This window comes from Salmonella sp. SAL-020, from assembly GCF_017372215.1.
Classification (GTDB): Bacteria; Pseudomonadota; Gammaproteobacteria; order Enterobacterales; family Enterobacteriaceae; genus Salmonella; species Salmonella enterica.
In genome coordinates this window covers 2,356,948-2,414,331 of record NZ_CP071690.1, presented here as the reverse complement: position 1 = coordinate 2,414,331, position 57,384 = coordinate 2,356,948, and the positions used below count along the sequence as shown (strand labels likewise).

54 protein-coding genes (1 of these 54 only partly in view) are annotated in these 57,384 nt (G+C 50.9%); 27 read left to right on the top strand and 27 right to left on the bottom strand.

Features of this window, described 5'->3' with window-relative positions; genetic code table 11:
* The first annotated feature begins 606 nt into the window (after positions 1 to 606).
* On the top strand, positions 607 to 951 hold the full coding sequence (locus J1G48_RS11655; protein ID WP_000281185.1) for a DUF1294 domain-containing protein: 345 nt from the start codon (positions 607 to 609) through the stop codon (positions 949 to 951).
* A 120-nt stretch (positions 952 to 1,071) separates the two neighbouring features.
* Here J1G48_RS11655 and sseJ read toward each other — a convergent pair whose 3' ends face one another.
* Positions 1,072 to 2,298 (bottom strand): SPI-2 type III secretion system effector SseJ, encoded by a 1,227-nt coding sequence (gene sseJ, locus J1G48_RS11650; RefSeq protein ID WP_001131425.1) that lies wholly within the window; start codon positions 2,296 to 2,298, stop codon positions 1,072 to 1,074.
* A 425-nt stretch (positions 2,299 to 2,723) separates the two neighbouring features.
* Between sseJ and J1G48_RS11645 the strand changes: the two genes are divergently transcribed.
* On the top strand, positions 2,724 to 3,440 hold the full coding sequence (locus tag J1G48_RS11645; protein WP_000997196.1) for a membrane protein: 717 nt from the start codon (positions 2,724 to 2,726) through the stop codon (positions 3,438 to 3,440).
* A gap of 128 nt (positions 3,441 to 3,568) precedes the next feature.
* On the opposite strand, the gene steB is transcribed toward J1G48_RS11645, so the two are convergent.
* Positions 3,569 to 3,970: a type III secretion system effector SteB gene (steB, locus tag J1G48_RS11640; protein ID WP_001540100.1), complete on the bottom strand. Its 402-nt coding sequence runs from the start codon at positions 3,968 to 3,970 to the stop codon at positions 3,569 to 3,571.
* Between the two features lie 522 nt (positions 3,971 to 4,492).
* Between steB and J1G48_RS11635 the strand changes: the two genes are divergently transcribed.
* The 3 genes from J1G48_RS11635 to J1G48_RS11625 all read left to right on the top strand — a co-directional run bounded on the left by J1G48_RS11635 (position 4,493) and on the right by J1G48_RS11625 (position 7,712).
* Positions 4,493 to 4,768: a metal/formaldehyde-sensitive transcriptional repressor gene (locus J1G48_RS11635; RefSeq protein WP_001120770.1), complete on the top strand. Its 276-nt coding sequence runs from the start codon at positions 4,493 to 4,495 to the stop codon at positions 4,766 to 4,768.
* Positions 4,769 to 4,799: 31 nt separating this feature from the next.
* Positions 4,800 to 5,918, top strand: a complete 1,119-nt coding sequence (locus tag J1G48_RS11630; RefSeq protein WP_000842141.1) for an S-(hydroxymethyl)glutathione dehydrogenase/class III alcohol dehydrogenase — start codon at positions 4,800 to 4,802, stop codon at positions 5,916 to 5,918.
* Positions 5,919 to 6,086: 168 nt separating this feature from the next.
* Complete coding sequence (locus J1G48_RS11625; RefSeq protein WP_000528480.1) at positions 6,087 to 7,712, top strand: methyl-accepting chemotaxis protein; 1,626 nt, start codon at positions 6,087 to 6,089, stop codon at positions 7,710 to 7,712.
* Between the two features lie 60 nt (positions 7,713 to 7,772).
* On the opposite strand, the gene J1G48_RS11620 is transcribed toward J1G48_RS11625, so the two are convergent.
* Entirely contained in the window at positions 7,773 to 8,696 is a 924-nt protein-coding gene (locus J1G48_RS11620; protein ID WP_000414259.1) for a LysR substrate-binding domain-containing protein, read from the bottom strand.
* Between the two features lie 292 nt (positions 8,697 to 8,988).
* Here J1G48_RS11620 and J1G48_RS11615 point away from each other — a divergent pair, with 292 nt between their 5' ends.
* The 4 genes from J1G48_RS11615 (at position 8,989) to J1G48_RS11600 (ending at position 14,535) form a co-directional block, all read left to right on the top strand.
* A complete protein-coding gene (locus tag J1G48_RS11615) occupies positions 8,989 to 10,332 on the top strand; it encodes a VOC family protein (protein ID WP_000024100.1) in 1,344 nt (447 codons plus the stop codon).
* A 48-nt stretch (positions 10,333 to 10,380) separates the two neighbouring features.
* Positions 10,381 to 11,889 carry a carboxylesterase/lipase family protein gene (locus J1G48_RS11610; RefSeq protein WP_000933988.1) on the top strand — a complete coding sequence of 503 codons (1,509 nt, stop codon included), beginning with the start codon at positions 10,381 to 10,383 and terminating at the stop codon, positions 11,887 to 11,889.
* 219 nt (positions 11,890 to 12,108) lie between these two features.
* Positions 12,109 to 13,764, top strand: coding sequence for a glucan biosynthesis protein (locus tag J1G48_RS11605; protein ID WP_001081947.1), 1,656 nt, complete (start codon positions 12,109 to 12,111; stop codon positions 13,762 to 13,764).
* Positions 13,765 to 13,959: 195 nt separating this feature from the next.
* On the top strand, positions 13,960 to 14,535 hold the full coding sequence (locus J1G48_RS11600; RefSeq protein ID WP_001024328.1) for a YceI family protein: 576 nt from the start codon (positions 13,960 to 13,962) through the stop codon (positions 14,533 to 14,535).
* 177 nt (positions 14,536 to 14,712) lie between these two features.
* Here J1G48_RS11600 and J1G48_RS11595 read toward each other — a convergent pair whose 3' ends face one another.
* From J1G48_RS11595 to J1G48_RS11580, 4 genes are all read right to left on the bottom strand, one after another.
* The gene (locus J1G48_RS11595) at positions 14,713 to 15,432 is read right to left on the bottom strand and encodes a FadR/GntR family transcriptional regulator (RefSeq protein WP_000023781.1); all 720 of its coding nucleotides are present in this window, start codon (positions 15,430 to 15,432) and stop codon (positions 14,713 to 14,715) included.
* A 90-nt stretch (positions 15,433 to 15,522) separates the two neighbouring features.
* A complete protein-coding gene (gene idnD, locus J1G48_RS11590) occupies positions 15,523 to 16,614 on the bottom strand; it encodes an L-idonate 5-dehydrogenase (protein ID WP_001131635.1) in 1,092 nt (363 codons plus the stop codon).
* Positions 16,583 to 17,944, bottom strand: a complete 1,362-nt coding sequence (locus J1G48_RS11585; protein ID WP_000648130.1) for an MFS transporter — start codon at positions 17,942 to 17,944, stop codon at positions 16,583 to 16,585. The genes idnD and J1G48_RS11585 overlap by 32 nt, the downstream gene beginning before the upstream one ends.
* Before the next feature lie 83 nt (positions 17,945 to 18,027).
* Positions 18,028 to 18,795, bottom strand: coding sequence for an SDR family oxidoreductase (locus J1G48_RS11580; RefSeq protein ID WP_000125686.1), 768 nt, complete (start codon positions 18,793 to 18,795; stop codon positions 18,028 to 18,030).
* 337 nt (positions 18,796 to 19,132) lie between these two features.
* Between J1G48_RS11580 and J1G48_RS11575 the strand changes: the two genes are divergently transcribed.
* Complete coding sequence (locus J1G48_RS11575) at positions 19,133 to 20,386, top strand: D-galactonate dehydratase (protein WP_000067286.1); 1,254 nt, start codon at positions 19,133 to 19,135, stop codon at positions 20,384 to 20,386.
* 140 nt (positions 20,387 to 20,526) lie between these two features.
* Here the strand turns inward: J1G48_RS11575 and aac(6') are convergent, their stop codons facing one another.
* From aac(6') to J1G48_RS11535, 8 genes are all read right to left on the bottom strand, one after another.
* Positions 20,527 to 20,964: a cryptic aminoglycoside N-acetyltransferase AAC(6')-Iy/Iaa gene (gene aac(6'), locus J1G48_RS11570; RefSeq protein WP_000354856.1), complete on the bottom strand. Its 438-nt coding sequence runs from the start codon at positions 20,962 to 20,964 to the stop codon at positions 20,527 to 20,529.
* The gene (locus J1G48_RS11565; protein WP_001676823.1) at positions 20,964 to 21,755 is read right to left on the bottom strand and encodes a DeoR/GlpR family DNA-binding transcription regulator; all 792 of its coding nucleotides are present in this window, start codon (positions 21,753 to 21,755) and stop codon (positions 20,964 to 20,966) included. Before J1G48_RS11565 ends, aac(6') begins: the two co-directional genes overlap by 1 nt.
* A 15-nt stretch (positions 21,756 to 21,770) precedes the next feature.
* Positions 21,771 to 22,403 carry a ribulose-phosphate 3 epimerase family protein gene (locus J1G48_RS11560; protein WP_000600597.1) on the bottom strand — a complete coding sequence of 211 codons (633 nt, stop codon included), beginning with the start codon at positions 22,401 to 22,403 and terminating at the stop codon, positions 21,771 to 21,773.
* 11 nt (positions 22,404 to 22,414) lie between these two features.
* On the bottom strand, positions 22,415 to 22,852 hold the full coding sequence (gene sgcA / locus J1G48_RS11555) for an SgcA family PTS sugar transporter subunit IIA (protein WP_000606454.1): 438 nt from the start codon (positions 22,850 to 22,852) through the stop codon (positions 22,415 to 22,417).
* A gap of 131 nt (positions 22,853 to 22,983) precedes the next feature.
* On the bottom strand, positions 22,984 to 23,790 hold the full coding sequence (gene sgcQ / locus J1G48_RS11550) for a BtpA family protein SgcQ (protein WP_000118615.1): 807 nt from the start codon (positions 23,788 to 23,790) through the stop codon (positions 22,984 to 22,986).
* Positions 23,791 to 23,803: 13 nt separating this feature from the next.
* Positions 23,804 to 25,117: a PTS sugar transporter subunit IIC SgcC gene (sgcC, locus tag J1G48_RS11545; protein WP_000460835.1), complete on the bottom strand. Its 1,314-nt coding sequence runs from the start codon at positions 25,115 to 25,117 to the stop codon at positions 23,804 to 23,806.
* Between the two features lie 10 nt (positions 25,118 to 25,127).
* The gene (gene sgcB / locus J1G48_RS11540) at positions 25,128 to 25,409 is read right to left on the bottom strand and encodes a PTS sugar transporter subunit IIB SgcB (RefSeq protein ID WP_000976132.1); all 282 of its coding nucleotides are present in this window, start codon (positions 25,407 to 25,409) and stop codon (positions 25,128 to 25,130) included.
* Positions 25,406 to 26,524: a M42 family metallopeptidase gene (locus J1G48_RS11535; RefSeq protein WP_000144629.1), complete on the bottom strand. Its 1,119-nt coding sequence runs from the start codon at positions 26,522 to 26,524 to the stop codon at positions 25,406 to 25,408. The genes sgcB and J1G48_RS11535 overlap by 4 nt, the downstream gene beginning before the upstream one ends.
* Before the next feature lie 216 nt (positions 26,525 to 26,740).
* Here J1G48_RS11535 and rimL point away from each other — a divergent pair, with 216 nt between their 5' ends.
* On the top strand, positions 26,741 to 27,280 hold the full coding sequence (gene rimL, locus J1G48_RS11530) for a 50S ribosomal protein L7/L12-serine acetyltransferase (RefSeq protein WP_000229301.1): 540 nt from the start codon (positions 26,741 to 26,743) through the stop codon (positions 27,278 to 27,280).
* Here the strand turns inward: rimL and ydcK are convergent.
* Positions 27,277 to 28,257, bottom strand: a complete 981-nt coding sequence (gene ydcK, locus J1G48_RS11525; RefSeq protein WP_000599083.1) for a YdcK family protein — start codon at positions 28,255 to 28,257, stop codon at positions 27,277 to 27,279. The two genes, rimL and ydcK, sit on opposite strands and share 4 nt — an antisense overlap.
* Positions 28,258 to 28,363: 106 nt before the next feature.
* Between ydcK and tehA the strand changes: the two genes are divergently transcribed.
* The 3 genes from tehA to J1G48_RS11510 all read left to right on the top strand — a co-directional run bounded on the left by tehA (position 28,364) and on the right by J1G48_RS11510 (position 30,784).
* A complete protein-coding gene (gene tehA, locus J1G48_RS11520) occupies positions 28,364 to 29,377 on the top strand; it encodes a dicarboxylate transporter/tellurite-resistance protein TehA (RefSeq protein WP_001244002.1) in 1,014 nt (337 codons plus the stop codon).
* Positions 29,364 to 29,960: a tellurite resistance methyltransferase TehB gene (gene tehB / locus J1G48_RS11515; RefSeq protein WP_000218283.1), complete on the top strand. Its 597-nt coding sequence runs from the start codon at positions 29,364 to 29,366 to the stop codon at positions 29,958 to 29,960. The genes tehA and tehB overlap by 14 nt, the downstream gene beginning before the upstream one ends.
* A 155-nt stretch (positions 29,961 to 30,115) precedes the next feature.
* Entirely contained in the window at positions 30,116 to 30,784 is a 669-nt protein-coding gene (locus J1G48_RS11510; RefSeq protein WP_001259025.1) for a DUF3313 domain-containing protein, read from the top strand.
* A 53-nt stretch (positions 30,785 to 30,837) separates the two neighbouring features.
* Here the strand turns inward: J1G48_RS11510 and J1G48_RS11505 are convergent, their stop codons facing one another.
* Complete coding sequence (locus J1G48_RS11505; RefSeq protein WP_001238503.1) at positions 30,838 to 32,016, bottom strand: benzoate/H(+) symporter BenE family transporter; 1,179 nt, start codon at positions 32,014 to 32,016, stop codon at positions 30,838 to 30,840.
* A gap of 92 nt (positions 32,017 to 32,108) precedes the next feature.
* On the opposite strand from J1G48_RS11505, the gene J1G48_RS11500 reads away from it, so the two are divergent.
* Both J1G48_RS11500 and J1G48_RS11495 read left to right on the top strand, forming a co-directional pair.
* Positions 32,109 to 32,645 (top strand): XRE family transcriptional regulator, encoded by a 537-nt coding sequence (locus J1G48_RS11500; RefSeq protein ID WP_000369539.1) that lies wholly within the window; start codon positions 32,109 to 32,111, stop codon positions 32,643 to 32,645.
* 78 nt (positions 32,646 to 32,723) lie between these two features.
* Positions 32,724 to 34,688, top strand: a complete 1,965-nt coding sequence (locus J1G48_RS11495; RefSeq protein ID WP_001249745.1) for a U32 family peptidase — start codon at positions 32,724 to 32,726, stop codon at positions 34,686 to 34,688.
* Here the strand turns inward: J1G48_RS11495 and J1G48_RS11490 are convergent, their stop codons facing one another.
* Positions 34,689 to 34,919 (bottom strand): DUF2554 family protein, encoded by a 231-nt coding sequence (locus J1G48_RS11490; RefSeq protein WP_000956438.1) that lies wholly within the window; start codon positions 34,917 to 34,919, stop codon positions 34,689 to 34,691. It lies immediately after the preceding gene.
* A gap of 273 nt (positions 34,920 to 35,192) precedes the next feature.
* Complete coding sequence (gene sifB / locus J1G48_RS11485) at positions 35,193 to 36,143, bottom strand: SPI-2 type III secretion system effector SifB (RefSeq protein WP_001122940.1); 951 nt, start codon at positions 36,141 to 36,143, stop codon at positions 35,193 to 35,195.
* 536 nt (positions 36,144 to 36,679) lie between these two features.
* Here sifB and J1G48_RS11480 point away from each other — a divergent pair.
* The 5 genes from J1G48_RS11480 to patD all read left to right on the top strand — a co-directional run bounded on the left by J1G48_RS11480 (position 36,680) and on the right by patD (position 41,490).
* Entirely contained in the window at positions 36,680 to 37,078 is a 399-nt protein-coding gene (locus tag J1G48_RS11480; RefSeq protein WP_000747901.1) for a hypothetical protein, read from the top strand.
* Positions 37,079 to 37,110: 32 nt separating this feature from the next.
* Positions 37,111 to 37,341 carry a hypothetical protein gene (locus J1G48_RS11475; RefSeq protein ID WP_001597849.1) on the top strand — a complete coding sequence of 77 codons (231 nt, stop codon included), beginning with the start codon at positions 37,111 to 37,113 and terminating at the stop codon, positions 37,339 to 37,341.
* A gap of 258 nt (positions 37,342 to 37,599) precedes the next feature.
* On the top strand, positions 37,600 to 38,370 hold the full coding sequence (locus J1G48_RS11470) for a M15 family metallopeptidase (RefSeq protein ID WP_000237717.1): 771 nt from the start codon (positions 37,600 to 37,602) through the stop codon (positions 38,368 to 38,370).
* 135 nt (positions 38,371 to 38,505) lie between these two features.
* Positions 38,506 to 39,930: a GntR family transcriptional regulator YdcR gene (gene ycdR / locus J1G48_RS11465; protein ID WP_000760692.1), complete on the top strand. Its 1,425-nt coding sequence runs from the start codon at positions 38,506 to 38,508 to the stop codon at positions 39,928 to 39,930.
* 114 nt (positions 39,931 to 40,044) lie between these two features.
* Positions 40,045 to 41,490 (top strand): aminobutyraldehyde dehydrogenase, encoded by a 1,446-nt coding sequence (gene patD / locus J1G48_RS11460; RefSeq protein WP_000158087.1) that lies wholly within the window; start codon positions 40,045 to 40,047, stop codon positions 41,488 to 41,490.
* 104 nt (positions 41,491 to 41,594) lie between these two features.
* On the opposite strand, the gene yncL is transcribed toward patD, so the two are convergent.
* Positions 41,595 to 41,690 (bottom strand): stress response membrane protein YncL, encoded by a 96-nt coding sequence (yncL, locus tag J1G48_RS11455; protein ID WP_001103198.1) that lies wholly within the window; start codon positions 41,688 to 41,690, stop codon positions 41,595 to 41,597.
* A 198-nt stretch (positions 41,691 to 41,888) separates the two neighbouring features.
* On the opposite strand from yncL, the gene J1G48_RS11450 reads away from it, so the two are divergent.
* Positions 41,889 to 42,062, top strand: coding sequence for a GhoT/OrtT family toxin (locus J1G48_RS11450; protein ID WP_000171943.1), 174 nt, complete (start codon positions 41,889 to 41,891; stop codon positions 42,060 to 42,062).
* 44 nt (positions 42,063 to 42,106) lie between these two features.
* On the opposite strand, the gene srfC is transcribed toward J1G48_RS11450, so the two are convergent.
* From srfC to srfA, 3 genes are read right to left on the bottom strand one after another with little or no spacing between them, the layout of a single operon-like run.
* The gene (gene srfC / locus J1G48_RS11445) at positions 42,107 to 44,251 is read right to left on the bottom strand and encodes a virulence-associated effector SrfC (protein WP_000165625.1); all 2,145 of its coding nucleotides are present in this window, start codon (positions 44,249 to 44,251) and stop codon (positions 42,107 to 42,109) included.
* Complete coding sequence (locus J1G48_RS11440; protein ID WP_000960820.1) at positions 44,248 to 47,229, bottom strand: virulence factor SrfB; 2,982 nt, start codon at positions 47,227 to 47,229, stop codon at positions 44,248 to 44,250. The genes srfC and J1G48_RS11440 overlap by 4 nt, the downstream gene beginning before the upstream one ends.
* A gap of 4 nt (positions 47,230 to 47,233) precedes the next feature.
* Entirely contained in the window at positions 47,234 to 48,559 is a 1,326-nt protein-coding gene (gene srfA, locus J1G48_RS11435; protein ID WP_001129957.1) for a virulence-associated effector SrfA, read from the bottom strand.
* 223 nt (positions 48,560 to 48,782) lie between these two features.
* On the opposite strand from srfA, the gene J1G48_RS11430 reads away from it, so the two are divergent.
* Positions 48,783 to 49,016: a YdcY family protein gene (locus J1G48_RS11430; RefSeq protein ID WP_000018720.1), complete on the top strand. Its 234-nt coding sequence runs from the start codon at positions 48,783 to 48,785 to the stop codon at positions 49,014 to 49,016.
* A gap of 4 nt (positions 49,017 to 49,020) precedes the next feature.
* On the opposite strand, the gene J1G48_RS11425 is transcribed toward J1G48_RS11430, so the two are convergent.
* Together J1G48_RS11425 and mddA are read right to left on the bottom strand one after the other, a co-directional pair.
* Positions 49,021 to 49,470, bottom strand: a complete 450-nt coding sequence (locus J1G48_RS11425; protein WP_001076565.1) for a DMT family transporter — start codon at positions 49,468 to 49,470, stop codon at positions 49,021 to 49,023.
* Complete coding sequence (mddA, locus tag J1G48_RS11420) at positions 49,470 to 49,985, bottom strand: L-methionine sulfoximine/L-methionine sulfone acetyltransferase (RefSeq protein WP_000155373.1); 516 nt, start codon at positions 49,983 to 49,985, stop codon at positions 49,470 to 49,472. The genes J1G48_RS11425 and mddA overlap by 1 nt, the downstream gene beginning before the upstream one ends.
* A gap of 211 nt (positions 49,986 to 50,196) precedes the next feature.
* Between mddA and J1G48_RS11415 the strand changes: the two genes are divergently transcribed.
* Both J1G48_RS11415 and mcbR read left to right on the top strand, forming a co-directional pair.
* Positions 50,197 to 51,234, top strand: a complete 1,038-nt coding sequence (locus tag J1G48_RS11415; protein ID WP_001517827.1) for an NADP-dependent oxidoreductase — start codon at positions 50,197 to 50,199, stop codon at positions 51,232 to 51,234.
* 333 nt (positions 51,235 to 51,567) lie between these two features.
* On the top strand, positions 51,568 to 52,233 hold the full coding sequence (mcbR, locus tag J1G48_RS11410; RefSeq protein WP_001119592.1) for a colanic acid/biofilm transcriptional regulator McbR: 666 nt from the start codon (positions 51,568 to 51,570) through the stop codon (positions 52,231 to 52,233).
* A gap of 55 nt (positions 52,234 to 52,288) precedes the next feature.
* Here mcbR and pqqU read toward each other — a convergent pair whose 3' ends face one another.
* The gene (gene pqqU, locus J1G48_RS11405; protein ID WP_000692056.1) at positions 52,289 to 54,394 is read right to left on the bottom strand and encodes a TonB-dependent receptor PqqU; all 2,106 of its coding nucleotides are present in this window, start codon (positions 54,392 to 54,394) and stop codon (positions 52,289 to 52,291) included.
* Positions 54,395 to 54,657: 263 nt separating this feature from the next.
* Here pqqU and J1G48_RS11400 point away from each other — a divergent pair, with 263 nt between their 5' ends.
* The gene (locus J1G48_RS11400; RefSeq protein ID WP_000550636.1) at positions 54,658 to 55,719 is read left to right on the top strand and encodes a YncE family protein; all 1,062 of its coding nucleotides are present in this window, start codon (positions 54,658 to 54,660) and stop codon (positions 55,717 to 55,719) included.
* Between the two features lie 144 nt (positions 55,720 to 55,863).
* Complete coding sequence (locus tag J1G48_RS11395; RefSeq protein ID WP_000732362.1) at positions 55,864 to 56,085, top strand: YgdI/YgdR family lipoprotein; 222 nt, start codon at positions 55,864 to 55,866, stop codon at positions 56,083 to 56,085.
* Between the two features lie 76 nt (positions 56,086 to 56,161).
* Here the strand turns inward: J1G48_RS11395 and ansP are convergent, their stop codons facing one another.
* Positions 56,162 to 57,384, bottom strand: the 3' portion of a protein-coding gene (ansP, locus tag J1G48_RS11390; protein WP_000857112.1) for an L-asparagine permease. It continues 271 nt past the right edge of the window; 1,223 of the gene's 1,494 nt are visible here — the last part of the coding sequence; the start codon falls outside the window, past its right edge — the gene reads right to left on this strand; it ends in the stop codon at positions 56,162 to 56,164.

Below are 57,384 nucleotides of genomic sequence, written 5' to 3'. Positions count from 1 at the left end.
CTTCAGTGACGGTGCCTTTCATGTCTCTAATTATCATCTTACCACTCTATCCAGGGCCAATATAAAGACTTATCTTTTCTTGTCAAATACATTTTTTGAGCTAAGTTGATTTGCGTGCTATCTATATTTACAAGCATATAAATTATTTGTCTCATGAACAAACGACAACAAGTCAGGATTTTTGACGATGTTGTTATGTTTATCAAAACGTTAACTTGTTTTAATCGATGATAATCTTAATTCAGAAATATCTGAATATATACGGTTGTTGAGATAAAATTCTCAAATTAACATCGTACATCTTATGTAATAAATATAAATACGATTAATAAATCCAAAACTGAGACTGACAACCGGATAACAAACAGCAATAAAGAGGGTTCTTCATTAAGTTATCCTGGCAACGATTAAGGTGATAACATTTTCGGTGGCTTTACCCATTTTAATCGTGTTCACAGCCGTTAATTACCTTATGATTACCATGGTAATTAAAAATGAATCCTTAATGACTCGTTGGCTGAGTGAAAAAAAATTCTACATCACATAGGCGCATGTATCGCGTATAATGGGCTCCGATGCCCCTAATTATTGCTATGACATAATGATATGTATCTTAACCGCTTTTGTTATTTACTCCTGATCTTCGCTGCGGTCGGAAGCATTTTTACATCGCATCCCGTCGCGATGTGGTTCCTGCTCGCCAATGTGCTAACGCTGGCGATCTACGGTATAGACAAAACGGCGGCACGTAAAACCTGGCGCAGAGTGCCGGAATCCACTTTGTTGGTGTTTGGGGTTGTCGGTGGGTGGCCTGGGGCGATTGTTGGTCAACAACTCTTCCGTCATAAAACGCAAAAGCAGCCATTCAAAACATACTTTATTGTCAGTGTGATAGTGAGTATTTTAGTTACGGTGGCGATTTATCGACTCTATCCATTTTTGTCTTACTGAACATAGACTATGTATCACTTATTGACCAATCGGCAGCAAAGATAGCATCATATTTTCATGCCACCGGCACTATGATATTGAGCTGTGTTTTGCTCAAGGCGTACCGCAGCCGATGGAACTTTATTCAGTGGAATAATGATGAGCTATAAAACTTTCTAACATTATGGCAAAACAATGATGGACTTCCTGGGTTGGATGGACAAGGTCGTTGAAGACGTATTGCGGACATATATCTAGCTGAGGGTCTTTAGCCCCGGGAACATGTACATAGCCGTGGTGAGTATAAGGGTTTTCCGTATCATAACCAATATTACTGGCCGCCTCCATTATCACCTTAAATGCATCGGCAGTCTCGTAATAGCATATTTTATGCTGGGGGTATTTTTCTTTTAATTCTTCAACATTAGTTTTTAACAGGGCATTGTGAGCGATGCTTTCATCCTTAAGCTTTCTTTTTTCATCAGAATGTTTGCCATAAGGTGTTAAAGACAAATCGGGAATCCCCATGACCAGAACATTATTAACTCCACCGGAAATTATTTTTTCAATATCATCAATTTGTTGCTCAACGACCATTATTACATTATCTTTGTGTAGTGTCATATAGTCATTAGCCCCCAATAAAAATATCGCCAGGTCCTGGTGAGAAGGGGTGTAAGATGCGACTTGTCTATCCGTATTTGATACAAAGTCACCGATGCAATTAAAGCAGGAATAGCTTGCCGATGTACTTCCCCCTTCAGCAAAATTAAGCATCTCTTTACCTAAGAAGTGTGGAGATGATAAAAACTCAGTCCAGGTAAATCCATTAGTAAACCTTCCGCCAAAGTATTGACCATAGGAGGGTAAGATATGATGTGTTTTTTCAAACATACGCCCTAAGGAGTCAGACAAGCTGTCGCCAAAAAATACCAGTCTGGTAATATCACCCAAAGAAATATTTTTGGGCTTGGGATGTGATTTATTGATTTCTTTGGCAAGACCAAAAGCTTCCGGATGACATTCAACCTCAATAGATAAAATATTGTCACCATTATCATCTTTAATAATCAACTTATCGGCGTGTTCCTGTGATTCTATAATAAACTGTTCTTTACATCCCTGAGACGCTAAGGCTCGAAGTTTGATGTAGGCTCCGCGAACCTGTACCGGTGTTAGATTCAGTTCCTGATGGTGGTAAAGATTAAAGATACATTCGAGCGCCTCTGCATGGTGGGTGGTAAAGAAATATGCTTTGATTTTCTCCCATAAACTTAATTCCGGAAGGCGTGCGCTTTCTTTTATCGCATTAAATTTTTCAGAACTGATAGATGATGTGAAATAACCCTGTCCAACACTCAATGGCATAGTGTCCTCCTTACTTTATTAAACACGCTTTAGCAAATAATTAATTAGCAAATATTAGCAAGAAAAGTAATCAGGTAAATGGTGTATATGGAATTACGCTTCTTTAACAGTTTTTCGTCGCCAATAAAATACATACAATGTTTATTGTTTTTCAACGAAGTAAATATATCATCAACAACGTGAGGTTAATACCTGGTACATATTATCTGACTGCTATCATTATTGAGTGTGCGCCTGGCTAAGGCAAAGATCTAAAAAAGAAGCCACTCCTGATTTTAGTGTGCTGGCGTGAGTATGAGCTGGCTTGATACTCAGGAAAAACAGACAAACTTATCATCCGACTATTATTGCTAAAGTGCTAGTGTTTTATGTGACATTTTGATTTCTATTTTCATATTAAATATTTCTTAAGTGAGTTAACTATAATGAATGATGATTCAATTATTAAAAACTCTTCGATGCTTTTGGCCTATTTAGGTGGTTTGGGATGGGGAAGCGCCTATTTTTATGGCTGGGGCGTCTCCGCGTACTATGGTTTCCCGTGGTGGTATGTAGGCGTCGGCCCTGACAACATTGCCCGAAGTCTATTCCATGCGATTAGCCTGATGGCTATATTCATAATAGCGTGGGGAGTGGGTATTCTATTATTTTTTCTAGTAAAGCAAAAAGCACGTATCCACGACCTTAGCTTTTTACGTCTTTTTTTGGCAGCGGTTTTGTTCTTTATTCCAATTGTTATCGAGTTTTCTCTCTTAACAGAATCGTTTTTGTGGGAGCTTTTTTTTATCATTTTACTGGTGGCTTTATGCTTATCGGTGGGGATGCGTTTTTATAGTAAATTGATGCCGGTGATTTGTTTTACGCAACTCAGTTGGGTGCGAAGGCATTGTTTCACTATAGTTATGCTTGGTTTTATTATATATTTTTTTATATTTTCTTTTTTTGTTGGGATCTATAAACCACAATTAAAGAAAGAATACGAAATGATATTGTATGATGGAGGCTGGTACTACGTCCTGGCCAGATATCATGATAGTTTTATTTTGTCGAAATCCTTTACTAAAAATAACAATAGATTTATTATTTTTAGACCAGAAGATGGGCACTCTTATGAAATTACTCTGGTAAAAGTCAGGCTTTAATAAAATGCTGGTTGGCAAGAGCGTGAAATGACGGCAGAACTTCCCATAGCAACGATTGAGGAAAGAACTGAGCGCCCATATCTGTAGGATGTGGAATAGCAATGCCGGGAAGGACATGGCATGACACTTTATCTGACATTACCATTTGAGTGACAGGTTAGCAGATGTTTCAGGCCAAACCCAAGTTGAACTGGAGCGCTCAGAAGCCGATTACCTACATAACAAATATTGGCCGCAAGCTTATGCTGTGGGCGGAATATACGACCGCTATTATCCAGACTGGCTGTTAACTTATTTATTTTCCCATAGTAACCTATAACAGGCCTCCCTGAGGCATTGGCTAGCATCTGTGCATTGGAAAAACAGGCTCCATTTGCACTATAGCAACTTATAAATTTTATTTCCTCATGAGAGTTGCTAATATGGCGGATTGATTTTGAAAGTGATGATGACTGACTTGCACCGGAACCGTACCGATTTTCATGTTGAACAACAAAAGGAGCACCATGTTTACAAATCGAAATAGGCATGGATTATTACCTGAGATTGATTTCAAATTAACAATAATGATGACGCTTTTGGGTATTAAAAATCTTTCAAATAACGCTCATTTGATTTTTTGTCCACATTGACTAAGCCTGGAAAGACACAGGGTTAAGATATTTTCGCTACCCGTCGGCGGTGTATCGCAGTTGTGATGTTACGTTCTTACAAGACTGACATCTGCATATCATAACCTTTATTCATTACCACCTGGTGAGTAAATAAAAACTATTAAGCAAATATTTACTTCTGGGTAATGGGACTGGATTTACCGGCATTACCTCTGTGCCCCAGTCGGGCAGAACATTGCAGCTTAGAAAGAAAGCTTTGGTGTTTATTGTCTGTGGCCTGAAAAAGTTCCCATGAGCTGAATATGCTGAATGTGAACTGATTCTTGATGGTCTATGCCGGAAATCTATAAGCTATTGATTTTTATATTGTGTGTAATTTTACAATTACATAAACATAAAATTCTGATAGTATACCCCCCTATAGTATATGGAGGTCGAATGCCGCATTCACCTGAAGATAAAAAACGTATCCTTACCCGTGTTCGTCGCATACGCGGGCAGGTCGAAGCGCTGGAGCGGGCGCTTGAGTCTGGCGAACCTTGTCTGGCGATTCTGCAACAGATTGCCGCCGTGCGCGGCGCGTCTAATGGCCTGATGAGTGAAATGGTTGAAATCCATCTGAAAGATGAGCTGGTCAGCGGGGAGACTACGCCAGATCAGCGCGCGGTTCGGATGGCGGAAATCGGCCATCTTCTTCGCGCTTATCTAAAATAACAATTTCCCTCACCGTAACAGGAAGAGATATATGAAATCACGTGCAGCAGTTGCTTTTGGTCCCGGTCAGCCGTTAAAAATTGTCGAGATTGACGTTGCGCCGCCGAAAAAAGGCGAAGTTCTGGTCAAAATCACTCATACCGGCGTTTGCCATACCGATGCTTTTACCCTTTCCGGCGATGATCCGGAAGGCGTATTCCCGGCAGTCCTGGGTCACGAAGGCGGCGGCGTGGTAGTCGAGGTCGGCGAGGGGGTCACCAGCCTGAAACCCGGCGATCATGTTATTCCACTGTATACGGCGGAATGCGGCGAGTGTAAGTTCTGTAAGTCCGGTAAAACTAACCTTTGTCAGGCCGTACGCGCCACTCAGGGAAAAGGGCTGATGCCGGATGGCACTACCCGCTTTTCTTATAACGGCGAACCCGTTTATCACTATATGGGAACCAGCACGTTCAGCGAATATACCGTTTGCGCGGAAATTTCTCTGGCGAAAGTGAACCCGCAGGCGCCGCTGGATAAAGTGTGTCTGTTGGGCTGCGGCGTGACGACTGGTATTGGCGCCGTCCATAACACCGCTAAAGTGAAAGCGGGCGACACCGTTGCCGTTTTTGGTTTAGGCGGTATTGGGCTGGCGGTTATTCAGGGCGCGGTTCAGGCTAAAGCCGGGCGTATTTTAGCTGTCGACACGAATCCGGAAAAATTTACGCTGGCGGGCGAAATGGGGGCCACGGACTTTATTAATCCGAATGATTACGACAAACCGATCCAGGACGTTATTGTTGAGCTTACTGATGGCGGCGTAGATTTCAGTTTTGAATGTATCGGCAACGTTAACGTGATGCGAGCAGCGCTGGAATGTTGTCATAAAGGCTGGGGCGAAAGCATTATTATTGGCGTAGCGGGGGCAGGGCAGGAAATCAAAACCCGTCCCTTCCAGCTAGTGACCGGTCGCGTCTGGCGTGGCTCCGCCTTTGGCGGCGTGAAAGGGCGCACGCAGCTGCCAGGGATGGTCGAAGATGCGATGAACGGTAAAATCCGTTTAGATCCTTTTATTACTCACCGCCTGCCGCTGGAGCAGATTAACGATGCCTTTGAACTGATGCATCAGGGTAAATCCATCCGTACTGTTATCCACTTTGGCGATAACTGATTCATCCGCCAGCGGATTTTCCGCTGGCGCTTTTCTGAATTTTCTGGAATGAATGTTGTGAAAATGTGACGAAGGCGATGCTTTTCGCGATAAGCAAACGTCACGAAGTGCCGATGACTATCTAACGGGCGTGTTTTACGCATAAAACCTACAAGAGAGTCGACGGTCATGGGCAACACATTCTCGATGCAAGCCTCGCATAAACTGGGCTTCCTGCATCATATTCGGCTGGTTCCGCTGTTTTCCTCCATTCTCGGTGGCATCCTTCTTCTTTTTGCTTTGAGCGCCGGGCTGGCAGGCTATTTTCTGTTACAGGCCGATCGCGATCAGCGTGATGTCACGGACGAGATTCAGGTACGGATGGGATTATCCAACAGCGCTAACCACTTACGTACCGCACGTATCAATATGATCCACGCTGGCGCGGCGAGCCGGATTGCTGAAATGGATGAAATGAAAGCCAATATTGCCGCTGCGGAAACGCGGATCAAGCAGTCTCAGGACGGCTTTAACGCTTATATGTCCAGAGCGGTGAAAACACCCGCTGATGACGCGTTAGATAACGAGTTAAACGCCCGCTACACCGCCTATATCAACGGCCTGCAACCGATGCTGAAATTTGCCAAAAATGGCATGTTCGAAGCGATCATTAATCATGAAAACGAGCAGGCAAAACAACTGGATGCAGCATATAACCATGTCCTGTTGAAAGCGATTGAACTGCGCACCGAGCGGGCAAGACTACTTAGCGAGCAGGCTTACCAACGTACCCGACTCGGTATGATGTTTATGATTGGCGCATTTACGTTGGCGCTGGTATTGACGTTAATGACCTTCATGGTGCTGCGTCGCACGGTGATACAACCCTTGCAGCAGTCTGCGTCACGTATCGAACGCATTGCGGCCGGCGATCTGACCATGGCTGACGAGCCCACAGGACGCAGTGAAATTGGTCGCCTGAGTCATCATCTTCAGCAGATGCAGCATGCGTTGCAACAAACGGTAGGGGCGGTGCGTCAGGGGGCGGAGGAAATTTATCGAGGCACCAGCGAAATTACCGCTGGTAATACGGATTTATCTTCTCGTACTGAACAGCAGGCTGCCGCCATTGAACAAACCGCGGCCAGTATGGAACAGTTGACGGCAACCGTTAAGCAGAATGCGGATAATGCGCATCACGCCAGCAAACTGGCGGAAGATGCTTCCGGTAAAGCCAGCCGCGGAGGCCAGATGGTTTCCGGGGTCGTACAAACGATGGGGAATATTTCCACCAGCTCGAAAAAAATCTCGGAAATTACCGCCGTCATTAACAGTATCGCTTTCCAGACCAACATCCTGGCGCTGAACGCGGCGGTCGAGGCGGCACGCGCCGGGGAACAAGGACGCGGTTTTGCGGTGGTCGCCAGTGAGGTTCGTACCCTCGCCAGTCGCAGCGCGCAGGCGGCAAAAGAGATTGAAGGCTTGATCGGCGCATCGGTCAGCCTGATTGAACAAGGATCTGAAGAGGTTATCGCTGCGGGGAGCACCATGAATGAGATTGTGGATGCCGTCAAACGCGTCACCGATATTATGCTCGATATCGCGGCAGCCTCTGATGAGCAAAGTCGCGGTATTGTTCAGGTCAGTCAGGCGATTTCTGAGATGGACAAGGTTACGCAACAAAACGCGTCGCTGGTCGAAGAGGCGTCCGCGGCGGCGGCTTCGCTTGAAGAACAGGCCGCCCGCTTGACGCAAGCCGTTGATGCGTTTCATTTACAGGATACTGGCGCGACGATGCGATCATCCTTCCTTTAGTAAGCGTCGCGCCAGCGGGCTATTTTAGCCGCGGGCGCGTTTATTCTCCGACAGCCGCTATCACAGCGGCATCGATTTACGGATCGCCGCAATCAGCATTTGCGCCCCGGTTGAGAGCGGGATATCAACTCGCGTAAGAATACCTATCGGCTCGCCCGCGCTCTGGGTCGGCACGGGTAATGAGACCAGCGTCGCCTGGCGAAGATCTTCTTTAACCGCGCCAGAGGGGACGAACCAGACGTAATCGTAATCTACGGTCAGTTGTCGTGATAACGATGCGGATAGCGTTTCGATACATCCGGCAGGCATTTTACACCCCTGGCTTTGCAACAGGGCTTCCGCATTCTGGCGCGGTACCGTGCCTTTTGGCGAGACGACTACCGGCCATTCCATAACCCGGCTGAGCGTGATCGTCTCCTGTAACAGGGGATGACCGGGGCGTACCACTAATTTAAGCGATTCTAAAAACAGCAGTTCGTAATTTAAACCGCCCATTAATTCCGGGTCTGACATGCGGCCAATACCCAGATCGATCTCGCCTGATTTCAGACCCGCAAGCAACATCGTATTGTTCATGGTCGCGACCTGTAACGAGGTCGATTTTTGCTGTTGATGGAACCGCCCAATAGCCGCCGGGAGTATACCCAGCGCAGCGGTGGGGAGCGCGCCAACACGCACCACATCGGCGCTGGCGTCCTCTTTGCGATTCAGCGCCTGCCCGGCGGTATTCAATGCATCTAATACTTTTACCGCATGAGTCAAAAATTGTTCGCCAGGAACCGTTAATTGCGCGCCCAGTCGCCCGCGTTCAAACAGACGGGTTCCGGTGAGTTGTTCCAGTTCGTTCAGCGTTTTAGAAAGCGCTGGCTGGCTCAGGTTAAGAGTTTCAGCCGCGCGCCCCAGAGTTCCCTGTTGCGCAACGGCTACAAATGTATGAAGGTGGCGCAACCGAATGCGCTGACTAAACAGACCATTTTTTTCCATAAGCGATGTTAAAAACAGAGCCGTGCGGGTGACAAGTAAAGTTGTTTGTTTTTGATAACCTGATAGCAAAATATTATTAACATTTTACCATTTCAAGTTACAACTGTTTTATTTTACTGATGATTCAACTGCCGTTAAGCGTGTTAAGCCGCGATCTGGTCGGGGATATGCCAGCTCATGTCAATCCGTTCTGCATAATGAATTCAGGTCGGATCACACTTTATAAATTCTTCTCCCCGGAATGGATGAGGTTTTCTACACTCCAGGTAACATTCACTGGAGGCATGACATTATGGCGAACACCATCACGGCAGATGAGATTCGGGAACACTTTTCGCAGGCAATGTCGGCAATGTACCAGCAGGAAGTTCCGCAGTACGGTACGTTACTGGAACTTGTGGCTGACGTGAATCTGGCGGTGCTGGAAAATAATCCCAAACTGCATGAGCAGTTGGCTAATGCCGATGAACTGGCGCGATTGAACGTGGAACGGCATGGCGCCATTCGTGTTGGCACCGCAGAAGAACTTTCTACCTTGCGTCGGATATTCGCCATCATGGGGATGTACCCAGTAAGTTATTACGATCTCTCTCAGGCGGGCGTGCCTGTGCACTCCACGGCATTTCGTCCCATTGACGAGGCTTCGCTCTCGCGTAATCCCTTTCGCATGTTCACTTCGCTATTACGCCTGGAGCTCATTGAAAACGCGGCATTACGCCAGCGGGCGGCGGAAATCTTATCGCAGCGGGATATTTTTACATCGCGCTGCCGACAATTGCTGGATGAGTACGACGAGCAGGGCGGTTTTAGTGCTGCTCAGGCCGAAGAATTTGTCCGTGAAACGCTGGAGACTTTTCGCTGGCATCGTCAGGCTACCGTTGATGAAGAAACGTACCGCAGCCTGCATCGTGAGCATCGTTTAATTGCCGACGTGGTCTGTTTTCCGGGATGTCACATTAACCATCTGACGCCGCGTACTCTGGATATCGACCGGGTACAGGCCATGATGCCGGAGTGCGGCATTACGCCTAAAACTCTTATCGAAGGTCCGCCTCGCCGCGAAGTGCCTATTCTGTTGCGGCAAACCAGTTTCAAAGCCCTGGAAGAGCAGGTGCTCTTCGTTGATGAAAAGCAGGGTACGCACACGGCGCGCTTCGGCGAAATTGAGCAACGTGGCGTCGCGCTGACGCCAAAAGGTCGTCGATTATATGACGAGCTGTTGCACAAGGCGGGAACGGGTAAGGATAACTTCACGCATCAACTCCATTTGCGGGAGGTCTTTAACGCCTTTCCGGATAGCGAATTTCTGCTTCGCCAGCAGGGGCTTGCCTGGTTCCGCTATCGCTTAACGCCTTCCGGTGAGGCGCATCGTCAGGCGATCCATCCTGGCGACGATCCGCAGCCGCTTATTGAGCGCGGTTGGGTAATCGCGCAGCCGATTACCTATGAAGATTTTCTTCCGGTCAGCGCAGCCGGCATTTTTCAGTCGAATTTGGGAAATGAAACGCTGGCCAGAAGCCACGGCAATGCCAGCCGCGACGCCTTTGAACAGGCGCTGGGATGTGCTGTACGGGATGAATTTTCGTTATATCAGGAAGCGGAAGAACGCAGTAAACGCCGTTGCGGTCTGCTTTAAAAGCGGTAAGCTTCACAGGCTGTGAGGATACTGTAAAAGGAAGGCGTTATGTTGAATCCCTCCATCCCGCTGGTGGCGACGCGTCACGGTAAAATCGTGGGCGTCGTACAGGAAGAAACCCATATCTGGCGCGGTATACCTTATGCCGCGCCGCCAACAGGGGAGCTACGCTGGCGTGCGCCGCAGCCTGTTACGCCCTGGCAGGATGTGCGCCAGGCGGATTGTTTCTCCTGCGCCAGTTGGCAGGATATTACCTGGTGTCGCGAACTCGGCGGCGGCGATCCGGGAAATTTTTCCGAAGACTGTCTCTATCTGAACGTCTGGGCTCCCGCCGTGCGTCATGAACCGTTGCCGGTCATGGTCTGGCTACACGGCGGCGGTTACACCATTGGCGCGGGGAGTTTGCCGCCCTATGACGGTCAAGCGCTGGCGAAGCGCGGCGCAATCGTGGTGACGGTCAATTATCGGCTTGGCCATCTGGGCTTTTTCGCGCATCCGGCGCTGGAAGGCGAAGGGGCGGAGTGTATTCATAATTTCGCTTTACTCGATCAAATCGCTGCGCTGCGTTGGGTGCAGGACAATATTGCCGCATTTGGCGGCGATACGCAGAATGTGACGTTATTTGGCGAATCCGCCGGCGCCCGCAGCGTGCTGTCGTTGATGGCTTCGCCGTTGGCGAAGGGGCTTTTTCATAAAGCGATTATTCAGAGTGGTTATACGCTGCCGGATACGCCCCGCGAGGTGGCGCTAAAAAAAGGCGTTGCGCTGGCGGAACATCTTGGTTTAGCCCATGCCACTGCCGAACAGCTACGCGCTTTACCGGCAGAGACGTTTTGGCCGCTGGACGCGCCTTTTAAAATTGCGCCGACGCCGATTTCCGGCGACGTCGTGCTGCCGCATCCGATGCTGGAAACCTTCTTTGCGGCGAAACAGCATCCAATACCGGTGATGATCGGCTCGAATAGCGATGAAGCCAGCGTATTGGCCGTTTTTGGCGTCGATATTGCCGGTCAAATTCAAAAAATGCGCCGTGAGCGGCGTGTTGGCCTGGGGTTAATCCGGCTGCTTTATCCTGGAGTGAAAGGCGACGAAGCGCTAGGGCGGCAGGTCTGTCGGGATATGGTATTTACCACGTTGGGTTATGTCGTCATGCAAGCGCAGCAGCGGATCGGCGAACCGTGCTGGCGTTACTGGTTTGATTATGTCGCCGAGGCGGAGCATAACACCTACGCGAATGGCGCCTGTCATGGCAATGAAATACCGTATGTATTCGATACGTTAACGCGGGCTGAGCCCACATGCCATTATGTGAATGAGAATGACCTGGCCTTTGCCTCGCAGGTGGCGGATTACTGGGTGAATTTCGCTCGTCATGCCAGCCGCACGCGCGACGTGCTGCACGGCCCGGTTCGCTGGCCCGCCAGCATTCGGGGGCGAGATCGTCTGTTGCGGATTGGGCTGAACAAACTTGCCGGTTTTAAAGTGGAAAACCGCTTTATGCGTGCGCGTCTGGCGCTGTTTAAACGAGTCATGAAACATCACGTTAGTCTGGAATAAACTTTTCATAACCTGAAGAATGCTGCGTGAGGTTTACATCCGATTCGGTCGGTTCTTATCGACATAAAATATTTACGCTTTTGCACAGTTTCCAGGCGACCAACAATTGGATTATTAATGAATTTTGTCTAGAGTGAGCGGTCAGAAACGGGCACATTCTTGCTGCTGAAAAAACCAGCGCGGGACCATTCACAAGACCAGAAGGACTCATTTTCAGGTATGAATCGTAGACGATTTATTAAAGGTTCAATGGCAATGGCCGCCGTGTGCGGTTCCAGCGGTATTGCTTCACTCTTTTCTCAGGCGGCGTTTGCCGCGGAATCCGATATTGCGGATGGTAAAATTGTCCGTTTTGATTTTGCTGGTCTGCAATCAATGGCCCAGGCGTTAGCGAAAAAGCCCTGGGGCGGCGCGCCGGGACCCTTGCCGGATACGCTCGCCAATCTGACGCCGCAGGCCTATAACAGCATTCAGTATGACGCGGCGCATTCACTCTGGAACGGTGTTGCCAACCGGCAGCTCGATATTCAGTTTTTCCACGTAGGGATGGGCTTTCGTCGTCGCGTACGCATGTTTTCCGTTGATACGACGACGCATCTTGCTCGCGAGATTCATTTTCGCCCGGAACTGTTTAAATACAACGATGCCGGCGTCGATACGACGCAACTGGAAGGGCAGAGCGATCTCGGTTTCGCCGGTTTCCGTGTCTTTAAAGCGCCGGAACTGGCGCGGCGCGATGTCGTCTCCTTCCTGGGCGCCAGTTATTTCCGGGCGGTAGATGATACTTATCAGTATGGCCTGTCGGCTCGCGGGCTGGCGATAGATACCTATACTGACGGTCAGGAAGAGTTCCCTGACTTCACCGCATTCTGGTTTGACACCGCGAAGCCGGGCGATACTACGTTTACCGTTTACGCTCTGCTGGACAGCGCTAGCGTGACGGGCGCGTATAAATTTGTGATTCATTGCGAAAAATCGCAGGTGATCATGGATGTAGAAAACCATCTCTACGCCCGTAAAGATATAAAGCAACTTGGCATTGCGCCGATGACCAGTATGTTTAGCTGTGGGAATAATGAACGTCGGGTATGCGACACCATTCACCCGCAAATTCACGACTCCGATCGGCTGGCGATGTGGCGGGGTAACGGCGAGTGGATTTGCCGCCCGCTGAATAATCCGCAGAAATTGCAGTTCAATGCATATATGGACGATAACCCAAAAGGGTTCGGCCTGCTGCAACTCGATCGCGATTTCTCGCATTATCAGGATGTGATGGGCTGGTACAACAAACGTCCGAGCCTGTGGGTGGAGCCGCGTAGTAAGTGGGGGAAAGGCGCAGTTAGCCTGATGGAGATCCCAACCACTGGCGAAACTCTGGATAATGTGGTCTGTTTCTGGCAGCCGGAAAAAGCGATCAAAGCCGGGGATACGCTGGCGTTTAATTATCGTTTGTACTGGAGCGCGCAGCCGCCGGTACAATCTCCGCTTGCGCGGGTCATGGCGACCCGTACAGGGATGGGCGGCTTTCCCGAAGGTTGGGCGCCGGGCGAACATTACCCGGATAAATGGGCGCGCCGTTTTGCTATTGATTTTGTCGGCGGCGATCTGAAAGCGGCCGCGCCAAAAGGCATTGAGCCGGTGATTACGCTTTCCAGTGGCGAGGCGAAGCAGATTGAGATCCTCTACGTCGAGCCTTTCGACGGTTATCGTATCCAGTTTGACTGGTATCCGACCTCGGATTCTACGGCACCGGTGGATATGCGTATGTTCCTGCGCTGCCAGGGGGAAGCTATCAGCGAAACCTGGCTGTATCAGTATTTCCCGCCCGCGCCGGATAAGCGCCGTTATGTCGACGATCGTATCATGCGTTAGTCAGTTTGCCTTCTGTACCGCCACAAAGGCGGTACAGGTTCCGGAAATAGCCCTGACATAAACTCATTCGTGAGCCGCTGTTTTTGTGACACGGCCTTTCCATCGTTCTATTTTTGCAACAGTCCTTCCTGTTTATCCCTCTCGATCCTGCGGACAGGGAACATTAAGATAGCTTCACCTTATTTAAGATATAAAGTGAATATAATGAAAAAGAGCTTTCTTGGTGTTGTCCTGTCTCTGGGTTTATTAAGTGCTGCTCATGCAGATGTATATAAATTTGATAATACGCATACCAATGCGGTATTTAATATCGATCATTTCCAGACCTCAACCAATCATGGCGGGTTTTATGCTATTAGCGGCGAACTGAAATATCAGCCGGAAAAGCAAGATGCAGAGATGCGCGTGACGATTCCCGTGAGCGCCTTAAATACCGGGGTGGATGCGTTTGATAACCATATTCGCAGTAGCGATATTCTGGATGCGGAAAAATATCCAGAAATGGTATTTAAATCAACAAAATGGCATTTTGAAGATAATAAACCGGTTTCTATTGACGGTTTGCTAACAATGAAGGGAGTAACGAAGCCCGTCACCTTAACCACCACCAAGTTTGGCTGTTATATGAGCCCGATATTCAAGGCGCAGGTTTGCGGTGGTGATTTTGTCACGCAAATAGATCGCACCCAGTGGGGGGTAGATTATCTGGTCGATATGGGGATGACGAAAGTTGTCGATATAAAAATTCAGGCAGAAGCGGTTAAGCAATAAAGGGAATGATGATGAAAATTATTGTATGTTAAGGGGGCTTGGCTATTTGAAGCTTCGCTGATTTCAGGCCGCACTGCCACGATTTTAAAGTGGGACTATGTCACTAAATAGTTGATGGCAACTATTTCGGATTCAGATATGTTAAATTGCTCTACTACTTGAGCTTGTAACCAACGGTTATTTTGTCCCTGATGTCTCTGTAGATTTGATTTTTTCGATCGCAATAATATTGCCTGACATCGCTTCATTGAGCACTTCGACGGCCGTGCTGGCATCGCGATTCTTTATCGACATGTAGACCTTGATATGGGCTTCCACACTTTCAAGGGTAATACCCAGCGCACGGTTAAGCTCTTCAAGATAGTAGTAATAGATGTCTTTAATCGAGCTCATCACGTTGTAGAACACGCTGTTGTGCGATGCCCTGACAATCGCCAGATGGAACTCGTAGTCCGCTTCCGAGTATTTTTTATAATCACCTTTGTGGATCAGCATGTTGTTCAATGCTTCCTCGAGCTGGCGAATGTCATCATCGGTGGCGTGTGTGACGGCGAGCTCCACGCATTTGAACTCCACGGTCTGACGAAAAATCATCATATCGTGAAACTCTTCGCGGCTAAGGTGCATGATTGGGCGGGGATCGTTACTCAACATCTGCGGGGTGAAGTTTTCGCTCACGTAGCTGCCGCTGCCCTGACGCGTCACCACAATCCCCAGGTCACGAAAACGCTGTACTGCGCTGCGAACGCTGACCCGGCTGACGTTAAATGAGGCGGTCAGTTCCACTTCTGAGGGCAAACGGCTACCCGGCGCCCAACTGCCGTCCAGCAGTTTGCTACTTATCTGATCATAAATTTCATTTACAACATTCTGTTTTTGAATGGATTTTATGCTCAAGATGGGTATCCGTTAAGATGTCGCTGAAGTGCTTTATTATATAACAATTCTCTTTTAAGAACAAAGCGCCCGGCCGGGCGCTTTTCACCGTTAATCGAAACGAATGAGTACCTTAGCAGAGACATTTTTGTCTGTGGCGGTAATCAGCGCGTCTTCAATTTGCTGGGGCGGGAACTCGGCGCTGATAAGCGGGCGAGGATCGACGCGCCCATCTTCCAGCCAGCGTACCGCGGTGATGAACTCACCGATAAAACGGAATGAGCCGACCCAGTTGAGTTCTTTAACCAGCATCGTTGACACCGGCCAGCTTACCGGGCTGGCGCCCATCCCCACCTGAACGATGGTGCCGGCAGGGCGGGTGAAGTCGACGGTGGATGCCACGGCAATCGGCGCGCCGGAGGCCTCAAACACGACATCAAAGTAGCCTTTATGCTGCTGATAATGGGCAACCTGTTCTTCATCGCGCGGATCCATCACCGCTGTGGCCCCCATTTGGCGTGCCAGTTCCAGACAGCGTGGGCTGAGATCGGATGCTACCAGTTCAGATGCTCCGGCACTGCGCGCCGCCGCGAGGATCAGACAACCAATGGGGCCTGCGCCAATCACCAGTACGCGTTTGCCGGTCAACTGGCCTGCCTTTTTTACTGCATGAATGGCGACCGCCAGCGGCTCCGAAAAGGCCATCACGTTTGCGGGCACGCGCCTGTCGTAAGGAATGCATTGCTCCGGTTTTACCACCACGTATTCAGAAAAACCGCCATTCACATGCGGATTGAACTGCGCGCTGCCCATAAAGCGCATGGAGCCGCACAGATTTTGATGGCCGGAAAGGCACATCTCGCACTGATTGCATGGGCTGGACGGGTTCACCGCAACCGTCTGGCCCACTTTCAGGTCGCTGCCTGCTGGCACTTTGCTGATCACGCCAACAAACTCATGGCCAATCACCATCGGATGCTTGAGGACAGACATCCCCGCGCGGCCATGCTGATAGTAGTGAATATCAGAGCCACAGATGCCGCCGCAGGCGACCTTCACGACGACGTCATGTTCACTGTGCTCGATTTCACGTGATTCAAAGCGTACGTCTTTTTCCGCATGGGCCAGACAAGCGTTACAGGTTATTTTTTCCATTTTGATAATGACCTCATTATTTGTTGGCAGTTGCCGGGTTAATGGCATTCTTATCCACAGTGTCGGCATTCTTTTTTCCAGGCAGGATCACTTCAATTTTGCCCACCAGGAATATGTAGGCTAATAAGCCCAGTCCGGCGACGCCTGCGATATACCACATGGCATACTGGAAGTTTTGCGTGCGCTGGAGAATAACCCCAATAACAATTGGGCTAACGATCCCCGAAAGGTTGCCGCAAATATTTAAAAAGCCACCCATAGTCCCGAGAAAATTACGGGGAATTACATCGCTCCAGACCACCCAGCCCAGGTTTGAAAAGGCGTTGGCAAAGAACGCAACAGACAGAATGACAATCGCAATAACTGGCTGGTTTTCAAAGAAATTGACCAGGCCAATAATCATGGTGACGCACAGGCCAGCCATAACGGGTAATTTTCGTGCCAGCGTTCGGGATTTTCCTTTTTTCAGCAGCATGTCGCTTAGCGTACCGCCACAGAGCACCCCAAGCATCGCCATAATATAGGGCAGCATGGCGCCTATCCCGGCTTTGGAAATAGAGAGATGCAGTCCTTTTTCCAGGTAAACAATAAACCAGGTCAGGAAAAAATAGAGCGTAGACGAGCAGGCAAACTGGGTGATGAACAAACCCCAAATCGTTTTTTTGCTGAGGAAGAATTTAATATTTTGCCAGCTGATTTTTGCACTCACGGAGGATTGGTTCTCCGAGCCATAGCCGCCGCCTGCTTTGATATAATCCAGTTCGGCCTGGTTCACAGCAGTGCTGTGCTGTGGATCGCGGTAATACATAAGCCAGTAGATGCCAAACAGAATACCGGCGCCACCGGACAGATAAAACGACATTTCCCAACCGTAGTTAGCCACAATAAAGGCGAGGGCAGGCGTCAGCAGCGCGAGACCGATATATTGTGCACTGGAATAAATCGCGGTCGCACGGGCACGTTCATGGTCCGGGAACCAGGTGGCGATTATTTTTGTGTTAGACGGGAAGGATGGCGCTTCGGCAACACCAATTAATGCGCGGCAGGCCAGAAGCATTGCAAATGAAGCGGTTGCCGTCGCGAATAAATGGTGTGAGGCGAACCCCATCATAAAGGTAAAAATACTCCACAGAATAATCGCACCACCATAAAGAATACGTGAGCCAATGCGATCAAGAACATAGCCGACAGGAATTTGACTGGCAGCGTAGGCCCAGGTAAACATGGAGAAAAGCAAACCCAGTTGTGTTGGCGTCAGACTGAAATCATTCTGGATATTCGAACCAGCGACGGCAAGATTGGCGCGATCCATATAATTAATTGCAGTCACAATAAACAGCAATGTGAGAATAAAGAGTCGTTGTCTTGAAGCCTTCATAATAATACCTGTGTTATATCGGCATGCATCGGGGTAAACACATGCCATCAATTTTAAAGGCGAGTAGGTAGAGTGCGGGCGACTTATAAAACTGCGAGCCAGCCACCATCGACGTAAATAATCTGCCCGTTGATATAATCTGATGCTTTGGATGATAAGAAGATGGCGGTGCCGATGAGCTCTTCCGGACGACCCCAACGTTGAGAAGGGGTGCTGCTTTTCACCCAGCTATCGAACTGCTTGTCTTCAATAAGCGCGGTGTTCATGTCGGTCAGAATGTAGCCAGGTCCAATGGCGTTAGTCTGGATATTAAACTGCGCCCATTCAGCAGCCATCGAGCAGGTGAGCATTTTGATGCCGCCTTTTGCTGCCGTGTACGGGGCAACAGTCGGGCGGGCCGCCTGGCTGGTAAGCGAGCCGATATTAATAATTTTGCCGCCGCTGTTGCGGGCGATCATCCGTTTTGCCGCCGAGCGGGAGACTAAAAATGCGCTGGTCAGGTTAGTGTCGATCACCTTCTGCCAGTTTTCCAGCTCCAGCTCGACCATTGGTTTGCGGTACTGAATACCGGCGTTATTGATCAGGATATCAACATGGATCCCTTCTGCATCAAGTTTGCTAAAAGCTGCCTCAATCGCCAGTTCATCGGTGACGTCAAAAGCCACGCCATGCGCGTCGTAGCCTTTTCTGGTCAGCGTATCCACTGATTCGGCCAACAGCGTGGCGCGAATATCATTCAGGATAACCCGTGCACCCGCAGCGGCAAGACCCTCTGCGTAGGCAAAGCCCAGTCCTCGTGCAGAACCCGTTACCAGCGCCGTTTTCCCAGTTAAATCAAATAAAGCGGTCATGTTGTTTCCTCACTTGTTTAATTTGTATGACGACTATCCTTTTTTAGGTTGAATTTTCGCCCTGATAAAATCAACAGTTCACCCATGAATTTGCAACAAGGATCACAAACAGCTCCACATGCCGACCGCGTAATTAATATTAATTAATTGAATTATATGTATATATTTGGTTTAAATTTAACGCAGTTTGATCGCTGTCACAGAATGGCACTCGCAGCGATCCGCTGTAAAAGAAGCGTGATATAACAGCATAAAGTTGTAGGACAACTTACGTATATCTGTTGTATCATCCACAACGGTATGACATGCGGTAAATTCGCTGAGTTAAGGAGTGAAAGTGAGTAACCTGAAAATTACCAACGTGAAAACGATTCTGACGGCGCCGGGCGGCATTGATTTGGCAGTCGTTAAGATAGAAACCAACGAGCCAGGGCTGTATGGGCTGGGATGTGCGACATTTACCCAGCGTATCTTCGCGGTAAAAAGCGCGATCGATGAGTACATGGCGCCTTTTCTGGTTGGCAAAGATCCGACCCGTATTGAGGACATCTGGCAGTCAGGCGTGGTGAGCGGCTACTGGCGCAATGGCCCGATCATGAACAATGCATTGTCCGGCGTGGACATGGCACTGTGGGATATCAAAGGTAAGCTAGCGGGGATGCCAGTTTATGATCTGCTGGGCGGCAAATGTCGTGATGGGATCCCACTGTACTGCCACACCGATGGTGGTGATGAAGTTGAAGTGGAAGATAACATCCGAGCCAGAATGGAAGAGGGTTACCAGTACGTTCGCTGCCAGATGGGAATGTATGGCGGTGCGGGGACCGATGACCTTAAACTGATCGCCACGCAGCTGGCACGTGCGAAGAACATTCAGCCGAAACGTTCACCGCGCAGCAAAACGCCCGGCATCTACTTTGACCCGGACGCCTACGCCAAAAGCGTTCCGCGTCTGTTCGACCACCTGCGTAACAAGCTCGGTTTTGGCATCGAATTTATTCATGATGTACATGAGCGCGTGACCCCGGTGACTGCCATTAATCTGGCCAAAACGCTTGAACAGTATCAACTATTTTATCTTGAGGATCCGGTGGCACCGGAAAACATCGACTGGCTGAAAATGCTGCGCCAGCAGTCTTCCACTCCGATATCCATGGGTGAGCTGTTTGTGAATGTGAATGAGTGGAAGCCGCTCATCGACAACAGGCTCATCGACTACATTCGCTGCCACGTGAGTACCATCGGCGGCATTACGCCGGCGAGGAAACTTGCTGTCTACAGCGAACTGAACGGTGTGCGCACCGCATGGCACGGGCCGGGCGACATTTCTCCAGTTGGGGTTTGCGCCAATATGCATTTGGATTTGAGTTCACCGAACTTTGGCATTCAGGAATACACGCCAATGAACGACGCGCTGCGTGATGTCTTCCCGGGCTGCCCTGAGATTGACCACGGTTATGCCTATCTGAACGATAAGCCGGGTCTGGGTATTGACATTGATGAAGCCAAAGCGGCGAAATATCCGTGCGAGGGGGGAATCCCATCCTGGACAATGGCGCGCACACCAGACGGTACGGCCTCAAGACCGTAAGCAATGAAGGCCCGGCTTGCATCTGCCGGGTCTTATTCCCGACGTCCTGATGGACTCCGTTTTAGAAACAGGAATTATTGTATATTGAGGCTGCTTTTTAATCAGTGACCACTTCTCTATAAGGAGCCTGAATATTTCCCTCAACAACGCTTCCGGTAGAAAATGACGCGCTCTGTTTCCTCAAATCCTAATGCCAGGTGAACTTTCTGGGAAATTGTATTTTCCGGCGTGGTATCAGAGGCCATTTCCCGACACCCTTTATTCGTTCCCCATCGTTGCACCGCTGCAATCAATTGTTTCGCTACGCCGCGTTGACGGAACGAGGGGAGAACAAAAATACCTTCAAGAAAAGCCACGGGCGAACTGTCACAGCCATTGACATAATCGTGGCGGATTGAGGCATCCGCAAAGCCAATCGCCACCCCGTCTGCCATCGCAACAAATGATGCCAAATGATCGGCTTGCAGGATTTCTTCGCCGTCTGCCAGATGGGCGTCATCCGGGTGACCGGGCCAGAGCTGTTTTCGCAATCCGCGCCAGTGCTCCAGATGGGTTTTGTTCATTTGCCTGATGTCCATTAACGCACTCCTGATGAGGGGTCTGGCATGATGAGACGGCACCCCGCCTGCTGATAACGTCGGGCGATAGCAGACGGGAGCGCGCTGTCGCTAAGAATGGTAGTAATACAGGACAGCGTCGCCACCGCATGGGGTTCTACAGTATCAAACTTTGAGTGATCGGCCATCAATATGACCTCGCGTGAGCGCTGAATAATGCGCGTTTTAACGCCCACTTCAAACATGGTAGCGTTGGTGATGCCCGTTTCAATCGACAGCGCATCGCAGGAGATAAAGGCGCGTTCAACGGCAAAGGCGTTAATCATCTCCAGCGCCAGACTCTCGCCCACCGAAAAGTAACCGGGGCGAATCAGTCCGCCGATAATGTAACTCTCTACGTGTGGGAAGCCACCCAGTTCATTAGCGATTTTGATGTCATTGCAAATGACTTTTACTTTGGCGTCGACCAGACATTTTGCCAGTTCCAGACAGGTGGAGCCGGAGTCGAGAAAAAAGCAGTCTCCATCCTTGATGAACGTGCGGGCGAGGGCAGCGATTTCGCGTTTCGCCTCGCTTTGTAACGTCCGCTTAACGTCGAAAACATATTCTTTATCTTCCGTACTGTCGTCGAAGTCAATACAACCATGGCCGCGAACCATACCGGGATAACGGCTGGCAATATAGTGAAAATCCCGGCGCACGGTTGCCTCTGCATAGCCAAAAAGCTCAATAGCTTGCTGTGTTGAGAGGTGCCTGTGTTGCCAAAGGTAATGCAACATCTGTTTGATACGGTCGGGGCGCTGTTGGCTCATCAGCATATGACTCCTTTATAGCGCGGTGAATTGTGACAACGTCACATCATAGTTCGCCGTCGTGAATAACGCCCGGCCAATCACCAGATGCTGTGCGCCTGCGGCGGCAAGCAGCCGTGCGGCGCGAAGTGTAATACCGCCGTCCGCCCAGCATTCCGCAGCAGGGAAATGCTCTCTGCCCTGGCTCACTTTTTCACACATCGCGGCGATAAATTGCTGTCCGCGTCCGTCGGGTTCGCTGGTCATGATCATCAGCGCATCCAGTTGCAATGCCAGATAACGATAAGGCAATAGCGGCGTTGCCGGGTTAAGCGCCAGTCCTGCTTTCGCCCCGATAGCGCGAATATCCGCCAGAATCTCCGGGGGGTTTTGCACGCTTTCGGCATGAATGAAAATCCAGCCGGGGCGGATAGCTGCAAGCCAGGGTAGCCAGCGTTGCGGTGATGAGACCATCAGGTGAAATGAGAGCGGATGGCGGGTGTGTTGTGCGACTGCCTGAATGGTTTTCATACCGAAGGTAATATTGTTGATGAAACTGGTATCTTCGATATCCAGATGCAACGAGCCGAGGGGCGCATCGTGTAAAGCGGTCAACGCCTCGGCATAGCGCAGCGGATCGGCGGAGGCCAGTGAAGGGTGCAGGATCATCGAAACCTCCATCAGCGCAATGCGGTTAATTGCGCGAAAAGCGCGGCGTCATTTGGCGCATCTTGCAGCATCGCGACGCTTTCCGGCGAGTCTAGCCACTGGCTGATGCGTTGAATGGTGCGAATATGTGCTTCGGCATCCGTGGCGCTGGCGCAAAGCAACAGCCAGATGGGATCGCAATCCGCATTGCCGAAAGCGACCGGCGTTGCTAACGTAGTGACGCTGATTTGATTATGGTTGGCGCCTTGCTCTGGTCTGGCATGGGGCAACGCAATCCCCGGCGCGATAAGATAATATGGCCCCCATTTAAGGGTGTTCTCAATAATACCGTCCAGGTAGCAGGGGGCCGCCGCGCCGAAGGTAATCAGCGGACGAACGGCGATATCCAGCGCGTGTCGCCAGTCGCTGGCATGGCGTTGCGCCTGAACCCACTTAACATCATTAATCATCGATCGTTGACTCCTTGCCGGTTCGGGTTACTCTGAAACCGATCCCCGGCGTGTCTTTTGGCGAAGGCGACGGAGATCGGCAGAAGAGTTATCGCTCTCTGCAGGGGATAAGCGTTTTGCTTATCCCCATTTTATTGTCGGATATGGCGTACTTTCTCCATAAACTTCGCCACGCGCGCCTGGTCGACAAAGTTGGCGAAGACGCCGTCTTTTTTAAACGTGGTTGCCGTTACGCATCCGTCGGCAATGCAGAGCTGCTCCTCGACGTTTTCCAGACACACCCCGGTATTCGCCAGCACGACCGTGTCGGGGACGGTCTCTTTTACCCGCTTCAGTATGGCGCTATCCGTGCGAGCGCCCGCCGTCAGCCCCGAGACGCACAGGGCATCGGGGTTATTGTTAAATACGGTCGATTTCGCAATTGAACAGACATCCCGGTTTCCCAGATACACCGCCGCTTCCGGCACGATGTTAAACAGCGTTTTCACGTGGCCTGCGCCGATGCGATGCTGATGGCGAATGGTTTCGCCGACATTCGTATCCCAGACGCCAAAATCGCTGGCGTAAGCGCCGGTGAAAATTTCGCGAATAAATTTTGCGTCGGTCGCCATCGCCAAATCAAACGAGGCCACAGGGTCCCACAACACGTTTACCCCAAACGGTACGCGGATTTCACTCATTAACTGACCGATGATTCTTGCCATCGCGGCGGTCGTTTCCGGTCTGACTTTCGTTAAATAAGGCAGACTAAATTCGTTGGAGAACATCACCGCATCCACGCCGCCATTTTGTAGCGCCATTAAATCGTCATGGGCGCGGTCAATTACCCAATTCATGCCTTTCCTGGTATCGAACCCGGGATCGCCCGGCAGCGCCCGTAAATGGCACATGGCGATAACGGCTTTTTCCGTTCCTATTACCTCTTTTAGCCAACTCATTCTGGGTTGCTCCTTATTCCGGTAGTTCACGTTTACGTAAGACAAGTATGATGCTGGCGACAATGCCGACCACAATAACCACACCAATCATGCCCAGCGACATCAATTCAGATATTGACCAGCCAAACATATTTCCCACCGACAGCGCGGTAATTTGCGCGTTTTCAGCGGCGAAGCTAAAGCCGCCTTTGAGCGCCATATCGGTAAAGTACGGCGCGAACTGGGTGGCGATCAGCAAAACGGTAATCATGACAATGATGCCGCTGAGCAGAGTACGAATCAGATCGCCGCGATGAATAACCGTGGCCATGCAGATAAAAAACGGCGCAACCGGTAAATCAGCCAGCGGCAGGACTTTATTGCCCGGCAGTATGCTCGCCAGAATTAACATGATGGGAATTAACAGCAGTCCAACCGCGATGGTGGTCGGGTGGCCTAACGTCACTGCGGTATCCAGACCGATAAAGACTTCGCGCCCTTTAAAGTGTTTCTGGAAGAACTTACGCGCGCCGTCGGAAATGGGCATTAATCCCTCAACGATAAGGCGAATCATGCGCGGAAACAGCACCATAATCGCCGCCACGGTAATCATTAAGGTTGCGCACCCTTTAAAGCCTTCGCCTGCGGCAAGTCCGAAGATCAGCCCGAGAACAACGCCAATGATCACCGGGTCGCCAACCATCCCATACCGTTTTTGGATCTCCTGAGCATCAATATTGCGTCCTTTCATAAACGGTATTTTTTCGTATATCGCATCCAGCAATACGAACAACGGCACGGAACTGGAGCCATACCCTTGCGGAATAGAAATCCCTTCCAGACCCACAATGTTCTGTACTCGTTTCGCCGTCCAGTCGGCCATTTTCAACGACAAGGCGGCGTGGCAAATCGCGCCCAGTACGCCATAAATCAGACTGCCGGTCATCAACTGGACGACCGTTCCGGTAATGGCGTAGTGCCAGTAGTTATAAATATCAACGTTCATGGTTTTGGTCAGACGAGTCACCAGCATACCGACGTTGAGCAGAAAGATAACGGGAATGATCATCGCGCCGATGGCCGTCGCATAGCCGACGCCGGATGCGGGCCCGGCGCCGACGTCAAACACATGCAGCGTCAGGCCAAAACGCTCAATCATCACTTTAATCGGCGGACTGAGACTGTCGATCGCCATGACGATCACCAGCCCCATGCCGACAAAACCGATGCCGACCGTCACCCCGGCTTTCACCGCCTGCAGCCAGGGAATACGAAAGATTAAGCCGATGATAATCATAATGATGGGCACAAAAACGGTGCCGCCGAGAGACAGGATGTAATCAAACATAATGCCCCCTTTATTGTGTTAACAGCGCCTTGATTTCTTGTTTTAATGCGTCGTCGTTGATGCCTGTCAGCAGGGCGGCGCCGTTGAGCGTCGGGATGCCATAGTCACTGTGCGTACGCATGGACGTTACGATGAGATCCATACCGTTACAATTCAACGGGATCTCATTCAGACAACATTGCGCCGTGGTTGCCGCAATGCCTTGCTCCGCAAGAAAGTCCTGCAGTTTTTGTGCAATCATGGTTGATGTCGACATGCCGGTACCACATGCCACAAGGATCTTTTTCATCATGGTCGTGCCTCTTGTGTAGCGCCTGTTTCAGGCTCAATGGGAAACTGTTCTGGCGACATGTTAGCCAGCGCAGTCAGTAAACGGATACAATCAGCCAGGTCGCGCAGGCTGGCGACTTCGGCTGGCGAGTGGGTATAGCGGCAGGGAATAGAAAGACTGGCGCAGGGAATACCGTCCAGTTCAACCTGAATGTAGCCGGTTTCGGTGATGACGCCTGGCGCGACTTCTCGCTGTACGGGAATATTATTTTCGTGCGCGGTGGTCTCCAGCATCCGCAGCAAACGCGGCGGCGTAATCAGTCCCGCCAACGTACCGCGTCCGTGATAGTTCAGACAGGTGATGCCGACGCCGTGGTTGACCCGCACATCAGAGTAATCCTGCAGGTCAGGCGTGTCGCAGGAGGGGGTGATATCAATACCAATCGCCAGGTCGGGGCGCACGCGTCGTAAAACGGGAACAATACCGCGAATATTGAACTCTTCCTGTACCGACGCGACCAGGAATACCGCGATATCGAGCGGTGTGGAGGCGAGGGCCTCGGCGACGCCCAGTAGCGCCGTACACCCCAGCCTGTCATCCAGCGCCTTACTGCACACCAGGTCGTTGCCCAGACAGTGCGGCGGGTTGTAAAGGGTTACTGGCGTCCCCACCTGAATACCCATTCGTTCGGCATCCGCTTTATCTTTTGCGCCGATATCAATCCAGAGTTTATCGAGCGCGGGAGGCTGGGTGCGCTCGTCACCCTTCGCGAAGTGATATGCTTTAATACCGATACAGCCCATGATATCGCCTGAACGTCCGGCAAGCGTCACGACCGAACCGGGCATAGTAATTTGCGCCGGGCCGCCCACGCGTTCAAAACGTAAAAAGCCGGAGGGTTCGATCTTGCGTACCATAAAACCGACTTCATCCATATGCGCAAAAATCATCAGGCGAAGCGCGTCGGATTTGTCGCTGCCATAACGGGCGACGACATTGCCTAAGCGATCCCGCCAGACGTCTTTGGCCTGCTGTTCAAACGCGTGCTGCATAACGTTTGCAATACTGCTTTCATGTCCTGAAATCCCGTTTAGCCGCAGTAAAGAAAAAAGCGTTTCCTGCACAGAAAAGGTCATTGGCGTCTCCGTGGTGATAAAACAATCAGTCGTTGAGCGTTTTATAGGCGGAGAATGGTTGGATAAGTGTGAAATGTGTCACGCGGAAATACGCTAAATATGGCCAATAAAAAATAATGTGATGGCGATACAATAAAAACGCTCATATCACCTGCGGGTTATCGGTAAACCAGGCTATTTATGTGATCACGACCAACAACGAAGAAGGGCAACGCGATGGTGGAAATTATTCCTGTTAGCACGACGCTGGAACTGCGAGCGGCAGATGAAAGTCATGTTCCGGCGCTGCACGAACTGGTACTCAAAAACAAAGCGTGGCTACAACAGTCGCTCGACTGGCCGCAATATGTCACGTCGCAGGAGGAAACGCGTAAGCATGTGCAGGGTAATATACTGTTGCACCAGCGTGGTTACGCCAAAATGTACCTGATTTTCTGCCAGAATGAGATGGCGGGCGTACTCTCATTTAATGCCATTGAACCGGTAAACAAAGCCGCCTATATCGGTTACTGGCTGGATGAGTCCCTCCAGGGACAAGGGATAATGTCGCAATCATTACAGGCGCTGATGACACATTATGCCCGGCGCGGCGATATTCGGCGCTTCGTCATTAAATGCCGCGTTGATAATCAGGCCAGTAACGCGGTCGCACGGCGCAACCATTTTACGCTGGAAGGCTGTATGAAACAGGCAGAGTATCTTAACGGCGACTATCACGACGTTAATATGTATGCCCGCATTATTGATGCGGATTAAAGGGAACCGACTAAGGGGGTACGCGTAATACGATCCTCGCCATTGATCACTTTTGGGCCGCGCAGGTGAATAGTATTGCCGTCAAAGGCTATCACCGCCGCCCGTCCGCTAATCTCGACCTGGTGCTCAATCAGAATTTCGCCCTGTATACAGGCATGGCCTTCAATCAGCACGCGGTCGTCCAGTAAAATCGGGCCTCCGCGTACCTCAGCATGTCCGCCTACCAGCACATGATGTTTTAACACACAGTTGCCTTCGATTAACGCATGTTCCGCTACCTGCGAGCTGTAGCGAAGGGTAGGGATCGCATCTTCCTCTGTACCGGCGATAACCCGCGCATGGCCATAGACTTTGGCGCAGTCACAGATCCAGACATTATTGTCTTTGTTGCCTTCGATGAGCGCGAAATCAAAGACCTCCGCCCGGTGCTCAATAAAAGCGTGTGTGATAGTGGCGTCGCCATAAAGCTGTACCTGATGGACAATCCGCGAATGGTTCACGGTGGCGCGATCGTAAATTTGTAAAATCTGCGCATGTTCATGCGTTAGTCCCTGAACGGCGAGAATTTCTGACTGGTTTAACACGCGGGCATCGCCATAAATCGCACACTCTCCGCGCACGGAAGAGGACTGAATGGTGACGTTGTCACTTATCCGTGCGCCATCGCTGATATCAGCGCGATCAACCCAGACGTTATCGCCTATTCGCACGTTATTGTAGAGCGTGCACGGCAGCGTGATACGCGCGTTACCCGTAATTTCCGTGCCCGCAAAGGCCATCGCGTTTTCATCATAAATCCAGCAATCCCCCTGTTGTGACAGCACATTATCGGCATCAACCCAGCCGCCGGAGGTTCCGGCTTTAACATCGTTAAAATCCGTTACGGCAATAACTTGTCGTAATAAGACGCTTTTCTTCTCACCGTCTACCTGATAAGTAAAAGCACGAGGTTCTTCACTCAGTCGATATTTGATCATAGGGAAATTCCGTGTGAACGATTAAGATAACCGTAGCAAAGGTACTGGCGGAACAACCAGAAATTCCATAAAATGCATTTCAAATATACTTTATAAATTAAACAAAATGCGTAATCACAAGCAGAGCGATCGCGTGCTCAATCTGCCTGCGGGCTATTTTGGCATCGTCCTTGGCACTATCGGTATGGGATTCGCCTGGCGTTATGCCAGCCAGATATGGGGAATAAGCCACTGGCCCGGCGACATCATGGTGATCCTGGCGATGATTATTTGGGCACTCTTGACCCTGGCGTTCCTTAGCCGTCTGGTGCGCTTTCCCCATAGCGTGATGGCTGAAGTGCGACATCCGGTAATGAGCAGTTTTGTCAGCCTGTTTCCCGCCACCACGATGCTGGTCGCGATCGGTTTCGTTCCCTGGTATCGCCCGTTGGCCGTTGCGCTATTCAGCGTGGGGGTCGTCATACAACTGGCGTATGCCGCCTGGCAGACGGCGGGACTTTGGCGCGGAGCGCATCCGGAAGAAGCGACAACCCCGGGGCTTTATCTGCCCACGGTAGCGAATAATTTTATCAGCGCTATGGCCTGTGGAGCGCTCGGTTACAATGATGCCGGACTGGTGTTTTTAGGCGCAGGCGTCTTTTCGTGGTTAAGTCTGGAGCCGGTTATTTTGCAGCGACTGCGTAGCTGCGGCGAATTACCGGCGGTGCTGCGTACGTCGCTGGGTATCCAACTGGCGCCCGCGCTGGTCGCCTGTAGCGCCTGGCTGAGCGTCAATGGCGGGGAGGGCGACACGCTGGCGAAAATGCTATTCGGCTACGGTCTGTTACAGCTTTTATTTATGCTGCGATTAATGCCCTGGTATTTATCACAACCGTTTAATGCTTCCTTCTGGAGTTTTTCGTTCGGCGTTTCCGCGCTGGCGACCACGGGGTTACATCTTGGTCACGGTAGTGAATCAGGGCTTTTCCATATTCTGGCCGTCCCGCTGTTTATTTTCACTAACGCTATTATCGCTTTATTGCTGGTTCGTACATTTCTATTGCTGGTGCAGGGGACGTTGCTTATTCGCACTGAGCGCGCTGCACTGTTGAAAACGGAGGAAAAAAATGACCGTTCGTGACGAAAATTACTTTACTGAGAAATACGGTTTAACCCGCACGCATTCGGATGTGCTGGCGGCGGCAAAGGTTGTCGCGCCAGGCCGAACGCTGGATTTGGGATGTGGCAATGGCCGTAATAGTCTGTATCTGGCCGCGAACGGTTATGACGTTACCGCGTGGGATAAAAATCCGGCCAGTATGGCTAATCTTGAGCGTATTAAAGCGGCAGAAGGGCTGGATAATCTGCAAACCGACCTTGTCGATCTGAATACATTGACCTTTGACGGTGAGTACGACTTTATTCTCTCGACGGTGGTTATGATGTTTCTTGAGGCGCAAACCATTCCCAGTTTAATTGCCAATATGCAACGCTGCACAAAACCCGGCGGGTATAATTTGATTGTTGCGGCAATGGATACGCCGGACTTTCCCTGTACGGTGGGATTCCCGTTTGCTTTTAAAGAAGGCGAATTACGCCGCTATTACGAAGGATGGGACATGCTGAAATACAACGAAGATGTCGGCGAGCTTCACCGCACGGACGAAAACGGCAACCGTATCAAACTGCGCTTTGCTACGATGCTGGCGAGAAAAACGGCCTGAGCGATGCAAGTTCTGTAAGTCTCGCTGCGTTCGGCATTTTTTTGTCGGGCGCTGCGTTCAAATTGTGCTGTCGTTACCATTTTTAGTGCATCCAGAATGATTTCGTTTTGCTATTATTTCCTTTGCATCATTGCGAAGACTAAAGGGATCGTTTCATGCGTACTCATACTTTATTTAAAGTTGCAGTGCTTACTGGCTTGCTGGCGTTATCCGGCTGTGCGTCTAAAGTCACACAGCCGGATAAGTATTCTGGATTCTTAAAAAATTATTCGGACCTGCAGGAAACTACCTCCGCCACGGGGAAACCGGTGTTGCGCTGGGTAGATCCACATTTCAATGACTCTAACTATGACAGTATTGTTTACAATCCGATAACATACTATCCCGTCCCCAAACCAACGACCCAGGTCGGGCAGCAAGTTCTTGATAAACTGCTGGCTTATACGAACACTAAAGTAAAATCAGCAATTGAACAGCGCAAACCGCTGGTCACGACGCCAGGGCCGCGCAGTTTGATTTTCCGCGGGGCGATTACGGGCGTGGATACCAGCAAAGAAGGGCTGCAATTCTATGAGGTGATCCCTGTAGCGCTGATTGTGGCGGGCACGCAAATGGCGACGGGCCACCGGACCATGGATACCCACCTCTATTTTGAAGGTGAGCTGATAGATGCCGCGACCAACAAGCCGGTCGTCAAGGTAGTACGCCAGGGTGAAGGTAAAGACCTGAGTAACTCCAGTACGCCAATGGCGTTTGAGACGTTGAAACAGGTCGTGGATGATATGGCGACGGATACCTCTATGTTTGACGTTAACAAAAAATAATTCTGCGGCGCCATCGCAAGATGGCGCAAACCCCGGCAGATTAGCGGTCACCATCAGCCAGACAACGATGGGCGGCGCGTTCTCGTTAATACTGCATAGCCTATCCCGCCAGCGATCAACCCCCAGAATGCCGATCCGATGCCCATCAGCGTTAGCCCGCTGGCGGTGACGAGAAATGCGATAACTGCCGCGTCACGCTCACTTTCGTGAGTAAGCGCCTGATACAGGCTACCGCTAATCGTACTTAACAGTGCCAGACCAGCCAGCATTTGCACCCAGCTAACCGGCAGGGCGACCATCAGCCCGGTTATCGAACCGCCAAACCACCCGGCAAGTAAATAAAAAACGCCTGCGGCGGCGGCCGCTAACCAGCGACGCGTTGGATCGGGGTGCGCGTCCGGGCTTTGACAAATGGCGGCTGTAATGGCGGCAATGCAGATAGAATAAACGCCAAATGGCGAAAGCAGCAGCGCCAGCAATCCGGTAAAAATCATTAACGGAGAGACAGGAAGCTGATAGCCAGACGCCTTCATTGTGGCGACGCCGGGGGCGTTTTGCGATGCCATCGTCACCAGGAAGAGCGGTACCGCGACGCTCAGGCTTTGAGCGAATGAAAAGTGGGGGGGAACGAAGGTGGGCCACACCGGCGCGAAATGAATACCGCTCATCGCCACCTTACCCTGGATGAGCGCCACCGTTATTCCCATCACCATGGCAGCAATAACGGCATAGCGGGGCGCGAATACTTTAAAGAGTAGCCACGCCAATAGCATACCGCCGCACATGACAAACTCTCCGTTGAGCGTCCCGAACGCCTGCAGGCCGAAGCGTAGCAGTATTCCCGCCAGCATTGCAGCGGCAAGAGAATGGGGGATTATCCGCATCAAACGCGCAAACAATCCCGTGACGCCGCACAGCACAATCAGGGCATTGGCGACAATGAATATGCCCACCGCGTCTGGCAACGATAATCCCTGAAGCCCTGTTACCAACAGAGCGGCGCCAGGCGTTGACCAGGCGGTTAAAACCGGCGCACGATACCACAAGGTTAACGTTAGTGTGCTTATGCCCATGGCTATACCGAGGGCGGTCATCCAGCCGGCGATCTCTGCGGGTGTTGCGCCAGCGGCAAGCGCCGCCTGCCAGATAATGGCGGCGGAACTTGCATAGCCGACCAGAACGGCGACCAGACCGGATAATACAGTAGGTAACGGCAGTGATAACAGACGCATGATCGCCTCTTGTGCGTTATAACGGTCAGTCAATGTAGCATTGTGCGTTATAGCGTACAAGTGATACGCTATGGCCTTACTGGGGGGGGAAAATGGATAACCTGACACACTATCTGGCGACCACGTTAAGAATGTTACGCCATCAGCGAGGCTGGAGTTTATCGCGTCTGGCGGAGATCTCCGGCGTCTCAAAAGCCATGTTGGGGCAGATAGAGCGTAATGAATCCAGCCCGACAGTCGCAACGCTGTGGAAAATTGCGACGGGCCTGAACGTTCCATTCTCAGTGTTTATTTCGCCGCCGCAGGCCGAATTTCCTCCGACCTTCGATCCCCAGCAGCAAGCGATGGTAATCACACCGTTGTTTCCATGGGATCCTGAACTCTGTTTTGACTATTTTTCCCTATTGCTGGCGCCTGGCGCGGTCAGCGAATCAACGCCGCATAAAGCCGGCGTTGTCGAACATGTGGTGGTGATTCAGGGTCGGCTGGACATGTGTACTGGTGGGGTATGGCAAACCATAGACGCCGGTAAAGGATTGCGTTTTGCCGGTGATATGGCGCATACCTATCGCAATAGCAGTGACCAGACGGTTCATTTTCACTCGCTGATCCATTACCCGCGTGGTTAAGCGGGAAAACTATTTCGTTAGTTTGCGCTTCTGACTACAATAGCCGCCATTTCGCTGCTATTGGATAAGAAAGACTGTATGCGCCAGCAACCTCACTATCTCGAATTATTAAGTCCGGCCCGTGACGCCGCAATTGCTCGCGAAGCGATTTTGCATGGCGCAGATGCCGTCTACATCGGCGGACCCGGTTTTGGCGCACGTCATAACGCCAGTAACAGTCTGCGCGATATCGCCGATCTGGTTCCGTTTGCTCACCGTTATGGCGCCAGGATTTTTGTCACGCTGAATACTATCCTGCATGATGATGAGCTGGAGCCCGCGCAGCGGTTAATCACCGATTTGTACGACACCGGGGTGGATGCGCTGATTGTGCAGGATATGGGCATTCTGGAACTGGATATCCCGCCGATTGAGCTTCACGCCAGTACACAGTGTGATATTCGCAGCGTGGAAAAAGCGAAGTTTCTTGCCGATGTCGGTTTTTCACAGATTGTACTGGCGCGCGAGCTTAATTTGAGTCAGATAGCGGCTATTCATCAGGCTACTGACGCCACGATTGAGTTCTTCATTCATGGCGCGCTGTGTGTCGCTTATTCTGGGCAGTGTTATATCTCTCATGCGCAAACCGGGCGCAGCGCCAATCGGGGCGACTGTTCGCAAGCCTGTCGCTTACCGTATACGTTAAAAGACGATCAGGGGCGGGTGGTCTCTTACGAAAAACATTTGCTATCGATGAAAGATAACGACCAAACGGCTAACCTCGGCGCGTTGATCGATGCAGGCGTACGTTCCTTCAAGATTGAAGGGCGCTATAAAGACATGAGCTATGTCAAAAACATCACCGCGCATTATCGTCAGATGCTGGACGCGATTATCGAGCAACGTGGCGATCTGGCGCGTGCGTCGGTTGGTCGGACCGAACACTTTTTTGTTCCCTCCACGGAGAAAACTTTCCATCGCGGCAGCACCGACTATTTTGTTAACGCGCGTAAAGGTGATATTGGCGCATTTGATTCACCAAAATTTATTGGCTTGCCGGTAGGTGAGGTGCTGAATGTGGCGAAGGATTATCTCGACGTAGAAGCTACGGAGCCGTTGGCGAATGGCGATGGTCTGAACGTGTTGATTAAGCGTGAAGTGGTAGGTTTTCGCGCCAATACGGTGGAGAAAACCGGTCATAACCGCTACCGCGTTTGGCCAAATGATATGCCTGCCGACCTGCATAAAGTCCGTCCGCATCATCCGTTGAATCGTAATCTGGATCATAACTGGCAGCAAGCGCTGACAAAAACCTCCAGTGAGCGCCGTGTGGCGGTTGATATCATGCTGGGCGGCTGGCAGGAACAGCTTATTCTGACGCTGACCAGTGAAGACGGTGTCTGCATCACGCATACGCTTGACGGGGTATTTGAGGAAGCCAACAACTCTGAAAAAGCGTTGAATAACCTAAAAGCCGGACTGGCGAAGCTGGGACAGACGCCTTACTACGCGCGTGATATGCAGGTGACATTACCGGCGGCGTTGTTCGTGCCAAATAGCCTGCTCAATCAGTTCCGTCGGGAGGCGATTGATATGCTTGACGCGGCGCGGCTGGCCCATTATCAACGAGGTCGTCGTAAACCCGTGGCGCAGCCTGCGCCGGTCTATCCGCAAACGCATCTCAGCTTTCTCGCTAATGTCTACAACCACAAAGCACGGGAATTTTATCACCGTTACGGCGTACAATTGATTGATGCGGCCTATGAGGCGCATCAGGAGAAGGGCGAGGTACCGGTCATGATCACCAAACACTGCCTGCGTTTTGCGTTCAACCTTTGTCCAAAGCAGGCGAAAGGAAATATTAAGAGCTGGAAAGCCACGCCGATGCAGTTGGTGCATGGCGATGAGGTACTGACGCTAAAATTCGACTGCCGCCCTTGCGAAATGCATGTCATTGGCAAAATTAAAAACCACATCTTAAAAATGCCCCAGCCCGGCAGCGTTGTCGCTTCAGTGAGCCCTGAAGCGCTGATGAAAACGCTGCCGAAGCGCAGGGGCGTTTAATTAACGAAAATAGCTTTCTGGTTTGCGCGATTTCTGCCAGTTGTGGTGCTCGCGCAAGCCTTCCGCGGATTCTTCCGCTGCCGCCCGTAATTCATCGCTGTCGGCTTCGTGTCTAAGCTGGTGCCCTCCCGTCGCAAACCATACGAACGCGTGGTCTTGCTGTTTCGCCAGTAACTGGCCTGAAAACAGCGCACAGGTCAGTAAAACTACTGATAACGTTTTTGTAAGCATCATGCCACCTTCCAGTTACGTCGTGAGGCTATGATGCCAATAATTTCTTTGAGTTATTATTCCACACTTCAAATTAGCGAAAACGGTTTGTCAATAAGTGCGATAAGTTGTATGAGAAAATATACTTATACTCAGTATATCAATTATAAAAATAACGAGCCAATTCGTTCCATAGTAAATCCATTATTCCCTGGGAGTATATATTTAAAGTTATTGTATTAGATGGTTTTGGTATTGCCAGGGGATTGTAAATCCATACTATTTATGGTGTGATCAACTCTGGTGATGAGCCTCATTTTTTGTTGTTTCAACGAGTGAAGATAAATCTTCAGAAAAAAGGCTGTTATGAACTTGTAGCGCTACATATTCAGTAAGCTCGTTTAAACATAGCAGGCCATGAAAGGAACTTTCTTCCAGCATATTCATTAGTATCTCATTCTTAAACAAACATGAATAAACAATTTGAGTAACTGAGCTTTGTGCATAATTTGGTTCAAACGCTGCATTCTTTAAGTTAGTATTCTCAATAACCTTTGCGGCTATTTTGTTTTTGATAGCGTCGTCAATAGGTGGTACATCTGCCTGGGCAATGCCCAGATTAATCCTGGAGGAGATGGCGGCTTTTCTTTCCTGTTCCTTCCAGTCACATAAATTACCCTTTTCTGCCATGGCGATAAGCGTCTCTTTTATATTTTTTAGGTCAACGGGAAATGTTATACCGCCGGATAGCGAGAGTAGTAACCGCTCAGGGAACAAGCAACATAGCTCTTCACAAACATAAGTGCTAGCTTTTATAGTAATATCAGAATATCTTTTCAGGTGGGCAGGCTGAGTATCAACACAGAGCACTGTTCTATTCATTATATCATAATAGTAGTGATCCTGACGTATCACAATGCATAACGGAATATCTTCGCCATCTTTAATAAAGAGATTTGTATATTGACACTCAGCATCTTTATAGTGCTGAAAATGGAAATTTCCTCTGCATGACGGAGATGATAATTCATATAACGCGCAAAATAAATCAAATAAACGTTGCGCGTCAGGCGGAGAGGCAACATCACATAATTCCTTTATATATTGATCGGCAGTGGATCTTTGCGTGTCACAAAAAAAATCTTTAATCCTTTCCCATAGTAACGTAAAGAAGGAGCGTTGAGAGATAGCACTTTGAGAAAACATCTCACTCTTTAAAAATCCTCTCCCGATAGTAATTGGCATAATGTAGACCACAAGTGATTATATGATACTTCATTACTGGAATAGGTGGTATTCGAAATATTATCCCATGTTGCCCATCGGTTTGCCTATCGGTGAAACACCTGATTTTTGCTTTGTCCTGAACCGTCAACATTATTGTTCAATTGTTCAAATCGACCCGTAGCTTTAGTCATGCCCACGCCTCCTGGCCATGAAATATGTCAGATAAAACGAATGAAAGTAAAACGGTTTTCTTAATTCTCACATCATCATGTACTATGAGTAATGATTAATTACGCACTATATTATTTTTAGAGAAAGTAAATAGTTGCTCAACCGTGTAGAAATTGTCTTATAAGAAGTTAAACTAAAAGTATTATTAGGCTAACAACAATGAGATGTTTAGCGGTAGGGCAGAAGGCCAATACTGATAGTGCTTATGATATAAATACCTTACTCTTTAGTTTTTGTCTTAATTATATTTGTTGTAACGATTAGCTGACGGCTTTATTTCCAGTTGGGCGATAAAATTATAAAAACCTGCGAGGAGGCTCAAAATGAAGAAATCAGATGGTGAAATTCACGAAAAGACAGCATCCTGGGGCATTTTGCAGTCAGAATGGCTAAGAAAATGTGGACGGCTATTATTGCTGTTACTTTACCGTTTCGTTATCGGATGGGCTTTTTTTCAATTACTTGCCATGATCGTGGCAGGGATATTTTTGTTAGGCGTCTTATTATTTCATCCCATAATATTTGTACAGACTATCGCAATCACTGAGAAGTTAAATCATGCTTCGCTTGATTTATGGCATATCCTTAAGTTATGCCTATGGCATTACGGTATCATCGCAGGGTTTATTTTTATGGCGGAGTGTACGTTAAGTAAAAGTATACGGCAGGTTCAGCGCTTGTCCAAAAAATTTGGGGCACAGGATTTTTCTTCACGCCCGTGATCCGCCGCTGCAACCTGCGGTCTTACTGAATAATGGCTATGACCAGCAGACCGAATTATCTCGGTTCGAGGGGGATTCTATGTGTTTGCACAACTGCAGTGAATCGTAATTTCAGTGCATTATCGCCGACAATCGACGTGTTCCTCACTAATTGCCTTCCTGACTATATAGTGGTCTTATCTTTGGCGAAACAATGTTATTTAGTTATGGAAGGCGACAACAACTGTACTACTGATTATCAAATGACCTTTCTGGTCAGGTAGACTCGCCTTTGTGAAAACACATCGTTATCTGTGCTCCTGAGACTCACTCCCTTGCCGCCTTTACGCAACTCGAATTATTTTGGGTATAGAACAGGAGGCGCAGTGGTCGTATAAGCAAAATATAAACTCTCCGTTTGTGATAAGGCACAGATTACAGGGGGAATGATGTTTATTTTAACCATCTGTTTAAGCGGTGTCCGCTAATCTTTACCTGCTCAAATACATAATCACCCCTGTGACTCTCGCGAGGTGTAACATATGGTAAAATGCGTATCTTCTTTCCTCCTGTTCAGCCTGTTGTCCGTTCAGGCAATGTCAGCTGAAAACCATATTGATCTCCACCAGCCAAAAGACTTTGTCGATATTACTACGGTCGCCCCCGACGTACAGGTAGACATGCGATACTTCAGTTCCCATAACTTTATTGGTCGCCCCATTAAAGGCTATAACGCGCCTGTTTGCCTGTTAACACGACCAGCCGCGAACGCAGTGAAGCAGGTCGCCGATCGTTTACGCCCCTTCGGACTTACCTTAAAAATATATGATTGCTACCGTCCGCAAAGCGCAGTGAACGACTTTATCGCGTGGGCCAAAGATCCTTCTCAAAACCAAATGAAAAACGAATTTTATCCGCAGGTAGAGAAAAATCGTCTGTTTGAGGAAGGTTATCTTGCCGCCAGATCCGGCCACAGTCGGGGAAGTACGCTTGATCTAACGATTGTTCCACTTGACAGTAAAATACCAATATACGATCCCGGACGACCACTGGTGAATTGTACTGCGTCCGCGGCGCAACGCTCGCCAGATAATAGTCTGGATTTTGGTACCGGCTTTGACTGTTTTAGTCCGTTATCCCATCCCGATAATGTCATGCTTACCGCTCAGCAACGCGCAAATAGGTTGTTATTACAAACATTGATGCGTGATGCGGGTTTTACGCCACTGGATACTGAATGGTGGCACTTCTCTCTTACTCATGAACCATACCCGAACACTTGGTTTGACTTTCCCGTTAAGCAGAGACCCTGAAACGGCGTTTTGTTGCGAAATCTAATCATTACGCCTGTTGGAAAGCACCATAACAGTTAGCAAATCATTGTTAATTTTAACAACTGATATACACTGCGGTTGCCACCTGCAAGCAGCGCTCAATGAGATCGAATAATGAAAAAATATCAACGTCTGGCGGAGCAAATTAGAGAACAAATCGCCTCTGGCGTTTGGCAACCCGGCGATCGATTACCCTCGCTGAGGGAGCAGGTCGCCAGTAGCGGCATGAGTTTTATGACTGTCGGTCATGCGTACCAGTTGCTGGAAAGTCAGGGACGGATTATCGCCCGTCCGCAATCTGGTTATTATGTCGCGCCGCATCCGGTTTGTCGGTCAGTCGCGACGGCAGCGCACGTTATTCGGGATGAAGCCGTAGATATCAATACCTATATTTTTGAGATGCTGCAGGCGAGCCGTGATACCTCTGTGGTGCCCTTTGCCTCAGCGTTTCCCGATCCGCGTCTGTTTCCCTTGCCGCAATTGAACCGCTCTCTGGCGCAGGTCAGTAAAACCGCGACGGCAATGAGCGTCATCGAAAACTTGCCGCCAGGTAATGCAGAATTGCGCTATGCGATAGCACGCCGTTACGCGCAGCAGGGGATTACCGTTTCTCCTGACGAGATTGTCATTACCGCCGGCGCGCTGGAAGCGTTGAATCTTAGTTTACAGGCGGTGACGGCGCCGGGAGACTGGGTGGTGGTGGAGAACCCCTGTTTCTACGGTGCGCTACAGGCCCTGGAGCGATTGCGCCTGAAAGCGTTGTCGATACCTACCGATGTTAAAGAAGGTATCGATCTTATGGCGCTGGAACAGGCGTTACAGGAATATCCGGTGAAAGCGTGCTGGTTAATGACCAACAGCCAGAATCCGTTAGGGTTCACGCTGAGTGCTGAGAAAAAAGCGCGGCTGGTTGCGTTACTCACGCACCATAACGTGACGCTAATTGAAGACGATGTTTATAGCGAACTCTACTTTGGCCGCGAGAAACCTCTGCCTGCCAAAGCATGGGATCGCGACGATACCGTGTTGCATTGTTCGTCTTTTTCCAAATGTCTGGTTCCCGGTTTTCGCATTGGCTGGGTTGCGGGAGGAAGCCATGCCAGACAAATTCAGCGTTTGCAGTTAATGAGCACATTATCCACCAGTTCCCCCATGCAATTGGCGTTAGTGGATTATCTCTCGACACGTCGATATGACGCGCATCTGCGACGATTGCGAAGGCAGCTTGCCGAACGTAAACAGCAAGCCTGGCAAACCCTTTTGCGCCATCTCCCGGCGGAAGTAAAAATTCACCATAACGATAGCGGTTATTTTCTTTGGCTGGAGCTACCTGAGCAGCTTGATGCCGGTGAACTTAGCGCCAAAGCGCTTGAACACCTTATCAGTATCGCGCCGGGGAAAATGTTTTCAACGTCCGGCGCCTGGACGCGTTTCTTTCGTTTTAACACCGCATGGCATTGGGGAGAACGGGAAGAACAGGCCGTAAAACAGCTTGGCAGCCTGATTCGCGAGATGCTGAGCGCTAAAAGCCTTGTGTGAGGTGGAATGCGTGTCAGCTCACAACCTGACTAAATTTCCCGAGTGTGCCGGGTGAGCATCTGGCGCGCCGTCTATTTTTAGGAAAGCGGCGGCCCGTTCGCCGGAAATCGATTAATGACGATATGGGAAAATGCTATGCAATATCAATTACTGATTAATGGCGTGCTGGTGGACGGTGAGGGAGAAAGGCAGTCTGTTTATAACCCGGCGACAGGCGAGGTCATACTTGAGATTGCGGAAGCGTCGCCCGCGCAGGTTGACGCCGCAGTGCTGGCCGCCGATAGCGCGTTTGCCGAATGGGGGCAGACCACACCCAAAGCACGGGCGGAATGTCTGTTAAAACTGGCGGACAGCATCGAGCAAAACGCCCTTGAGTTCGCCCGGCTTGAATCGCAAAACTGCGGTAAGCCTTTGCACTGCGTAATTAATGATGAAATTCCGGCAATCGTGGATGTCTTTCGCTTTTTTGCCGGCGCGGCCCGTTGTTTGAGTGGGCTGGCGGCGGGCGAATATCTGGAAGGACATACGTCGATGATCCGCCGGGATCCGATTGGCGTGGTTGCCTCTATCGCGCCGTGGAATTATCCGCTCATGATGGCGGCCTGGAAGCTGGCGCCAGCGCTGGCGGCAGGTAACTGCGTGGTGATTAAGCCTTCTGAAATCACGCCGCTGACGGCGCTTAAACTTGCCGCGCTGGCGAAGGATATCTTTCCGCCGGGGGGGCTCAATGTCCTGTTCGGACGAGGGCAGACTGTTGGCGATGTATTGACCGGTCATGAAAAAGTACGCATGGTCTCTTTAACCGGTTCTATCGCGACCGGGGAGCATATTCTGCGCCATACTGCGCCAGCGATAAAACGTACGCATATGGAACTCGGTGGTAAAGCCCCGGTGATTGTTTTTGATGACGCCGATCTGGATGCGGTGGCGCAGGGCGTCCGGACTTTTGGTTTCTATAATGCCGGACAGGATTGTACTGCGGCGTGCCGTATATACGCGCAGCGCGGTATCTATGATGCGCTGGTCGAAAAGCTAGGGAACGCGGTGAGCAGCCTGAAAATGGGCGCGCCGGAGGATGAGTCGACAGAGCTGGGGCCGTTAAGTTCGCTGGCGCACCTGAAGCGCGTCACAGCGGCTGTAGAGGAGGCGAAGGCCCTCAGCCATATCCGTGTGATTACTGGCGGAAGTCAAACGGAAGGTAAAGGTTACTATTTCGCTCCGACGTTGCTGGCAGACGCAAAACAGGAAGATGCCATCGTGCAACGCGAGGTCTTCGGCCCGGTGGTCAGTATAACCGTCTTTGATGATGAAGATCAGGTTCTGAGGTGGGCCAACGATTCTCGCTATGGTCTGGCATCCTCCGTCTGGACTCAGGACGTTGGGCGGGCGCACCGGCTTAGCGCCAGATTGCAGTATGGCTGTACCTGGATTAATACCCATTTCATGTTGGTTAGCGAGATGCCGCATGGAGGGCAAAAACAGTCGGGATACGGCAAAGATATGTCATTGTATGGTCTGGAAGACTACACACTTGTCCGTCACATCATGGTTAAGCATTAAGGATCATTTACTGTTCAGAAAAATCGTGAAAAAATAGGCGGGTGTCGGCGGAGAGGGGGACCTCCCCGCCAACATGCGCAGCAAGTACTCAAAGGTTGAACACCTCAAGCAAACCAGCCGAATCTCAACGAGATCAGACCCAAAAGTCCTGCAGCAGCAAAGACATTAATCAGCACGACGGTTTTACTGGAAACATTCATTTTCGCCACCTTTCATCATAACCCCTATGGGTATAGTACGGGTTGGCGAGATCCGCAATAATACGTAAACAGGATATTCTGTGAGCGGAGCCGTGCATTGAGAACGTTTTGCTGTTAAGGCTGATAAACCTTGATGTGCGTCAAATAAAAAGAGCATATTGCGCGCGTTTTTTCCTCTGGTTGGCGCGGATGCCTGATATGACCCTCTTTCAAAAGATATTAATTTTTTACGCCGTCATGGCGGTGATATCATCCCTGATCACCTGGTTTTTGACTCATGACAAAAAACGAATTCGTTTCCTGAGCGCCTTTTTGGTTGGCGCGACATGGCCAATAAGTTTCCCCGTCGCATTGCTGTTTTCGCTTTTCTGACCTCAAGCCCGATACAGGTTACCGGGCATGGTTTTTCCGCCAGGTCAGGCTATCAGGGCAATTAATTGCGCTCTGTCTACGTCGGTAACGTCCTGCGGATGCCGATATCCTGCGTTCTCATTGGCCAGGGTATACAGCGCAACAAGCCAGTCATAGACATAGCGGCTGGCGGCGTGAACGGGCTGTTCGTCAAGCTTTGTTAGACGCAACATTGTCGAACGCGGTGTTGCGGCGAAAATGGCTGCGCCTTTCTGAACGCGGCTGGCCGGGCGTTGGGCCTCCTCGATATTGGCGTAGCCGAGCCAGGCGATGAAGTTACCAATGATGGCATGAAGCTGCGCGCCGCTCACCTCCTCGCGCTGCATGGTTTTCTGTAACTGCTGAGGTAAACCGAGGCGATAGCTGGCGGTAATTAAAATCTCCGCCACGGCGTTGAGCATCTGCGGTTCCAGTCCCAGACGCTGCGCATTATCCCGGCAGTGGGCCCACTGGCGCAGATGATTGATCCACATTTTGTGCGCCTGGTAGCCTGTTTCGTGACCTTCTGACGCTGAAGCGCGCGTTGGTTCGTCGGCAAAGAGATCGATCGCGTCATTAAATAAACCGCAGACCTGTTCTTCTCGTGACTGTCGGGTGCGCAGCAACGCTTCGAAATTCTGTACTGGCGGTAACAGCCCGGCCAGCAGGTCGCCATGTCTGGCGGCCTGGGCCTGAAGACGCCGGATCACGGTTTCAACCGGTAGCCGCGCGTCATCAAACATCGGTAACAGATCGCGCACGCGGCCTCGCAGTTGTTCGCGTAACGCCTGTAAGCGCGCCTGTCGCTGTGGTGCCGATGTCGCCTGCGATAACCATTCCACCAAACGCTGCATACTGTGTTTATCCAGCGCCTGCAACGTTCCCCAATGCACGCCAGGTTTACCCATCAACTGCTGGACGGCTTCATCCAGATTTTGCTGGGTGGCAAAACGGGCATCCTGTGGAGTAATAGCCCAGACGACGCCGGGTAACGCTGATTCATGCTGCGGCTGCGTGGCGTTAACCCACTCCAGTAAGTGACGGGCGGCAGTGGACGTTTGCGAGCGAGATGCCAGAGCATTGCAAATCACCAGAACATCGGGCTGTACCTGTTGGCGGTAATGGGCCAGCATCCAGCCTAATTTCGCCCGCCATAACGGATGAGGATGACTGTCTGGCGCGACCGGAATATCCAGTAAATCTACGTTATCCAGTACGTTGTTTTCAACGGTTAGCACCAGTTCGCGGGTAAGCAGCGCCAGAGAATCAAGCGAAAGGCTGACCGCATTGAGCAGTCGGCCTTCCTTAACCGGATGCACCACCACATCGATTTGCGTATCGTTGGCGGTTAGCGCCATTTGCGTCAGGAAGTTTTCCGCCGGTAAGCCAAAATGATCGACCAGCAGGCTGAGCGGCGCCGCCAGTTCCCCGGCATGGCCGGTTTGTTGCAACATATGCGCCAGCGCCAGCCATTGCTGGGTGATCTCCGGTTGCTCTCCCCACAGTAATGCCCAGGCGTGCGCCCGTGTCGTGAGATCCAGCGCAGGCAAGAGCGAGGCAAAGTGTTGCCATGTCGCATCATCAATATGTTGTCTGGCGGACGGCAGGCAAGAGCGCCAGAAACTCGCGATGGTCGCTACCTCTTCAGCGGTAACGCCGGGGACGGGCTGCGGTTGGCGAAGCGATTGCCATTTCTCCAGGCGTGATGTGATAATGGATTTTTCGACCTGGCGACAAATGGGGGACGCGCTGGTCCAGGCAATAAAGATCTGCACCAGTTCGGCTTCACTGATCAAGCGCAGGCGCAACGGCCAGCCGCTCTCGTTTGAAAAAATGTCGCGCGTAAAGCGAATAGCCATATTCGCTGGCGCATGACCCGGATTGATGTGGCTGAAATAATCATAGTCACGGTCCGGCGTGATAATTTCCAGCTTGCCATTCTCGTTACCGCATAGCGTCGTTAACAGATGCGCTTTTGCGGATTGCGCATACCCGTACAGACCAACGCAGCCATGTGACGCGCAGGCGGCGTTGAGCGCTGACTCATCCGCCGCGGCAAGCGTAAGTTGCGCCAGCAGAGCGTCGGCTTCGTCATCCAGTCGCGTTGCGTAACGGCGCGTGTTGTTAACCCACTCGATAACAGCCTGGGTGGCGTTTAACGGTTTTGTCATTTCAGGTATACACTCCCGCTATCTATCCAGTAGTGGCTGCCGCTGTGGCGGCGGTCAGCCAGCGTATTCAATTTTAATGTCAGCGCATCGGCGGCGACCGGCGTCCCGTCCTGGAGCCAGGCATCACTTAATATGAACGATTCCGGGGCGCTATCTTTGCTACTGCCGCGTAATTTCAGTCGCACATTCAGTACGCCGTCGCCAGCGATGGTTTTCGCCAGTTCGGCGGAATTAATGCTCAGGCAATAAAGTGGTGTTGCCGGCCAGCGACTGTTCGCCAGTTGACGAAAGCCCAACGTCACGTTACCGCGTAGCGGAAAATGCAAGCGAGCGTCCAGCGTTGCGCCGGGTTTATCCAAATCGATTTCGTGATACCAGATGTTTTCATCGCGAAGGGTATTAACGGTATTATCCAGTACGCCGAGATAACGTACAGTCGAATACGCGCCGATATCAGCCGCTTTAAAATTGAAACGCGGCAGACGTAAGTCCAGCGCCAGGCTGCATAACATCGCGCCCACCGCGGCAGTGGATTTTGGGTTACCGATACGCCCTTGCTGACTGAAGGGATACCATTCATGTACCTGATACTTATCCATCCACACAATGCGATTAACCGGCACCGGTTGTAAGTGCCGGATGAGCGCCTGTACGCCGGGTAAGCAGGTCGGTCTCCCCGTCACCAGCAAGATATCGCAGTGATAGTGGGAGATCGCTTCGCAGACCGCATGAAGCGGCGTTGTTAGCGTAAACTGACCGGCCAGCAGAGCCTCCTGAAGCTGGCTAAACTGGATTTGCAACGGCACATTGAATATATCAAATGTCGGCGAACCAGACGGTAAGGCATGATCGATCGCCTGCTGGATATAGTTCATCACGTTGCTCGTTGGGCGGCGGATCAGCAGATCGCCAAATGTCGCGTGTAAACCGGCAAACGGATCGTTAATGTCGCTTTGCTCCCAGGCGGAAAGTACCGCATGGCCCAGCGGCATAAATAATTGCAGCGCCGTTTGCTGACGCAAAATGGCCTGAGTATCAATTCGTCCCGAATCGCCAAATAAGGTCGCCAGCAGGGCGGCGGCATCCGTAACGCCTGCCCGTTGCAACGCCGTTTGCAGGGAAGGGAGTACACAGCGCTGAATGATATCCAATAGCAGATCGTCCCCGGCGACTTTAAAACCTTCGCGAAACAGGAGATGAGGCGTAATTTTTACATTGGCCCCCACGCCGTCATCTAACTGATAGTGAACGATCGCCATATCCGTCGTGCCGCCGCCGATATCAATCGATGCCACGCGCAACGCGCGTCCGGGGACGACGCCGGGTTCAGGCTGGCGATCCGGTCTGGCGAGCGCATTAAAAAAGGATTCGGTACGCCCGGCGTAATGCGAAATGGCTTCGTTATAAAGCCATACCAGTTGGCCGCAACTTGCTTCGTCCCATTCCATCTGTATTTCTGGTACCGGCACCACGCTTTTTTCACGCTGCTTAGGCGTGGTGAAATCCTCATCCTGCGGATGCCAGCCCATGGCTTTCCAGACCAGCGCCAGCGCTTCAAACATTCGCTGGCGGAAAATTTCTCGCTCCTGTTTCGGCATGGCGGAAGGCAGCGTTAAAATCAGGGTGCGTAGCTGGCGCGGCGAGGCGGGAAAGCCGAGCCGCAGCCGGGTGGCGACGCTGTTAATTTGCCCCAGCGCCTGAGCCAGAATTTCGCACAACATATGCGTCATCAAGGTGCTACGGCTGTATTGCGGCGAAAAAACCGGTAGCCTTTCTTCATGCGGCAGGCGGAATAACGGCTGTCCGTCATCGTTCATCAGATTCATCAGCGGAAACGCGGTGGCAAGCGCTTCGCGCTGCGTTTTACCGTGGATCTGGCTAAAACGCCAGTCCTGCAAGGCGGGGGTTTCATCCCACAGGTAGCGACGCGGGCTGGAGATGCCGCTGCTGCCTTCGGTGCCCACACGCTGCATAGCAAGGGCGCGAGCCTCGTCGCCCACACGCACAATGGAAGGCCAGACAAAGGCGTCGTCTCGTCCGCTTTCGACAGAAAAGTGTTGCTTGCCAAAGCGTGCTTCCGAGAATTCCACCCGGCTGGTAAATAAAGGATCGTTCAGATACTGCGGCTCGCTTAAAGAACGCACCTGAAGCTCTGCCGTCTGGCGTAACCCGTCATTCGCATCGCCATGATCCTCGATCAAGACGCCGCAGGTATGCGTATTGCCGACATCCAGAATCAGATCGACCGGGATTGCGGGCGTGCTTAACGTATGTGTCACAAACTTTACTTCCGGCACCGTAAGCTGTTCGCCTAACAGCGTCAGTAAATTCAACCAGTGCGCCTGATACTCAAAGCTACGCAGCGCTTGTTGTATGGCCTGTTCCGAACGGTTTTCCACCTGTGAGGCATACTGAAGAAACGACTCGCGCAGCCAGCCGTCAATCCATGTCTGGTCAAGAAAATCGGCAACTTCTTCATCCTGCCAGGCGAGCGCAAAACGTGTGCCATTGAGCAGATCGTTTTCGCAAGGCGCCAACGCCGCAGGCATATTTTTTGCCAGTTGACTGTCGAAGGCGAGGGTGATCCGGTGTGTGTTTCCGGCGCTATCTGGCTCGCTGAGTTTACGTACCTGAATGCGCGCCCAGTTATCCGGCCCGTCAATAAAGGTACGCGGCGGATTAAAACGCAGGAACGGCAGGGGAAGCCAGATTCCGTCGAGTACATCCAGAGAATAGTGCAGCGTCTGAGTGCTTTCCGGTTTCACGACTTCGGGTTGGCCGCCAGCACGTCCAGGCAACGTGTAGCGCCCGCTGGTCAGATCAAAATCGAGGCGCAGTAGCGGGCCGTTTGCCGTTTTGCGCACAAAACGTCCGTAGTGGGCCGACTCTTGCGGCGTTAAGCCAAAATCAAGAAACTGGACGCCACTGTTTGCAATGAGCGTGACGCTCTGTTTGTAATCACACAGATTGACCAACATAAAATCAGGCACCTATCTTTTTAAACGTCAACGGAATTGCCGCGTGGTCGCCATAACGGGCGGTACAGGTTGCGACGTCATTGACGCCTGCTTTACAGGTAATTTCCGGCATCGGATAACGTGAACCGTCGGTGCAGCGCGCATTGCCGCGACTTTTAATCATCAGCTCGCCCGTTTGATGCAGACCAGAGAAAATTTCCGCCCGACAAACCACGTTATCGCCATGTACTACGCGCGCGATACCTTTGTTATTTTGGATCTGATAACGCAGAGAGGGCGGCTTGCCGGTAATCGGATCTTTGACATCCACGCTGACCCGCCAGCTACCGTTTAAAAAGCGCGTGGTTCCAAGCTTCATCTGCGTACTGTCCATCACCAGCGCGTCTTTGGGAATAGCGGCAATGATAACAGGCGCTTCCGGCAGCGGCGCCGCTTTGGGGGCGGGCGTCACCTCAGCGCGATGCAGCGGCAAATGCGCGGTGAGTTCAGGCAATGGGGTAACGTCAGTTTTCGCGGTAGCGACAGGCGCGGCGCGAACAGGAGAGGACCCGTCAACGGATGAAGATGGCCAGAAAAAAGGCGTGGCGACGGCGGCGATAACCACGGCAGCGACAGGTAAGCTCCACAGCGGTAGACGGCGAGCTCTTTTCGCCTCAGCAACCGGGATGGGTGTGGCCGGCTTCGGCTCGCTAACGATAACGGGCGGCGCAACAGGTTCCTCCGGCATTTTCGGCGGCTCAATGACAGACGTTAACAAAGGTTCATCCGCCTGACTAAATGCCGCCTCTACCAGCGGCTTTTCTTCGGGCTCCGGCTCCGGCTCGACCAGAGGGATGTCGGGGATTGCCTCGGTTACCCGCAGGCAGTCCAGCACATCATCGCGTGTATTTTCGTTGAGATTAACGAATCCCCAGAAGGTGATAACCGGTTTGCCGTTAACCAGGAAAACATGATTTTCGCCGGGAAATTGCGTCGCTTTCTCAAGTAGCGACCCAAATAGCTGGAGCGCTGTTTTACCGGATTGCAGACTTTTGCGACTGAGTGCAGCCGCGCTTTCAAAAGTGCTGGCTAAATAACGTAAAGCCCGAGAACGTGTCTCTTCGTCAGCCGCTTTCCACGCTATCGCCTGACCTTCAATCGGCGAATACCAGTCAACCCGATCGCCATTATCGTTAAGTTGCGGAATCGCCAGACAGTCAACCATCGCCTGCTGTTTACGCAGACGAAGCGTTTCGCGAATTTGCAATGCTGATTCAAATACGGCCTGACCGCCGCCGCCCACGGCCTGATAATCATCCAGATTGCCGCTGCGCAAGAGAGATTTTGCCACGTTGTTATCCCTTAGACTTCTTCACGCGTCTACTTTACGGGGTCTATACGCAAGCAAACGGCGGAAGAAAGGCAAAAAGGCGCGAATTCTCGGTCTATTAAGCCCCGTGTTTTCACTTGACGTAAGTTAAATCAGGAGGGCAGCGGCGAATTACCGCATCGGGCGACAATAACGCGTATAATAGGCGAATCATGCTGTTACAGAATAAAGAGTAGGAGAGCTTATGTCGCACCTGGAGGAAGTGAGCGCCCGCGTGGATGCCGCCATCGCGGAGAGCGTAATTGCCCATATGAATGAATTGCTGATTGCCTTGAGCGATGACGCTGAATTACGTCGCGAAGATCGTTATGTGCAGCAGCAGCGTTTACGCACGGCTATCGCGCATCACGGCAGGCAATATCAAGAAGATCGGGACGCGCGCCGCGAGCAGCTCACCAAAGGCGGCACGATCCTGTAACCCATTAAAACTGGCGCTTCGCAATCAGCCATGCGCCAATGACCAGCAACAGCGCGCCAAACGCCGGCCCGACCATTGCGCGTAACGTGACGCCGTGGCTACGCGCGATATCCAGCGCCAGTCCGCCGATTAACTGGCTGGCGACCAGTACCGCGATAGTCGTCGCGGCGCCAACGTTCTGATACCCGCTAATGCTGGCAAATACAAAAAATGACCCCAGCAGACCGGGGATCAATGTCCACCAGCGAACGCTGGCGACCAGCTCGCCGAAACCCGCAGCGCCTTGCTTAAACCACAATATCGTCACAAATAAAACGATCCCTACCAGCGAGTTCAACAGCATAGCGATCAGAATCGTCGATGATGTCTGCGTAATACGCACCATAATACTGTTTTGTACCACCAGCCCGACGCCGGCGGCGATCAAAAAGATAAGCGTCAAAGACTGGTTCATCAGCAGGCGTCCGGCGCGGCGTGTTCATCAAGCTGGAGCTGCATAAACGTAAGATCTAACCAACGGCCAAATTTTACGCCGACCTGCGGCATTTGCGCGGTAACGGTAAATCCCAGCGAATGATGCAGGCGTATCGAGGCGGCATTCTGTGACTCAATACCGGCCACCATCACATGCTTGCCGCAGCGTCGGGCTTCGTCGATCAGTCTGCTGAGCAGCTTTCGCCCCAGTCCTTTCCCCTGGTGCGCCGGATGAACATAAACCGAGTGCTCGACGGTATAGCGAAAACCGTCGAAACTGCGCCAATCGCCAAATGATGCATAGCCAGTCACCACGCCATTTTCTTCGCTTACCAGCACCGGATAGCCCAGTAATTGACGGGCCTCATACCAGGCAAGGCGATTATCCGTATCGACCGTCCGATCGTTCCAGATGGCCGCAGTATGTAATACCGCATGGTTATAGATTTCGGTAATCGCGGCGCAGTCTGCTTTATCGGCAAAGCGAATCGTCATAGGGAACCCCAGGGAATGTTTACGATAGTGTTAGAAATACTATTGAAGGCGGCATAAATCAACGAATTAGCGCAAGAATTCATATTTAGCGAGAGGGGAAAGAAAGTCGTTCATAAAAGCGCACAGCCTGATATCTGAGAGTGTTTAACTCCCTCAGAAAGCTAATGTTCGACTATTATTGATGGATTATGCCAGGCATGAGGAGAATAGAATGAAGCAACAGACCAACCGAAATCGTCGTTGGGTTTTGGCCTCGCGTCCCCACGGCGCGCCGCAGATGGATAACTTCCGCCTCGAAGAAGATGACGTCGCGACGCCCGGTGAAGGGCAGGTGCTATTGCGTACCGTTTTTTTATCACTCGACCCTTATATGCGTGGCCGCATGAGCGATGAACCCTCATATGCGCCGCCTGTTGAACCTGGCTGCGTTATGGTTGGCGGTACGGTCAGTCGCGTTGTCGCGTCAAACCATCCTGATTACCGACCAGACGAATGGGTGTTGAGTTACAATGGCTGGCAGGATTATGACATTTCAGATGGCGAAGGGTTAGTAAAGCTGGGTGATAATCCGCAACATCCTTCCTGGTCATTGGGTATTTTAGGAATGCCGGGGTTTACCGCCTATATGGGGTTACTGGATATCGGCCAGCCGAAAGAGGGCGAAACGCTGGTTGTCGCCGCCGCCACCGGCCCCGTAGGCGCAACGGTTGGGCAAATTGGTAAGCTGAAGGGCTGCCGGGTCGTGGGTATTGCTGGCGGCGCGGAAAAATGCCGTCATGCGACAGACGTTTTGGGATTTGATCTGTGCCTTGATCATCACGCTGATAATTTCCCACAACAGCTTGCGCAGGCCTGCCCGCAGGGTATCGATATCTATTATGAGAATGTCGGTGGTAAAGTCTTTGACGCCGTCTTACCGCTACTGAATACGTCGGCGCGGATTCCGCTCTGCGGTCTGGTCAGCGGCTACAATGCGACAGCGTTGCCGGACGGTCCAGACAGACTGCCTCTGCTGATGGCGACATTACTTAAAAAGCGTATTCGTCTGCAAGGTTTTATCATCAACCAGGACTATGGTCACCGGATACATGAGTTTCAGCAAGAAATGGGGCGTTGGATCAAAGAAGGGAAAATACATTACCGGGAGCAGATTACTGATGGGCTGGAAAATGCGCCAGAAGCGTTTATGGGGCTGCTGGCGGGGAAGAACTTTGGCAAAGTCGTGATACGTTTAGCGGACGATGCGTAAAGAAAAAATGGCGGCATTATGTCGCCATAAAAATGTGCAAATTTTAAAATTCCGGCTTTACTTATATTCATCATTCAGATCGCGGTGGGGCAGCTTATCTCGCTCAGCGGCCTGAACCGGTCAAAAATCTCGATACATGAAGGAATGACGGAGATAAAACGGTTGCCATAAAGAAACCTGTATTGTTGTAAAAGATGAGAATATCACGCAAGTAAATTATCACTTTTATTTATTTGGCCGTTCAGGCCTGGATTATCTTTTTTACAATTAAGTTCCGAAACTTCTTCGGGACTCGATTGCGATGTTGTTCTGCCAAGAGGTGAAGGAAGGAAAATGCCGGGTACGGAAAAAACACAACATATAAGCCTGACCACACAGGTTGAAAATCGGTTAAAGCATCAATTGTCTATTGGCGCATTAAAACCAGGCGCAAGGCTTATCACTAAAAATATCGCTCAAGAGTTAGGCGTCAGTATTACGCCAGTGCGTGAGGCCCTGTTAAGGCTGGTCTCTTCCAGTGCTTTGGCGGTGGCGCCAGCACAGGCGTTTATGGTGCCGGAGATCTCGCTGGAAAGTTTGCTGGAAATTAATACGATTCGTACTGCCCTGGAGGAGATGGCGGTGGTCGCCGCTGCGGGTAAGATTACCCCGGATCGCGAGCAGACGCTGAATGCGCTATTAGATGAATTTCAACAGGCGCTGGAAAGTGGCGTTATGGAGAAAATTCTTTTGGCCAACCGCGCATTCCGCTTTGAGATCTACCACTACGCGGATATGCCAACGCTGTATGCCATGATCGAGCAATTATGGGTACGCCTGGGGCCAAGTCTGCATTTTTTATATGATAATTTTAAACTTGATGATTATCAAAACGGCGTTAATCTGTACAGAAAATTGCTTAATGCGTTAGTGACTGGTGATAAAGAAGCCAGTCGCCACTGCCTACAGAACGTTTTGCAACAAAACGTAGCGACGATTAAAAATCAGTACTTCATGTAACTTTCATGAAACTATGACTAATCAATAGCGGGGATGCCCCGCTATTGCCGGATATTTATTCAAATTGCCATGCCAGATTAATCCCCACGCCATAGTTACGCCCTGGCGCTGGCTCATAATATCGGCCATTAGATTCATTAACGATCACCGAACCGATATATTCTTTATCAAATAGATTATCTACCCGCCCAAAAATATCGACGGTAAGCTGACTGTAATTAAATTTATACCCTGTATTTAGTCCAACAACGGTATACGAAGGCGCTTTGGCGGTATTTTCATCATTGGCCATGATATCGCCCATATACCGAACGTCTGTTCCGGCGTACCACCCCTCATCCGGGATAAAACCTAATGAGGCGAATCCCATATTACGGGCGATGCCGGGCATCCGGTTTCCATCACAGTTTTGCCCCTGACAAACGTTACTGCGATAGGTCGCATCCAGCCAGGTCCATGATGCTTTCACCCGCCAGTCGCCGGCGAAGCGCTGGTCCAACGCGAGCTCTGCGCCCTGGCGGCGCGTTTTGCCCGCGTTTTTGTAGGTAGTGCGTCCTCCCATACTACTGGCGACGACAATTTCATCATCGGTATCGGTTTGAAATAACGCGGCGGTCAACAAGCCATTGCCAATCCGCGTTTTACTGCCGACTTCCACCGTATCATTGGTCGACGGTTTGAGGTCAAAGTTGAACCCGCTTTGGCCGTCAGCGCGATAAGAAAGTTCATTGATAGTGGGAGTTTCAAATCCGCGACCGGCAGCAAGATAGAGATTCCAGGCGTCAGTTAACGCATATTTTAGCGATCCGGCGGGTAGCCAGTGGTGATAGCTGGCGTCGCCGCTGTCATCGCCATTGCCGGGCGCGATATAGTGATCGTTAGAATCGAACCACACGGAACTGTAGCGCACGCCAGCATCCAGCGAGAGTTTTTGCGTAAGCTGCCACTGGGTTTGCAGATAAGGATCGACATTCCACATCAGGTTACGCTCATCCCGCCGTAAATCGCCTTTATGCCCGAACTCAGGGGGGCCGTTGTTGAGACGGAAGTTATTGTAACCCTTGCGGTTTTCGCTCATGTTTTCATAGTTTAACCCGCCAGTGAAGGTGACCGGCACACCTAATTCTCCCCGGTGAGTCCAGCGGGAATCAATTCCCTGATAGTGGCGTTGCAGTGTAATTACGCCGCCAGCCTGGGCTGGTTTTAGCTGTGCCACCAGGGGAATAGACTGGTATTGCGTGGTTTCCCGCTCTCCGGCGTAGGCCATCACGCTGATATCATCCTGCGCGCTGAGCTGACGTTCATAACGCAATCCTGCCTGAGTTTGTTTGATGGTTTTACGCGTATTGTACTGTTCAGCGCGCGGCGCCTGTTGCGGATCGGCTTTCCATTCAGATTCGGTAAGTCCGCCGGGATCGTCCGCCTTAATGTCCACACTATTAAAAATCAGCGAAAGTTTACTGACATCGTCAAGGCGCACGCCCAGTTTGGCATTAGCCAGATTTTTTCGCGCGCCGCTGTGATCGCGGTAGCCGTGGGTGGTGAAACGGGTAGTTGATACCGTGTAATCCACGTCGCCAGGCTGTGTGCCGTCACCCATCGCGCCCGTGGCTTTTAGCCCATAGCGCCAGCTTCCATAACTGCCGTAGTAGCTGCTGGCCTCAATCCCGGTTTCGGTGGTGACATTTATTACGCCGCCGGAAGCATTGCCGTATAGCGCTGAGAAGGGGCCGCGTAACACTTCAACGTCTTGTATGCTGTTAATATCAATATTCGAAATCTGGCCTTGTCCATCCGGCATGGTGGCGGGAATGCCATCAACATACAGACGAATGCCGCGCACGCCAAAGGCGGAACGCGAGCCAAATCCACGGATAGAGATTTGCAGATCCTGCGCGTAGTTCTGCCGGTTCTGCACCTGCAATCCCGGGACGCTGGTTAAAGTCTCAGATAAATTAACGCGCGGCGTCGCCAGACGCATGTCTTCTCCCTCAATGACGCTAACGGCGGCAGGTGTATCCAGTTCGGATACGGTTTGCGGCGTTGCGGTGACTATCATGGTTTGTTCATTGGACGCGCTGGCGGCCTGAAGGACCGGGGAGAAGGTCAGAGGCAATAAGAGGGCGGGATAAAGTCGCTGTCTAACGGAAATAATTTTCATGAAAATGCCGGATAAATGTAAGCGTATCAACGGAAAACGTGACATTAAGGGTAGTCAATATGTAAAGTTTTGAAATTTTAATCGCACATTAAGTTAAGAAAATGTGCGGTATTTAAGAGCCATGACATTCGCAGGCGAGGAAAAGCTCCACTTTCTGATAAATAATGATTATTATTCTCAACTTATAATAAGTGCGGAACGAAGATCCCGCGCAGCGAAGTAGTGTGAAGCAGCTATACACGTTTTTATCAAAGGGAGTCGTCATGCACTTACGTCATCTTTTTTCGCCGCGCCTGCGTGGTTCTTTATTGTTAGGTTCGCTCCTCGTGGCATCCTCATTTAGCACGCTGGCGGCGGAAGACATGCTGCGTAAAGCAGTAGGCAAAGGCGCTTATGAGATGGCCTGGAGTCAGCAAGAAAACGCGCTCTGGCTGGCTACATCGCAAAGCCGTAAACTGGATAAAGGCGGCGTAGTTTATCGTCTCGACCCGGTGACGCTGGAAATCACGCAAGCGATTCATAACGATCTCAAGCCGTTCGGCGCCACCATCAATGCCGCGACCCAAACGCTGTGGTTTGGCAATACCATTAACAGCGCTGTTACCGCGATTGATGCCAAAACGGGTGATGTAAAAGGTCGTCTGGTACTTGATGCGCGCAAACGTACTGAAGAGGTTCGTCCGTTACAGCCCCGTGAGCTGGTTGCCGATGCGGCGACCAACACGATCTACATTAGCGGTGTTGGTAAAGAGAGTGCTATTTGGGTAGTGGATGGCGAAACCATCAAACTGAAAACGACGATCGAAAATACCGGCAAAATGAGTACGGGTCTGGCGCTCGACAGTAAAGCGCAACGCCTGTACACCACCAATGCGGATGGCGAATTTATCACCATCGATACCGCCAGCAATAAAATTCTCAGTCGTAAGAAGTTGCTGGATGACGGTAAAGAACACTTCTTTATTAACCTGAGTCTCGATACCGCAGGTCATCGCGCGTTTATCACCGACTCGAAGGCGACTGAGGTTCTGGTTGTCGATACCCGTAATGGCAATATTCTTGCCAAAATCGCGGCGCCTGCTTCTTTGGCCGTCCTGTTTAACCCGACACGTAACGAGGCGTATGTGACACATCGTCAGGCAGGTCAGGTCAGCGTGATCGATGCGAAGACCTATAACGTTGTTAAAACGTTCGATACGCCGACGTACCCGAATAGCCTGGCGCTATCGGCAGACGGTAAAACGCTCTACGTCAGCGTGAAGCAGAAATCGACACGTGAACAGGAAGCGACGCAGCCGGATGATGTTATTCGCATTGCTCTGTAAATAGGGTATGGAGGGGGAAACCCCTCCAGTCATCTCTTTAAACGCACCGATACGCCTCGTTACACCCCGCCGATAGCCTGATGATTCTGTGAGAATTACACTGCCTTTTTGCTGTAGTTAACTCATTATATTCACGAGGAAAATATGAAAAAGTTATTTATATGCTCAGGTTTGGGCATGATGTTTTTTATGCTTGCGGGTTGTACAACCAACTATGTGATGACGACGAAGAATGGGCAAACGATCGTAACTCAGGGTAAGCCGCAGTTAGATAAAGAGACGGGGATGACCAGTTATACCGATCAGGAAGGCAACCAGCGGGAAATTAACAGCAATGATGTGGCGCAGTTGATTAAGGCTGACTAAGCATTGGGCGCGATGCGGTGTTGGCGGCAACGCGCATTAAACCCGGCAGGCCTGGGGCTGCCGGGGAAGGGGAATGTTATGTCGCTGCTTCTTCTTTCAATACGACACTCTCTGTCGAATCCGCCGTCACTGGCGCAGTGCGATGGATCTCCGCCACGCGACGTCGCACGCCAAACCAGCCGGCGACCAGCAGAATGGCGATCAGCGGCAACGAGGCGATAGTGTAAGTTCCATTCGGGTAGTCAAACGCCATGAGTACCAGCACGCTTAGTAAAAACAGCAGCGTTAGCCAGGAGGTAAAAGGCGCGCCGGGCAGTTTAAAACTGACGTCTGCGGCTTTGCCTTCTTTTATCGCCTGGCGTAAACGCATCTGGCACACCATGATAAACGCCCACGACGCGATAATGCCGAGCGAGGCAAAATTAAGAACGATCTCAAACACGCGGGAGGGGACCAGGTAATTCAGGAATACGCCGACCACGTAAACCACCAGAGTCGCCAGTATACCCGCATAGGGCACATGCTGACGGCTCATTTTCGCCATGAATTTCGGCGCGGAACCCCCCATCGACATTGAACGTAAAATTCTCCCCGTACAGTAAAGCCCGGAGTTCAGGCTGGAAAGCGCGGCGGTTAACACCACGATATTCATAATACTGCCGATATAAGGCACGCCAAGTTTAGAAAAGAAGGTGACAAACGGACTTTGCCCCGCCTGGTAGGCGTTCCACGGCAGCAGCAAAACCAGCAATACGACCGATCCTACATAGAAAAGACCAATACGCCAGATCACGCTATTGATGGCTTTTGGCACCATCGTCTGTGGATCTTTGCACTCCCCAGCGGCGGTACCGACCAGTTCAATCGACGCAAAAGCGAACACTACGCCCTGAATCAGTACCAGCGCGGGCAACAGGCCGTGCGGGAAAAAGCCGCCATTATCTGTAATCAGGTGAAAACCGGTGGCATTACCCTCAAGCGGTTGACCGGTACCGAGAAAAATCGTGCCTACCACCAGGAAGATAACAATGGCGAGTACTTTTATCAGCGCGAACCAGAACTCCATTTCGGCAAACCATTTTACGCCGATCATGTTCATGGTACCGACAATGGTTAACGCGCCGAGCGCGAACACCCATTGCGGAACGTCGCCAAATGCGCCCCAGTAGTGCATGTATAACGCCACTGCGGTGATATCGACGATCCCGGTCATCGCCCAGTTAATAAAGTACATCCAGCCTGCGACGTAGGCCGCTTTTTCACCCAAAAATTCACGGGCGTAGGAGACGAAGCTCCCGC

Bases quoted from the DNA above. Each gene is read 5' to 3' on its own strand.
- pqqU (WP_000692056.1), bottom strand. From the start codon at position 54,394: ATGAAAATTATTTCCGTTAGACAGCGACTTTATCCCGCCCTCTTATTG.
- tehB (WP_000218283.1), top strand. From the start codon at position 29,364: ATGACCGTTCGTGACGAAAATTACTTTACTGAGAAATACGGTTTAACC.
- J1G48_RS11580 (WP_000125686.1), bottom strand. From the start codon at position 18,795: ATGACCGCTTTATTTGATTTAACTGGGAAAACGGCGCTGGTAACGGGT.
- J1G48_RS11450 (WP_000171943.1), top strand. From the start codon at position 41,889: ATGACCCTCTTTCAAAAGATATTAATTTTTTACGCCGTCATGGCGGTG.
- J1G48_RS11565 (WP_001676823.1), bottom strand. From the start codon at position 21,755: ATGAGCCAACAGCGCCCCGACCGTATCAAACAGATGTTGCATTACCTT.
- sgcC (WP_000460835.1), bottom strand. From the start codon at position 25,117: ATGTTTGATTACATCCTGTCTCTCGGCGGCACCGTTTTTGTGCCCATC.
- tehA (WP_001244002.1), top strand. From the start codon at position 28,364: ATGCGTAATCACAAGCAGAGCGATCGCGTGCTCAATCTGCCTGCGGGC.
- idnD (WP_001131635.1), bottom strand. From the start codon at position 16,614: ATGCCATTAACCCGGCAACTGCCAACAAATAATGAGGTCATTATCAAA.
- J1G48_RS11635 (WP_001120770.1), top strand. From the start codon at position 4,493: ATGCCGCATTCACCTGAAGATAAAAAACGTATCCTTACCCGTGTTCGT.
- rimL (WP_000229301.1), top strand. From the start codon at position 26,741: ATGGTGGAAATTATTCCTGTTAGCACGACGCTGGAACTGCGAGCGGCA.
- J1G48_RS11490 (WP_000956438.1), bottom strand. From the start codon at position 34,919: ATGCTTACAAAAACGTTATCAGTAGTTTTACTGACCTGTGCGCTGTTT.
- J1G48_RS11495 (WP_001249745.1), top strand. From the start codon at position 32,724: ATGCGCCAGCAACCTCACTATCTCGAATTATTAAGTCCGGCCCGTGAC.
- J1G48_RS11425 (WP_001076565.1), bottom strand. From the start codon at position 49,470: ATGAACCAGTCTTTGACGCTTATCTTTTTGATCGCCGCCGGCGTCGGG.
- mcbR (WP_001119592.1), top strand. From the start codon at position 51,568: ATGCCGGGTACGGAAAAAACACAACATATAAGCCTGACCACACAGGTT.
- sgcQ (WP_000118615.1), bottom strand. From the start codon at position 23,790: ATGAGTTGGCTAAAAGAGGTAATAGGAACGGAAAAAGCCGTTATCGCC.
- J1G48_RS11605 (WP_001081947.1), top strand. From the start codon at position 12,109: ATGAATCGTAGACGATTTATTAAAGGTTCAATGGCAATGGCCGCCGTG.
- J1G48_RS11620 (WP_000414259.1), bottom strand. From the start codon at position 8,696: ATGGAAAAAAATGGTCTGTTTAGTCAGCGCATTCGGTTGCGCCACCTT.
- J1G48_RS11500 (WP_000369539.1), top strand. From the start codon at position 32,109: ATGGATAACCTGACACACTATCTGGCGACCACGTTAAGAATGTTACGC.
- J1G48_RS11470 (WP_000237717.1), top strand. From the start codon at position 37,600: ATGGTAAAATGCGTATCTTCTTTCCTCCTGTTCAGCCTGTTGTCCGTT.
- J1G48_RS11400 (WP_000550636.1), top strand. From the start codon at position 54,658: ATGCACTTACGTCATCTTTTTTCGCCGCGCCTGCGTGGTTCTTTATTG.
- J1G48_RS11480 (WP_000747901.1), top strand. From the start codon at position 36,680: ATGAAGAAATCAGATGGTGAAATTCACGAAAAGACAGCATCCTGGGGC.
- J1G48_RS11560 (WP_000600597.1), bottom strand. From the start codon at position 22,403: ATGATCCTGCACCCTTCACTGGCCTCCGCCGATCCGCTGCGCTATGCC.
- steB (WP_001540100.1), bottom strand. From the start codon at position 3,970: ATGCCTATTTCGATTTGTAAACATGGTGCTCCTTTTGTTGTTCAACAT.
- J1G48_RS11475 (WP_001597849.1), top strand. From the start codon at position 37,111: ATGGCTATGACCAGCAGACCGAATTATCTCGGTTCGAGGGGGATTCTA.
- J1G48_RS11440 (WP_000960820.1), bottom strand. From the start codon at position 47,229: ATGTTGGTCAATCTGTGTGATTACAAACAGAGCGTCACGCTCATTGCA.
- J1G48_RS11630 (WP_000842141.1), top strand. From the start codon at position 4,800: ATGAAATCACGTGCAGCAGTTGCTTTTGGTCCCGGTCAGCCGTTAAAA.
- J1G48_RS11655 (WP_000281185.1), top strand. From the start codon at position 607: ATGTATCTTAACCGCTTTTGTTATTTACTCCTGATCTTCGCTGCGGTC.
- J1G48_RS11585 (WP_000648130.1), bottom strand. From the start codon at position 17,944: ATGAAGGCTTCAAGACAACGACTCTTTATTCTCACATTGCTGTTTATT.
- J1G48_RS11395 (WP_000732362.1), top strand. From the start codon at position 55,864: ATGAAAAAGTTATTTATATGCTCAGGTTTGGGCATGATGTTTTTTATG.
- mddA (WP_000155373.1), bottom strand. From the start codon at position 49,985: ATGACGATTCGCTTTGCCGATAAAGCAGACTGCGCCGCGATTACCGAA.
- J1G48_RS11535 (WP_000144629.1), bottom strand. From the start codon at position 26,524: ATGACCTTTTCTGTGCAGGAAACGCTTTTTTCTTTACTGCGGCTAAAC.
- J1G48_RS11430 (WP_000018720.1), top strand. From the start codon at position 48,783: ATGTCGCACCTGGAGGAAGTGAGCGCCCGCGTGGATGCCGCCATCGCG.
- J1G48_RS11415 (WP_001517827.1), top strand. From the start codon at position 50,197: ATGAAGCAACAGACCAACCGAAATCGTCGTTGGGTTTTGGCCTCGCGT.
- J1G48_RS11645 (WP_000997196.1), top strand. From the start codon at position 2,724: ATGAATGATGATTCAATTATTAAAAACTCTTCGATGCTTTTGGCCTAT.
- srfC (WP_000165625.1), bottom strand. From the start codon at position 44,251: ATGACAAAACCGTTAAACGCCACCCAGGCTGTTATCGAGTGGGTTAAC.
- sgcA (WP_000606454.1), bottom strand. From the start codon at position 22,852: ATGATTAATGATGTTAAGTGGGTTCAGGCGCAACGCCATGCCAGCGAC.
- J1G48_RS11625 (WP_000528480.1), top strand. From the start codon at position 6,087: ATGGGCAACACATTCTCGATGCAAGCCTCGCATAAACTGGGCTTCCTG.
- J1G48_RS11615 (WP_000024100.1), top strand. From the start codon at position 8,989: ATGGCGAACACCATCACGGCAGATGAGATTCGGGAACACTTTTCGCAG.
- J1G48_RS11505 (WP_001238503.1), bottom strand. From the start codon at position 32,016: ATGCGTCTGTTATCACTGCCGTTACCTACTGTATTATCCGGTCTGGTC.
- sgcB (WP_000976132.1), bottom strand. From the start codon at position 25,409: ATGATGAAAAAGATCCTTGTGGCATGTGGTACCGGCATGTCGACATCA.
- ydcK (WP_000599083.1), bottom strand. From the start codon at position 28,257: ATGATCAAATATCGACTGAGTGAAGAACCTCGTGCTTTTACTTATCAG.
- sseJ (WP_001131425.1), bottom strand. From the start codon at position 2,298: ATGCCATTGAGTGTTGGACAGGGTTATTTCACATCATCTATCAGTTCT.
- sifB (WP_001122940.1), bottom strand. From the start codon at position 36,143: ATGCCAATTACTATCGGGAGAGGATTTTTAAAGAGTGAGATGTTTTCT.
- J1G48_RS11510 (WP_001259025.1), top strand. From the start codon at position 30,116: ATGCGTACTCATACTTTATTTAAAGTTGCAGTGCTTACTGGCTTGCTG.
- patD (WP_000158087.1), top strand. From the start codon at position 40,045: ATGACGATATGGGAAAATGCTATGCAATATCAATTACTGATTAATGGC.
- yncL (WP_001103198.1), bottom strand. From the start codon at position 41,690: ATGAATGTTTCCAGTAAAACCGTCGTGCTGATTAATGTCTTTGCTGCT.
- ycdR (WP_000760692.1), top strand. From the start codon at position 38,506: ATGAAAAAATATCAACGTCTGGCGGAGCAAATTAGAGAACAAATCGCC.
- J1G48_RS11610 (WP_000933988.1), top strand. From the start codon at position 10,381: ATGTTGAATCCCTCCATCCCGCTGGTGGCGACGCGTCACGGTAAAATC.